This is a genomic window from Spirillospora sp. CA-108201 (assembly GCF_050936235.1).
GTDB lineage: Bacteria > Actinomycetota > Actinomycetes > Streptosporangiales > Streptosporangiaceae > Spirillospora.
Map to the genome: position 1 here is coordinate 9,441,638 of NZ_JBNJNE010000001.1, position 54,214 is coordinate 9,495,851.

General features: G+C 72.0%; 60 protein-coding genes and 3 pseudogenes (2 of these 63 cut by a window edge). 31 read left to right on the top strand and 32 right to left on the bottom strand.

The annotated features are described in order from the left end of the window. On the top strand, nt 1-474 hold the 3' portion of the coding sequence (locus ACQEU6_RS44975; protein WP_499339920.1) for an NUDIX domain-containing protein. It extends 192 nt beyond the left edge of the window; only the last 474 of its 666 coding nucleotides appear in the window; its start codon lies beyond the left edge, outside the window; the stop codon is at nt 472-474. A gap of 228 nt (nt 475-702) precedes the next feature. Here the strand turns inward: ACQEU6_RS44975 and ACQEU6_RS44980 are convergent, their stop codons facing one another. The 11 genes from ACQEU6_RS44980 to ACQEU6_RS45030 form a co-directional block, all read right to left on the bottom strand. Continuing rightward, nucleotides 703-1,230, bottom strand: a complete 528-nt coding sequence (locus ACQEU6_RS44980) for a hypothetical protein (protein ID WP_499339921.1) — start codon at nt 1,228-1,230, stop codon at nt 703-705. A 14-nt stretch (nt 1,231-1,244) separates the two neighbouring features. Beyond that, nucleotides 1,245-1,805: a hypothetical protein gene (locus ACQEU6_RS44985; RefSeq protein WP_499339922.1), complete on the bottom strand. Its 561-nt coding sequence runs from the start codon at nt 1,803-1,805 to the stop codon at nt 1,245-1,247. Nucleotides 1,806-1,992: 187 nt separating this feature from the next. Next, a complete protein-coding gene (locus tag ACQEU6_RS44990; RefSeq protein ID WP_499339923.1) occupies nt 1,993-2,784 on the bottom strand; it encodes a class I SAM-dependent methyltransferase in 792 nt (263 codons plus the stop codon). A 429-nt stretch (nt 2,785-3,213) separates the two neighbouring features. Continuing rightward, nucleotides 3,214-3,453, bottom strand: a complete 240-nt coding sequence (locus ACQEU6_RS44995; RefSeq protein ID WP_499339924.1) for a hypothetical protein — start codon at nt 3,451-3,453, stop codon at nt 3,214-3,216. Further along, a complete protein-coding gene (locus tag ACQEU6_RS45000) occupies nt 3,450-3,764 on the bottom strand; it encodes a hypothetical protein (RefSeq protein WP_499339925.1) in 315 nt (104 codons plus the stop codon). The genes ACQEU6_RS44995 and ACQEU6_RS45000 overlap by 4 nt, the downstream gene beginning before the upstream one ends. 211 nt (nt 3,765-3,975) lie before the next feature. After that, nucleotides 3,976-6,285: a P-loop NTPase family protein gene (locus ACQEU6_RS45005; RefSeq protein WP_499339926.1), complete on the bottom strand. Its 2,310-nt coding sequence runs from the start codon at nt 6,283-6,285 to the stop codon at nt 3,976-3,978. An 821-nt stretch (nt 6,286-7,106) separates the two neighbouring features. Beyond that, on the bottom strand, nt 7,107-7,301 hold the full coding sequence (locus tag ACQEU6_RS45010; RefSeq protein ID WP_499339927.1) for a DUF397 domain-containing protein: 195 nt from the start codon (nt 7,299-7,301) through the stop codon (nt 7,107-7,109). Beyond that, on the bottom strand, nt 7,298-8,179 hold the full coding sequence (locus ACQEU6_RS45015; RefSeq protein WP_499339928.1) for a helix-turn-helix domain-containing protein: 882 nt from the start codon (nt 8,177-8,179) through the stop codon (nt 7,298-7,300). The genes ACQEU6_RS45010 and ACQEU6_RS45015 overlap by 4 nt, the downstream gene beginning before the upstream one ends. Before the next feature lie 406 nt (nt 8,180-8,585). After that, nucleotides 8,586-9,092 (bottom strand): hypothetical protein, encoded by a 507-nt coding sequence (locus tag ACQEU6_RS45020; RefSeq protein WP_499339929.1) that lies wholly within the window; start codon nt 9,090-9,092, stop codon nt 8,586-8,588. Then, nucleotides 9,092-9,538: a hypothetical protein gene (locus ACQEU6_RS45025; protein WP_499339930.1), complete on the bottom strand. Its 447-nt coding sequence runs from the start codon at nt 9,536-9,538 to the stop codon at nt 9,092-9,094. The genes ACQEU6_RS45020 and ACQEU6_RS45025 overlap by 1 nt, the downstream gene beginning before the upstream one ends. Beyond that, nucleotides 9,525-11,375, bottom strand: a complete 1,851-nt coding sequence (locus ACQEU6_RS45030) for a hypothetical protein (protein ID WP_499339931.1) — start codon at nt 11,373-11,375, stop codon at nt 9,525-9,527. Before ACQEU6_RS45030 ends, ACQEU6_RS45025 begins: the two co-directional genes overlap by 14 nt. 688 nt (nt 11,376-12,063) lie before the next feature. On the opposite strand from ACQEU6_RS45030, the gene ACQEU6_RS45035 reads away from it, so the two are divergent. Continuing rightward, nucleotides 12,064-12,489 carry an ATP-binding protein gene (locus tag ACQEU6_RS45035; protein ID WP_499339932.1) on the top strand — a complete coding sequence of 142 codons (426 nt, stop codon included), beginning with the start codon at nt 12,064-12,066 and terminating at the stop codon, nt 12,487-12,489. After that, nucleotides 12,486-13,052 carry an SUKH-4 family immunity protein gene (locus ACQEU6_RS45040; protein WP_499339933.1) on the top strand — a complete coding sequence of 189 codons (567 nt, stop codon included), beginning with the start codon at nt 12,486-12,488 and terminating at the stop codon, nt 13,050-13,052. The genes ACQEU6_RS45035 and ACQEU6_RS45040 overlap by 4 nt, the downstream gene beginning before the upstream one ends. A gap of 133 nt (nt 13,053-13,185) precedes the next feature. Here ACQEU6_RS45040 and ACQEU6_RS45045 read toward each other — a convergent pair whose 3' ends face one another. Then, on the bottom strand, nt 13,186-14,592 hold the full coding sequence (locus tag ACQEU6_RS45045) for an alpha/beta hydrolase (protein WP_499339934.1): 1,407 nt from the start codon (nt 14,590-14,592) through the stop codon (nt 13,186-13,188). A 46-nt stretch (nt 14,593-14,638) separates the two neighbouring features. Here ACQEU6_RS45045 and ACQEU6_RS45050 point away from each other — a divergent pair, with 46 nt between their 5' ends. Then, complete coding sequence (locus ACQEU6_RS45050) at nt 14,639-15,064, top strand: hypothetical protein (RefSeq protein WP_499339935.1); 426 nt, start codon at nt 14,639-14,641, stop codon at nt 15,062-15,064. 13 nt (nt 15,065-15,077) lie between these two features. On the opposite strand, the gene ACQEU6_RS45055 is transcribed toward ACQEU6_RS45050, so the two are convergent. The 3 genes from ACQEU6_RS45055 to ACQEU6_RS45065 form a co-directional block, all read right to left on the bottom strand. Beyond that, the gene (locus ACQEU6_RS45055) at nt 15,078-16,016 is read right to left on the bottom strand and encodes a hypothetical protein (RefSeq protein WP_499339936.1); all 939 of its coding nucleotides are present in this window, start codon (nt 16,014-16,016) and stop codon (nt 15,078-15,080) included. A gap of 334 nt (nt 16,017-16,350) precedes the next feature. Next, nucleotides 16,351-16,743 carry a PPOX class F420-dependent oxidoreductase gene (locus tag ACQEU6_RS45060; protein WP_499339937.1) on the bottom strand — a complete coding sequence of 131 codons (393 nt, stop codon included), beginning with the start codon at nt 16,741-16,743 and terminating at the stop codon, nt 16,351-16,353. Between the two features lie 18 nt (nt 16,744-16,761). After that, a complete protein-coding gene (locus ACQEU6_RS45065; protein WP_499339938.1) occupies nt 16,762-17,256 on the bottom strand; it encodes an NUDIX domain-containing protein in 495 nt (164 codons plus the stop codon). 146 nt (nt 17,257-17,402) lie between these two features. Here ACQEU6_RS45065 and ACQEU6_RS45070 point away from each other — a divergent pair, with 146 nt between their 5' ends. Together ACQEU6_RS45070 and ACQEU6_RS45075 are read left to right on the top strand one after the other, a co-directional pair. After that, a complete protein-coding gene (locus ACQEU6_RS45070; protein WP_499339939.1) occupies nt 17,403-17,708 on the top strand; it encodes a PGPGW domain-containing protein in 306 nt (101 codons plus the stop codon). A 236-nt stretch (nt 17,709-17,944) separates the two neighbouring features. Further along, nucleotides 17,945-18,760, top strand: coding sequence for an SGNH/GDSL hydrolase family protein (locus ACQEU6_RS45075; RefSeq protein WP_499339940.1), 816 nt, complete (start codon nt 17,945-17,947; stop codon nt 18,758-18,760). Here the strand turns inward: ACQEU6_RS45075 and ACQEU6_RS45080 are convergent. Next, a pseudogene (locus ACQEU6_RS45080) lies at nt 18,706-19,874 on the bottom strand (Cmx/CmrA family chloramphenicol efflux MFS transporter). The gene ACQEU6_RS45075 and the pseudogene ACQEU6_RS45080 sit on opposite strands and share 55 nt — an antisense overlap. Before the next feature lie 270 nt (nt 19,875-20,144). On the opposite strand from ACQEU6_RS45080, the gene ACQEU6_RS45085 reads away from it, so the two are divergent. Together ACQEU6_RS45085 and ACQEU6_RS45090 are read left to right on the top strand one after the other, a co-directional pair. Continuing rightward, nucleotides 20,145-20,717: a TetR/AcrR family transcriptional regulator gene (locus ACQEU6_RS45085; RefSeq protein ID WP_499339941.1), complete on the top strand. Its 573-nt coding sequence runs from the start codon at nt 20,145-20,147 to the stop codon at nt 20,715-20,717. Beyond that, nucleotides 20,707-21,516 (top strand): amidohydrolase family protein, encoded by an 810-nt coding sequence (locus ACQEU6_RS45090; protein WP_499339942.1) that lies wholly within the window; start codon nt 20,707-20,709, stop codon nt 21,514-21,516. Before ACQEU6_RS45085 ends, ACQEU6_RS45090 begins: the two co-directional genes overlap by 11 nt. A 19-nt stretch (nt 21,517-21,535) precedes the next feature. Here ACQEU6_RS45090 and ACQEU6_RS45095 read toward each other — a convergent pair whose 3' ends face one another. From ACQEU6_RS45095 to ACQEU6_RS45115, 5 genes are all read right to left on the bottom strand, one after another. Beyond that, on the bottom strand, nt 21,536-22,585 hold the full coding sequence (locus tag ACQEU6_RS45095; RefSeq protein ID WP_499339943.1) for a lysylphosphatidylglycerol synthase domain-containing protein: 1,050 nt from the start codon (nt 22,583-22,585) through the stop codon (nt 21,536-21,538). A 223-nt stretch (nt 22,586-22,808) separates the two neighbouring features. Next, the gene (locus ACQEU6_RS45100; RefSeq protein ID WP_499339944.1) at nt 22,809-23,741 is read right to left on the bottom strand and encodes an oxygenase MpaB family protein; all 933 of its coding nucleotides are present in this window, start codon (nt 23,739-23,741) and stop codon (nt 22,809-22,811) included. A gap of 192 nt (nt 23,742-23,933) precedes the next feature. Then, nucleotides 23,934-25,127, bottom strand: coding sequence for a thiolase C-terminal domain-containing protein (locus ACQEU6_RS45105; RefSeq protein WP_499339945.1), 1,194 nt, complete (start codon nt 25,125-25,127; stop codon nt 23,934-23,936). A gap of 100 nt (nt 25,128-25,227) precedes the next feature. Next, nucleotides 25,228-26,286: a threonine aldolase family protein gene (locus ACQEU6_RS45110; protein ID WP_499339946.1), complete on the bottom strand. Its 1,059-nt coding sequence runs from the start codon at nt 26,284-26,286 to the stop codon at nt 25,228-25,230. Between the two features lie 34 nt (nt 26,287-26,320). Continuing rightward, nucleotides 26,321-26,884: a hypothetical protein gene (locus tag ACQEU6_RS45115; RefSeq protein ID WP_499339947.1), complete on the bottom strand. Its 564-nt coding sequence runs from the start codon at nt 26,882-26,884 to the stop codon at nt 26,321-26,323. A gap of 521 nt (nt 26,885-27,405) precedes the next feature. On the opposite strand from ACQEU6_RS45115, the gene ACQEU6_RS45120 reads away from it, so the two are divergent. Next, nucleotides 27,406-28,854 (top strand): helix-turn-helix domain-containing protein, encoded by a 1,449-nt coding sequence (locus ACQEU6_RS45120; RefSeq protein ID WP_499339948.1) that lies wholly within the window; start codon nt 27,406-27,408, stop codon nt 28,852-28,854. Here the strand turns inward: ACQEU6_RS45120 and ACQEU6_RS45125 are convergent. After that, nucleotides 28,838-29,563, bottom strand: a complete 726-nt coding sequence (locus tag ACQEU6_RS45125) for a histidine phosphatase family protein (RefSeq protein WP_499339949.1) — start codon at nt 29,561-29,563, stop codon at nt 28,838-28,840. The two genes, ACQEU6_RS45120 and ACQEU6_RS45125, sit on opposite strands and share 17 nt — an antisense overlap. Nucleotides 29,564-29,689: 126 nt before the next feature. Here ACQEU6_RS45125 and ACQEU6_RS45130 point away from each other — a divergent pair, with 126 nt between their 5' ends. Next, nucleotides 29,690-30,055 carry a hypothetical protein gene (locus ACQEU6_RS45130; protein WP_499339950.1) on the top strand — a complete coding sequence of 122 codons (366 nt, stop codon included), beginning with the start codon at nt 29,690-29,692 and terminating at the stop codon, nt 30,053-30,055. A 172-nt stretch (nt 30,056-30,227) separates the two neighbouring features. After that, entirely contained in the window at nt 30,228-30,635 is a 408-nt protein-coding gene (locus ACQEU6_RS45135; RefSeq protein WP_499340562.1) for a hypothetical protein, read from the top strand. 55 nt (nt 30,636-30,690) lie between these two features. Here the strand turns inward: ACQEU6_RS45135 and ACQEU6_RS45140 are convergent, their stop codons facing one another. Beyond that, nucleotides 30,691-31,458, bottom strand: a complete 768-nt coding sequence (locus ACQEU6_RS45140) for an NERD domain-containing protein (RefSeq protein ID WP_499339951.1) — start codon at nt 31,456-31,458, stop codon at nt 30,691-30,693. Between the two features lie 287 nt (nt 31,459-31,745). Here ACQEU6_RS45140 and ACQEU6_RS45145 point away from each other — a divergent pair, with 287 nt between their 5' ends. Both ACQEU6_RS45145 and ACQEU6_RS45150 read left to right on the top strand, forming a co-directional pair. Then, nucleotides 31,746-33,368 carry a helicase-related protein gene (locus ACQEU6_RS45145; protein WP_499339952.1) on the top strand — a complete coding sequence of 541 codons (1,623 nt, stop codon included), beginning with the start codon at nt 31,746-31,748 and terminating at the stop codon, nt 33,366-33,368. Beyond that, the gene (locus ACQEU6_RS45150; RefSeq protein WP_499339953.1) at nt 33,311-34,252 is read left to right on the top strand and encodes an ATP-dependent helicase C-terminal domain-containing protein; all 942 of its coding nucleotides are present in this window, start codon (nt 33,311-33,313) and stop codon (nt 34,250-34,252) included. The genes ACQEU6_RS45145 and ACQEU6_RS45150 overlap by 58 nt, the downstream gene beginning before the upstream one ends. On the opposite strand, the gene ACQEU6_RS45155 is transcribed toward ACQEU6_RS45150, so the two are convergent. Continuing rightward, on the bottom strand, nt 34,239-34,988 hold the full coding sequence (locus ACQEU6_RS45155) for a TetR/AcrR family transcriptional regulator (protein WP_499339954.1): 750 nt from the start codon (nt 34,986-34,988) through the stop codon (nt 34,239-34,241). The genes ACQEU6_RS45150 and ACQEU6_RS45155 overlap by 14 nt on opposite strands. A 54-nt stretch (nt 34,989-35,042) precedes the next feature. On the opposite strand from ACQEU6_RS45155, the pseudogene ACQEU6_RS45160 reads away from it, so the two are divergent. Together ACQEU6_RS45160 and ACQEU6_RS45165 are read left to right on the top strand one after the other, a co-directional pair. Then, a pseudogene (locus ACQEU6_RS45160) lies at nt 35,043-35,222 on the top strand (hypothetical protein); the annotation flags it as partial. 479 nt (nt 35,223-35,701) lie between these two features. Beyond that, a complete protein-coding gene (locus tag ACQEU6_RS45165) occupies nt 35,702-36,070 on the top strand; it encodes a hypothetical protein (RefSeq protein ID WP_499339955.1) in 369 nt (122 codons plus the stop codon). Nucleotides 36,071-36,496: 426 nt separating this feature from the next. Here ACQEU6_RS45165 and ACQEU6_RS45170 read toward each other — a convergent pair whose 3' ends face one another. Then, nucleotides 36,497-36,970, bottom strand: a complete 474-nt coding sequence (locus ACQEU6_RS45170; RefSeq protein WP_499339956.1) for a hypothetical protein — start codon at nt 36,968-36,970, stop codon at nt 36,497-36,499. Between the two features lie 9 nt (nt 36,971-36,979). Continuing rightward, entirely contained in the window at nt 36,980-38,161 is a 1,182-nt protein-coding gene (locus tag ACQEU6_RS45175; protein WP_499339957.1) for a helix-turn-helix domain-containing protein, read from the bottom strand. Nucleotides 38,162-38,422: 261 nt separating this feature from the next. On the opposite strand from ACQEU6_RS45175, the gene ACQEU6_RS45180 reads away from it, so the two are divergent. The 10 genes from ACQEU6_RS45180 (at nt 38,423) to ACQEU6_RS45225 (ending at nt 43,857) form a co-directional block, all read left to right on the top strand. Then, complete coding sequence (locus tag ACQEU6_RS45180) at nt 38,423-38,815, top strand: hypothetical protein (protein ID WP_499339958.1); 393 nt, start codon at nt 38,423-38,425, stop codon at nt 38,813-38,815. A 56-nt stretch (nt 38,816-38,871) separates the two neighbouring features. Further along, nucleotides 38,872-39,315 (top strand): SAM-dependent methyltransferase, encoded by a 444-nt coding sequence (locus ACQEU6_RS45185; RefSeq protein ID WP_499339959.1) that lies wholly within the window; start codon nt 38,872-38,874, stop codon nt 39,313-39,315. Beyond that, on the top strand, nt 39,303-39,728 hold the full coding sequence (locus ACQEU6_RS45190) for an SAM-dependent methyltransferase (RefSeq protein ID WP_499339960.1): 426 nt from the start codon (nt 39,303-39,305) through the stop codon (nt 39,726-39,728). The genes ACQEU6_RS45185 and ACQEU6_RS45190 overlap by 13 nt, the downstream gene beginning before the upstream one ends. Nucleotides 39,729-39,783: 55 nt before the next feature. Then, nucleotides 39,784-40,002: a DUF397 domain-containing protein gene (locus ACQEU6_RS45195; protein ID WP_499339961.1), complete on the top strand. Its 219-nt coding sequence runs from the start codon at nt 39,784-39,786 to the stop codon at nt 40,000-40,002. Between the two features lie 175 nt (nt 40,003-40,177). Continuing rightward, on the top strand, nt 40,178-40,720 hold the full coding sequence (locus tag ACQEU6_RS45200; protein ID WP_499339962.1) for a helix-turn-helix domain-containing protein: 543 nt from the start codon (nt 40,178-40,180) through the stop codon (nt 40,718-40,720). Nucleotides 40,721-40,749: 29 nt separating this feature from the next. Beyond that, nucleotides 40,750-41,190 carry a hypothetical protein gene (locus ACQEU6_RS45205; RefSeq protein WP_499339963.1) on the top strand — a complete coding sequence of 147 codons (441 nt, stop codon included), beginning with the start codon at nt 40,750-40,752 and terminating at the stop codon, nt 41,188-41,190. An 11-nt stretch (nt 41,191-41,201) separates the two neighbouring features. Then, nucleotides 41,202-41,573, top strand: coding sequence for a hypothetical protein (locus ACQEU6_RS45210; RefSeq protein ID WP_499339964.1), 372 nt, complete (start codon nt 41,202-41,204; stop codon nt 41,571-41,573). A gap of 297 nt (nt 41,574-41,870) precedes the next feature. Then, nucleotides 41,871-42,791, top strand: coding sequence for an endonuclease/exonuclease/phosphatase family protein (locus tag ACQEU6_RS45215; RefSeq protein ID WP_499339965.1), 921 nt, complete (start codon nt 41,871-41,873; stop codon nt 42,789-42,791). Between the two features lie 139 nt (nt 42,792-42,930). Continuing rightward, nucleotides 42,931-43,149: a hypothetical protein gene (locus ACQEU6_RS45220; RefSeq protein ID WP_499339966.1), complete on the top strand. Its 219-nt coding sequence runs from the start codon at nt 42,931-42,933 to the stop codon at nt 43,147-43,149. A gap of 534 nt (nt 43,150-43,683) precedes the next feature. Then, nucleotides 43,684-43,857 (top strand): hypothetical protein, encoded by a 174-nt coding sequence (locus tag ACQEU6_RS45225; RefSeq protein ID WP_499339967.1) that lies wholly within the window; start codon nt 43,684-43,686, stop codon nt 43,855-43,857. Nucleotides 43,858-43,949: 92 nt separating this feature from the next. Here ACQEU6_RS45225 and ACQEU6_RS45230 read toward each other — a convergent pair whose 3' ends face one another. Next, nucleotides 43,950-45,479, bottom strand: a complete 1,530-nt coding sequence (locus ACQEU6_RS45230) for a recombinase family protein (protein WP_499339968.1) — start codon at nt 45,477-45,479, stop codon at nt 43,950-43,952. 61 nt (nt 45,480-45,540) lie between these two features. Between ACQEU6_RS45230 and ACQEU6_RS45235 the strand changes: the two are divergent. After that, nucleotides 45,541-46,374: pseudogene (locus ACQEU6_RS45235) on the top strand (ATP-binding cassette domain-containing protein); the annotation flags it as partial. Between the two features lie 68 nt (nt 46,375-46,442). After that, a complete protein-coding gene (locus ACQEU6_RS45240) occupies nt 46,443-47,222 on the top strand; it encodes an ABC transporter permease (RefSeq protein WP_499339969.1) in 780 nt (259 codons plus the stop codon). Here the strand turns inward: ACQEU6_RS45240 and ACQEU6_RS45245 are convergent. From ACQEU6_RS45245 to ACQEU6_RS45255, 3 genes are all read right to left on the bottom strand, one after another. Beyond that, complete coding sequence (locus ACQEU6_RS45245) at nt 47,219-47,923, bottom strand: hypothetical protein (protein WP_499339970.1); 705 nt, start codon at nt 47,921-47,923, stop codon at nt 47,219-47,221. The genes ACQEU6_RS45240 and ACQEU6_RS45245 overlap by 4 nt on opposite strands. Nucleotides 47,924-47,992: 69 nt before the next feature. Then, a complete protein-coding gene (locus ACQEU6_RS45250) occupies nt 47,993-48,718 on the bottom strand; it encodes a zf-HC2 domain-containing protein (RefSeq protein WP_499339971.1) in 726 nt (241 codons plus the stop codon). Continuing rightward, nucleotides 48,715-49,314: a sigma-70 family RNA polymerase sigma factor gene (locus tag ACQEU6_RS45255; protein WP_141584508.1), complete on the bottom strand. Its 600-nt coding sequence runs from the start codon at nt 49,312-49,314 to the stop codon at nt 48,715-48,717. Before ACQEU6_RS45255 ends, ACQEU6_RS45250 begins: the two co-directional genes overlap by 4 nt. A 291-nt stretch (nt 49,315-49,605) precedes the next feature. Between ACQEU6_RS45255 and ACQEU6_RS45260 the strand changes: the two genes are divergently transcribed. Then, a complete protein-coding gene (locus ACQEU6_RS45260) occupies nt 49,606-50,319 on the top strand; it encodes a nucleotidyl cyclase domain-containing protein (RefSeq protein ID WP_499339972.1) in 714 nt (237 codons plus the stop codon). Between the two features lie 64 nt (nt 50,320-50,383). After that, entirely contained in the window at nt 50,384-50,809 is a 426-nt protein-coding gene (locus tag ACQEU6_RS45265; RefSeq protein WP_499339973.1) for a PPOX class F420-dependent oxidoreductase, read from the top strand. 227 nt (nt 50,810-51,036) lie between these two features. On the opposite strand, the gene ACQEU6_RS45270 is transcribed toward ACQEU6_RS45265, so the two are convergent. Continuing rightward, nucleotides 51,037-51,810: a class I SAM-dependent methyltransferase gene (locus ACQEU6_RS45270; RefSeq protein ID WP_499339974.1), complete on the bottom strand. Its 774-nt coding sequence runs from the start codon at nt 51,808-51,810 to the stop codon at nt 51,037-51,039. Between the two features lie 97 nt (nt 51,811-51,907). On the opposite strand from ACQEU6_RS45270, the gene ACQEU6_RS45275 reads away from it, so the two are divergent. Both ACQEU6_RS45275 and ACQEU6_RS45280 read left to right on the top strand, forming a co-directional pair. Beyond that, nucleotides 51,908-52,444 (top strand): CGNR zinc finger domain-containing protein, encoded by a 537-nt coding sequence (locus ACQEU6_RS45275; RefSeq protein ID WP_499339975.1) that lies wholly within the window; start codon nt 51,908-51,910, stop codon nt 52,442-52,444. A gap of 55 nt (nt 52,445-52,499) precedes the next feature. Next, nucleotides 52,500-52,949 (top strand): SRPBCC family protein, encoded by a 450-nt coding sequence (locus ACQEU6_RS45280; RefSeq protein ID WP_499339976.1) that lies wholly within the window; start codon nt 52,500-52,502, stop codon nt 52,947-52,949. A 122-nt stretch (nt 52,950-53,071) separates the two neighbouring features. Here the strand turns inward: ACQEU6_RS45280 and ACQEU6_RS45285 are convergent, their stop codons facing one another. Beyond that, nucleotides 53,072-54,214, bottom strand: the 3' portion of a protein-coding gene (locus ACQEU6_RS45285) for a GMC oxidoreductase (protein WP_499339977.1). 1,305 nt of this gene lie beyond the right edge of the window; 1,143 of the gene's 2,448 nt are visible here — the last part of the coding sequence; its start codon lies off the right edge, out of view; it ends in the stop codon at nt 53,072-53,074.

Sequence of the window (54,214 nt, forward strand, 5' to 3'; positions counted from 1 at the left end):
GGCCGCTGGGCCGAGAACCGGACCGCCGACGCGCTCGCCTCGGTCCTGGACGAGTACGGTGACCGCTGGGCCCTCCTGGTCGAGCGGAACCGCGGACGCGGCTGGGGCATGGCCGGCGGCTTCGAGAACCTGGGGGAGAAGTCCTTCGTGCAGGTGGCGATCCGCGAACTGAGGGAAGAGACCGGCGTGGACCTGCGGTACGCGACGTGGCGGGAGACCCCGCCGCGCTACGTGCCCAGCAAGCGCGCCTCCGACGAGGCGTGGATCGTCACCGTCCTGTGCACGACGGACCTCGGAACCCTGAACCGAAGCGACTTCCCGAGGGCGGTCCCTTGGGACGACGCCAAGCAGGCGGCCTGGGTGCGTGCCAACACCTTCCAGGAGCTGACCACCGATCTGATGGCCTCCCACGGCGGCCGGGTGACCTCCGCCAACCACGTTGGCATGCTCACCGACTGGTTCGGGCGGGCCTGAGGACCGCCATCGAATAGGCGGGGCGGGCCTCCGACCCTCCTCACCCCACCGGGCATGCGGACGTGTGCCCGGTGGTGCGTCAAACGGCGTTCGGCAACGGCATTCACCGTTGCTCCGGACGGCGTCGCCGGCTTCCCGTTCTTCTGAGATAGCCGGCTGATCAACGCACCCCTCAGGGCCCGGCGCACACCGCCGGGCCCTGATCTTCAGAACCCGTGCCGGCGGCCGTCACTTCTTGTAGGGGGCCACCTTTTCGCGCAGTTCCCGCATGGTGTCCTGGAGGAGCTGCTTGAGCCGGTCGCGGTCGGCGCCGTCGGCGTCGGCGTAGTCGTCGATGTCGATGAGCCGCTTCTTCGTGGCGGTGATCGAGTTGAGCTGGTGGTCCAGCTTGACGTCGCCGAACCACGGGCTGCGCAGCATGTTCGCCATGTCGGTCCGGAACATCGCCACCAGGTCGTCGGGGTCGGCGATGTGGTTCTTGACCTCGGCGACGAACGTCAGCGTCGCCTTGCTGCCGAGGACGGCCTGCTGGAGCACGCCGTCCCCCGTCTTGCGGTCCAGCACGATCGTGAAGCTGTGCAGGACCGGGTCGCCCACCGGCTTGAACCGCACGTACTGCAGGCCCCCGCCGGACTTGATCCCGATGACGGGGCATCCCAGGTGCGCCATCGTGAACACCATCTCGCCGATGAGGGCCTCGTCCTTGCTCTCCCGCTCCTCGGCGCTGTTCTTGAACTTGTTGATCATCGAAAGCATGTCGGTCCTCCGGGTCAGGCGGCGAGGCGGCCGTGCAGGTACTTCGCGCAGGCCTGGGTGACGGCGGCGATGTGCTCCTGGAGGACGGGGTACTTCACCGTGTAGTGGTCGGCGAAGTACGGGTCCAGGTCCAGCAGCAGGGGCACCTGCACGTAGACGTAGCCGGTGGCGAGATCCGCGTCCACGGTGAACACGCCGGGTTCCCCGACGTCCAGGAAACCGCTCTTCACCTCGGACTTCAGCGCCTGCCACACCGTCCGCGCGTCCCGCACGTACTCGCCGTAGGCGATCGTCACGGCCGCGTGCCGGCCGAGCGTCCTGGCAGCCGTGACGGTGCCGGCCCGGTGCGTGAGCTGGAACATCAGGCGGTGCTTGCGCTCCCGGTGCTGGAACCGCAGGTAGTGGTGGTTGCCGTCGGAGTTCAGGTCGATGAGCGCGTTGCCCTGGGCGACCGCCGCGGTGATCACGGCGCCGACGAGCAGATCGTCGATCTCGCGGGTGTGGAGCTCCTCGGAGAAACGCTGCCAGCTGCGGTTGACCAACCGGCCGAAGACCTGGTCGAGCTGCTCGGTCACGATCACCTTCCGTCGCGGGGGATCAAGGAACCGAGGTGAGACTCCCGAACACCCCATCCGGTTTCACGGCATCCCGGTTCCGCCCGGGCCCGGCCATGGGCTCGGGGAAAAGAAGAGCGCGGGCGGATCCAGTGGATCGCCCGCGCTCGACCGTACGCCGGGTCCCCGTGCGGAGGGGACCCGGAAATCACTTGCCCGGCACCTCAGCGACTGCGAACACGTTCTGTCCGAAGCGCAGGGGCAGCCGGTCGAACGGCCGGCTCAGCGGAACGACCAGGCGGTCGTACAGCCGCACCTTCCGCGGGTCGGCGTAGTCGACCGTGCGGTCGACCATGAACCGGTTGAACAGCCCGCCCAGGAGGTTGACGGGTCGGCTGAACTTGACCCTCAGCCCGCCGGCGCGGAGTAGCGCGCCGAGGTCGTCCGGCGTGTACCGCACACGGCGGCCGGCCTCGAAGCGGTCGAAGGGGCTGTACAGCTCCGGGTAGCCGGCCTCCCAGATGATGAAACGGCCGCCCGGCACGACGACCTTGGCCAGGGCCTCGATCGTCTTGGCCTCGTCCGAGAGATGCCCGAGAACGTTGATCAGGAGCACCGTGTCGACGGGCTCGATCGCGGGACTGCTCGGGAGGTGCAGGCGCAGGACCTCGGCCTCGGTGAAGCGGCCACGCAGGTGGTCGACCCACTCTTGCTTCTGGTCACTCAGCACCAGGCGTTCGAGCTTGTCACCCAGCAGCTTCACGAGCCGCTCGGAAACCTCGCCCGTCTGTGCACTGACGTCGAACAGCGAGCGGCCGACGACGTACGGGGCCACTCGCGCGGCCTGGTAGTCGTGGTACCGGTCGGCGTCGCCACTGGACGTCCAGGACTTGACCGACCCGGCGTCCAGGACACCGTCGCCGTCACCGGCGGTGGGCTTGACCGGCTCCCTCTTCTCGATGAACGGGCGGAGAGAGTCCGGCAGAGGCACGCGTGCCATAGTGGTTCTCCCTTTCGTTTGAGTGCGCCCCGCTGGTTCTTTTACCGGCAGGGACACACATGCTTCCCCAATAACAGTCGGCGGTCGGCCGGCCCTGAAGCGCAACCCGACGCCGGAAATCAGAACCCGCCAAGCACGCGCCTGCGCGCCATGTGAGTACGCACGTGTGAACTTTGTACGTGGTGGACCCAGAGGTGCGGCAGGCGTTTACACTGCGTCTCAGCATTAGGGCTGTCGCCCATTCGCACTGATGGCAGGACGGGCGAAGGCGCCGCCCGGACCCCTCACTCGGCCGGTTCCCAGCCCTCGCGACGGCTCCGTCGAGATCGGCCTTCTTCAGGCGAGACGTCCGTCCACCTCGCCTGACGGGGGCCGTGCGGCGGTCGACAGGACATGCTCGACGGCCACGATCACGCAGGTCGTGAACTCCTACGCGCTCTTCAGGTGCCGTGGAGAGATCGTGGCGCTCGGATCGGCCAGTGCGTACACGGCGGCGATGCGCCTCGTGTACGGGACGGCGCGTCCGGCGAAGGATCCGATGAGCTCCGAGCCCGGTGAGGGCGCGGTCGGGCTGTCGTGGAGTTCGTCCTTCCGGTACGCGCGCGGCGCGGGGTCGTCGCCCGTGGCGTCGGACGCCGACAGGTTCGCACGGAACTCGTCCGGGGTCACATGGCCGATGACGACCACGTACGTCTTCGGGACGGTGGCGCGGTCGTCTTGTCGCCCTGCCGCGCCGCGCGCAGGATCTGCCCGAGCGCGTCGTCGGCAGGGGAACGCCGCATCACCTTCGCCCGCTCCTCCTCGACCATGAGGGCAGGGGAGCCGGGGCGCGGGTCGGGATCCTCGCCGGCGCCGTCGCCCCAGCCGGCTTCGCGGGCCATGGCCTCCGGCTTGCCGACGACTCCCGCACCCCGAGGAGGGGAGCCGCAGAGGATGTGACGTTCGGTGAATTCGCCGGAGACCCGCTCGAAGATCTCCATGGCCGCCCCGGTGGCGATCCCCTCGCGGCCGGCACCCCACGGGATCGCCCTAGGTGCGGGGTTCAGGCGGCCGCTACGGCCCGTCGCCGAGGTGGCCGCACTCAGCGCCGGAAGGCGGTCTCGCCCTCCGGCCCGCTGAGGACCGGATTCGCGCCTTACAGGCCACTCTTCCTCATCGCCGAGGAATGAGAAGCCCGCTGCTCCTGCATTCTTACCTGCCTGCGTCGTCTGCCCATTCCACAATGAAATCGAGTTCCGCGGCGGCGTCCTCGAACGCCGCCAGCACCGCCCGCGAGAACCTGTTCTCATACGGTTCGTCGCGCCGGGCGCGCGGAATCGCCTCTTCGTAGATCTCGTCGATGAGAATTCGCGCGCGCCGGAACGTCGAGCCCTTGCCGTGCTCCTCGTAGGCGCGCGTCCAGTCCGGCCGAGGATCTTCCGTGATCCGCCGGTCGATCAGTTTCGTGAGCCGCCTCGTGAGGGCGCTTGAGATGTCTCCGACAATGGCCTCCTGCTCGTCGGCCTCCGGCTCGGGACCGGTCCATCGGACGGGTTTCTGGAGCATCCGGTAGAGCGCGTACTCCAGCGCCGTCCGCAGGCTCGTCGCGGGACGCAGATCCCTGTACTCGTCGGTGTGCCCCTCGGACAGGCGCCGGGTCAGCGCCTTGACGCTGGACCAGTGCTTCTTCGGCACCTCGGAGCCGGGGGAGAGCCCCAGGGCGCCGCGCCACCGGATGTGGAAGACCCCGACCGCCTCGACGACCGCGCCCGTCAGCTGCCCGCTTTTGTAGACGGGGCGCGCCGGCCCCGTCTCGAACTGGACCGCCTCCTCGGTGAGCGCTTCGAGAAGCCCGTTGAGCTGCCGCATCGTGCGCAGGGACGCTCGCGGCCTGGCCGGATCGACCCTTTCGGGATCGAGAACCCGGTCGATCCCCCCGACGAAGAAGCGCGCCTCGTCCAGGCGCCGGCGCAGCACCCGCTCGGCCAGTCCGAGCTCTTCACGGACCTCGCCGAGCACGTTCTCAGCCGACCCGAGGACGTGCCGTTCGCGGTCGGAGAACGAACCGAGGTTGTCGCCCCTGACAAGGTCGAAGTGGGTGAACAGGAAGAACAGCTTCTCGCCGTTTCCCGTCGCGGCCGCCGTCCGCATCACCGCGACCGGCGCCGCCTGCATCGGCTGCTGGGCGTTGTCGACCAGCACGACGGCGTCGACCTCGTCCAGGCGCTTGCGCAGAGGGGTGGAGACCTCGGCGATGGAACCGGGCGTGTGCCCCAGCCCCTCCCCGTCGACCAGGACGAGCCGCGCCTCATGCTCAGCCCAGACCGGGCGGAACGGCCCCGCGACCCGGATGCCGTTCACCAAGGGGGTCAGGAGCCGCCCGAAGAACGCGGCCCGGTTACTGGAGAACCTGGTGATGACGCTGAGGAACTCGGCGCGGTCCGCGCACTCCCACGTCCAGGACACCGGCCACCCGTCCGCATCGCGCCGCAGGTCGCCTTCCCCCAGCAGCGCGTACCGGTTCTCGACGGCGTGGAGGAACGCGTCGACGATCCGCTCGCAGACGTCGGAGCGCCGGACGCGCGTTTCGAGCTCGTCCTCGATGTACTCCTCAAGTGGTCGGTCGTCCTCCCCGGTACCGGCCGCGTTCCGGATGGCGGCCAGCTGGGCCTCCACCACGTGCCTGAGGGCGCGCACCGCGTTCTGGACGAGCGCCGTCGTGCCCGGATCCGTCGCGCGGGCCGCCGGCGTGGCCGCCTGGGCGTCGTCCAGCTCGTCATCGTCGAGGTCGTCGACGAGGTCCGGCCCCGTGTCAGGGAGGGCGGCGCGACCGAGCAGGTAGCTGAACCGGTAGCGCTGGCTGACATGGTCGAGCAGCCGGTTCTGGATCACCTCCTGGGGGCGGCTCTCGAACGCCGCCCGCGCGGCCTCCCAGACGTTGTCGCGAAGGTGGTCGGCGATCTCGTCGCGCCCGGCGAAGGTGACGGCGGCCCGGAACGGCCCCGCGCCCGTGAGGACGATCTCGGTGTCGGCCACGGTCGTCTTCGCGGTCGAGGTGGAGGGGAACCGCTCGGTCTCCGGATCCGTGCCGAGCAGCTGCCGGACGACCGTCGTCTTCCCCGCCCCGGTCGTGCCCAGCAGAAGCACATGCCGATATCCCTCGGCCGCCCCTGGAAGCGGCAGCAGTTCGTCCCGAACGGCGAGAAAGTTCCTTTGCGTGCTCCGCTCGATCTCGTCGCCGGAGGCGGGCCGCTCGGTGAGCTGCCATTGCTGCTCGACCGCGTCCGCCAAGTCGGCGGGCATCGGCCAGTGACCGACGATGTGCGGGGCGGGCACAGGTTCGGCGAGCGGAACGGCGTCCGCCAGTTTCCAGTGGATGAGCCGCCTGTCAGCCCAGGGCCCGCAGTCGCATGCCCTCCCCTCGCACACGTCCGCCAGCCGAGCCACGGCGATGATGGCGTTGCGCTCCCGGCCAAGGGCGTCGAGGTTCTCCGGGGAGCGTCCGGTCAGCCGATTGGTCAACCGCTTCAGATCACCGTCCATGTACGAGCCCGCGCAGATCGCCGTCCAGCCGCGCTGTTCCGTGCCGCTCTGACGGCTGTAGACGGTCTGATGGCCTTGCGCGATAGCCCACGCCGCCGGCTGAGGGACGGTCAGTGCCCAGGAGAGCTTCGACAATTCACGTCCTCCGGTAGAGGTCCCGAACCGGAACCAAAGAATGTCCGTGGCACGTGGGACGCCCAGCCACCACCCCCGGTTGCCCAGCACCCCAAAAGTCCAGGGAAACCTCGGGAAAGCACGCCCGGACCAGGCATAAGCAGCAGCCGAGAGCGACACACATGCACCCCGCCGGAGGATCAGCTCGCCCAGTCCAACGATCCCGATGTCCGTGCCGATAACGGCGCAGAAGAGCAGGCCCCTGACGGGCTGGCGGAGCCGCCTACTGAGGAAGGGCTTGGCGTCGTGCCTGCCCACAGCGACGCCCCAGTGCAGTTCGAACCCGTGGACGCGGGGGGAAGATAAACGTCGTTTTACTCGAGCGCAAGCTCGAACGGTGATGAGCGCGCTATCGCTCGACAGGAGGTGCGTGAGAGACCTTTGACGCGTGCGGTACTACTCGCTTCGAGAGGAAATGGCTAAGCAATCTCAAGTTGCACGCGTGGCCGCAAGGACCATTTTTGACCCCGAAGTCGTGTCAGGTCGACCAAAGTAGACCGCAAGCAATTAAGCTCCGAAGAATGGTGAGGTGGTCCGAAGAGAAAGAAAGATAGCCTGGCCTTGGAAACTGCCTTCGGTCTTGAGTCTGGCAGGAACGCCTCAAGACCGATGCTCTCCCTAAGGCGTCAATGAGCCGTTGAACGGATCCGGCGAAGAAGAGTGCGCCACTCATCCTCGCTGAACTCCAGGATTGGCCCGGCACCTTCAAGCTTGGTGTCCCGGACGCCGACCGTGCCATCAGCGGCGCGACCGGCCTCGATGCATCCACCGTTCGGTTCGCTGTGGCGTGACTTGCGCCAGCCATGGAAGTTCTTGGTCATGCCCTCGATCCTGTCTGGTCGGCGAGCCTGTTGGCTACCTGATCGAGGAAGGTCATGCTGTTATCTCGGGACAGGGCAGCCGCCTGCAAGCGATCGTAGATTCCGGTGTAGCGTGCCACCTCCCCTCGTTGAGTTAAGACCAGGTCAGTGGTGACCGTGTCGATCACTGCTATTGGTGAGTCGCCCGCTTCTGCGAAGGTGTAGAGGTAGAAGGCTGACTTAGGGAGGAAGCCTCCCGGGAGGACGGCGTCGTGCCGCAGCACACGAACGCTGATCCGCTCCACCTCCGAGACCACTCCGATCATGTGCCGTAACTGAGCGATCTTCGCCTCACGCGGTACGGCCAGCCGGTGAATCACGCACTCGTCGAGGACGGTCTCGTAGGAGGGACCGTCCGGCCGAAGCAGTTCACTCTGCCGGCGCATACGCGCTTCGGTCATGCGCTCCGGAACGTAGTCGAGTTTGCCCTGGCATCTGTCCAGGTCGACAAGCGCAGCGATAAATTCCGGAGCCTGCAAGACGGCAGGCATTACGGTCTGGTTGTACTCACGTACGGTTTCGGCGTTGTACTCGAGGTCGGCGTAGAGCTTCTGGCGGGGCCCCATGGAGACTCCGTAGCGATCCCACCAGCCCTTCTGCGCTGCCTCGCGCGCGAGTTGGAGAAACCGGTCGTACTGGCTGCCGCTGATGTCGAGGGCGTCGAGCATGTTCATGATCTCGGCCAGGTCGGGGCGGATCTGGGCGTTCTCCAGGCGAGTGATCTTCGTACGGGAGTGGAAGACGAGGCGGGCGAGACCGTCGGTGGTGAGCCCGCGGCTCTCACGAAGTTTGCGGATCTCGGCTGCCAGCCGTCGGCGGCGGACGTAGGGGCTCGGCATGGCCGTCCTCCCGATATCGCGTCGGACGCGGTTCGTGCTGATCGCTGACTCGGTGCAATCGAACGTTGCCCGGCAATAGTAAAGTCGCGCCCCGACAAATTTCCGCCACACCCAAGCGGGGTCGGAAGTTCGCACGTGCGAAAATTGGAAGTTGCAGCCTTCGTCAGTCCGATTCGGTCGAAAACGACCGCTTCGTAAACGCCCATTCCTGGGCGTCCCGGGCACGCGCGAGCAGGCCAGAGGAGTCGAGTCGCCTCTTCCTGGTATTAACAGCGGCCGTCGCGACACCGAGACAGGGTCGACAGAGGCGTCACGACCCCTGCGGCCCGTACCGCAACGATCGCAACCGCGATGAACGGGTTATCAGCGTTGCCGACACGTGCGGCCGATCAACCAGCTGTCCTACTTAGGATGGTGAAGAGGCCGAAGCGGAGGCCTCGTCACGCCGCGCCGCAAGCCACTCCTCGGTATAGACAGTGACCTCGTCAATGAACTGCTCCAGCCCGGCCCGATCGAGGTCCATCTCAGCGACAAGGTAGAGCAGGATGAAGACCTGGGCATGCAGAGTGGCCGACACGTCCTCCGGGACAGTGTCCTTAAGCAGGGGTGCGTCGACGGCACGGCGGACCATGTCCTCGGCAACGAGTGGATCGATCGGGATCGCGTCCTCGGCGGCCGCGATCCGCACGTCGGCGACGAACCGAACGAGCTGACCCGCGAAGTAGGTCGGCGCAAACTTTCGACGTACCGCAACCTCGAACGCGCAGAAAAGCAGCGACATGTACCCGGCCGCCGTCTCGTCGTCCACCTGTATCTCGTCCTGCAGAGGCACCCACGCCTCAGGCCCCTCCAGCAGGAAAGACCGCAACGCGAGAATATTCTCCTCACCGATATGAACTGCAGAGTAATCCATTAATTGAGTAGCTCCTCTGCGAGTGAGCGGGCACTCTGCAGGAATGCCTCGAGTTCGACCGGAGTAAACTGCCTCGCGCCCACCATTGCTGACAGCATGACTATCTGGTGGCCAAACTTGGTATCTGGATCTGCTTCAATCATTGTGCCCTTGCCAAGGAAATCGAGTAGCATGCTCTCGCCTAGCTGGGGGTTGATCAAATGAGAGGAATCGTCACTTCTTTCTCGGACTTGAGCCACGAAGTCGATAATCTGGGACGTGCTCGCAACTTCGCCGTTCTTTATAAAATGATGCTGAGCTGCATTGATAAAGGCGGCACCGACAAGTGCCGTGTAAAAAACGTTGGCTTCGTTGGAGTCGAGTTGATCCAATAGCCTCAGGTGTTCCTCGCGGTTTCCTTTAAGTTGAGCCCTTAGAACTGCTACTTGCTCATCAGTGATCGGCATGCTCTCTCCTTCTTGTTCGTCGTGCAAGGTTGAGGCCAAGGCGAACAACTTCACCCAAAACGATTGCCGTCCCCACGGCGCCTAGCAAGACATCGCCCGACTTAATACTTTGATCAGGTGCCTTTATGTGATCAGTGTTAGGGTGTGCCGCACATGACTGGCCTGTGGGTTTTACTCGGTCAAAGTTCTTGAGGGCCGGCTCGGTGAATGTCTTTCCCGAGTCTTTGGCGTTTTCTGCTTTAAGTAGGAACTTCCTCAGAATATCTTTGCCCGGAGTCGGATTGTCCGGGTCTCTTTCTTGATAATCGCGAGAGGCTCGGTCGTCTTCGGGGCGACGGAGTTCGCCGCGGCCAGGGGTCTCTGTGTCGGCGTCCGGGTGGTCTGGTGGGACCGGTCTTCCGTCGCGGTCGAGGGTGATCGTGACTTGCCCGGCGAATCGACTTGGTTCTATGTCTGTCGATTCTTCTTCGTGAGGCGCTAGTTCGGTGTCGGATTCCTCTCTTTCGCCAGACTGTTCGGCCTCGCGATCGGGCGGGGTAGTTTCGTCGGTGGACTCGATGGACTCCGGGCCCTCGGCATTTCTACCATGGGCGTCGCTCTGTTCACCGGTTCCGTCGTCGGTCTTTGGCTCTGGGGGTTCGGTGCCCTGGTCGGTCGTTTCGGGGCCGACAGGGGACGCTTCGCGGCCGGGTTCGGGACCGGGCGGGTCGGTCTCAGCGGCGGGCTCGGTGGGTTGGCCGACCTCTGCGCCTGGCAGCGTCCCGTCCTTCCCGCCTTGAGTCTGGCCGTCGGCGGGCGGTGAGGCGTCTGCTGGCGGGTCGCCGCTGTTGTCGCCCGAGTCGGCGGAGTCCTGCGGGATGAGCGGTTCGTGCTCCTGATCTTGCGGGCGCGGTGCCTCGTGCGACGGGGGCTCCGCCTCTGCTTCGGGGACCGCAGGCGCGGGCTGGTCGCGACCGCTTGACCCCTCGCCGTCGCCGGACCCGTCGGCGCCGCTGGAGGTGTCGCCGTCGCCGATAGTGCTAGGCGGAGTCTCGGCTCCTTGGGGCTGTGCTTCCGGTCCGCGCTCGTCCGACCCTGCGTGCTCGCTCTGCGGCGGGGCTCCGCGGTCACCGATTTCGCCGGGGCTTCCTTCTCCGGGGCCGTTGGTGGTCTGGGCGTCCTGGAATACGGCTCGCCGCTCTTCCGCGGTTTCCAACTGGCCCTCTCGGGCGGCGGCGAGGCTTGCCCGGCGGGAGCCGGGCGGGAACTGGGAAGCCTCGGCCGGGCGGGTGCCCGGCTGCCCGGAGGACGCGGGGTCGTCGGCGGCACGGCCGCCGTCCTGCTCTTCCGCTTTGCCTGGCTCGGGCTGCTCGGTCTTGGAGCCGCGGTCGTCGGTGCCGCGCTCGCCCTCGTCTTGCCGAGGGTTCTCGGGCTTGGGCCGGCCGGGCTTCTCCGCTTCCGGGCCGCCGTCGCCGGTCTGAGCGGGATCGTCGTGGTCGCGCTCTTCGCCCGATGGAGAGCCGACTTCGGTCTTGCCGGTCTCTGGTTCCTTCTCGGTCTTCGGCTCGGCCTCGGACGGAGGGTCACCGGGAGTCTGCGGCTTCTCCGTGGCCGGGCCGGTGGAGGAGGAGTCCGTGGAGGATCCGTTGGGTTGCGCCTCGCGGTCACCGCGTCGTTCGGTGCCGGCTTCCGGCTGACCCGGAACCGGCTGGCCTGCCGCCTTGTAGCTGTCCAGACGGGGTGTGTCCGATGTGCCGGGAGCTTCGGCCGGGGGCTTGTCGTCGGTGCGTGGCGGGGTGGGCTTGTCGGGGGTCTCGGGACCTTTGCCCGGCCCGCCGGAGGGGGTGTCCATGCCCACGCTTGCAGCCCTTTCATCGGGGGAAGGCGAGCCGGTCGGCCAGACGGTTCGCCGGGTGCGTCCGTGGCGTGCGGGGCCAACGCCGGATCACACCGGCCCCTATGTAATCGCGCACGTGCGAACTTTGCACGTGCCGATATCCCGCATACATCCTCCTGGTGGGCGTATCGCGCGACTGTATGCCGGGCTTCCGTTGATTCGTCTACTTGCCTGGACGGGCCGGGACGCTGCGGCATTCCATGGCGGGCCATTCAATCGTTCCGTCAATGCGGCTTTCATGCCGATATAGGACGTTTGAACGTTTGGGAGTCGTCCGGGCCCGCCACGTCCCGAAGGTGACGGAGCTCAGGGCGGACGGCTTCCGCGCCGGTCGCCCCGGCCCCCCGGCCGCGTTCTCCCGAGGGCCGATCCGGCCGTCCGGGCAAGACGGGCACGGAGTGGCGCGACCACCGACGAGGCAGACCTTTCCTCGCCGCTTCACCCGCAGGTGAGGGCCGAGGGCACGCGAACTCCGCACATGCGGAGATCGGACGTGCGACCGGCACTTGTGCTAAATCCCTTGCCGGAGCAGGTAGCGCTTGGATCCTCCGTGTTCGGATGGCGGCTGAGTGTGACGATGTGCGTGTGGAACAAGGGTTGACCCCGTAGATCCGCAACGACCATGTCATTGACGACCCGAGGTGCTCTGATGTCCCCGACGATGCTCCCGGCAGCGCAGCCGGCGCCGCTGTGCTGGCGGCGCTCCTTCCCCGGCGGTCCCGAGCAGGCCCGCAACGCCCGCCGGTTCGTAGGTTGCCTTCTGGACGGCTGCCCCTTCCTCGACGACGTCCTGCTCGCCGCCGACGAGATGGTCGTGAATGCGCTGCGGCACACCAAGTCAGGCCAGGCGGGCGGCTCCTTCACCCTCCAGGTCGTGCGGGACGGCGGCCTGGTCGCTGTCTCGGTCACCGACCAGGGCGGCCCCGGCGAGCCCGCCGCGCTGGACGCCGCCGAGCTGGCCGAGTCCGGCCGGGGCCTGCGCACCATCTCGCTCACCGCCGCGAGCTGGGGATGGCACGGCAACGGCGAGGGCCGGACGGTCACCGCCGTATTCGCGGGGGAGTGGGCCGCGTGACCGAGCCCGCCTCCTGGACGCACGACCAGGTCCATCTGCGCGTCCACGCCGCGATGACCGCCGCGATGCGCGCCGACCCCCACTCCATCGACGCCGCGCTCGTCCAGACCGGGAGCCTCGACTCCGCCAGCCGGGAGTTCGTCGCCCGGTCACGGCGCCTCGTTCTCGCCTGCACCGCCGCGCTGACCTGCGTCCTCGCGGCCCATCGCCCTGGCGAGGGCCCACAGGGCGAACCGATCTGCCGTGGCTGCGGGACGGCCGAGTGCCGGACACTGCGCGGCCTCGCCCACGTCCTCGCCGCCTACAGCGTCCGCCCGGCCCCTGTCGACCGGGCCGAGGCATGGCGACGCGCGGACGCGCATTTCTGGCGCGGCGGCGGCCCCGTCCCGCTGATCATCGAGGACTTCCCGGACGGGTTCGTCGCCCGCGCCGCCGACGGCCCAGGCGACGAGCCCGCCCCGCTACTGGTCATCGACCGGCGCACGGGCGCCCTGACCCGCTGGCCGTCCCTGCCCATCGACACCCTCGCCTGCGAATACGCCCGCTACCGAGCGGGCCTCTAGGGGCCCGGGATCTGCGCGCTGCCGCCCTGCGATTCGTCACCCCGACACGCGTTCCAGGAACACAGGCCGCTGTCTCTCCCCCCGGAGCCCTCCACCGCCCGCGACGTCGCGGCGGCAGCGCCGAGGCGCAGGCTTAGGCGACGGGGCTGTCGGCACCATGGGCCTGCTCTTGCGGGTCGGCGGGGCAGGAGTTGATGCTGGGGAGGGCGCCGGTCAGCAGGTAGCGGTCGATCTGGGTGGTCGCGCAGTGGTTGCGGAGGTAGGCGGTGTGGCCGTCGCCGTCGTAGGCCAGGACCCGCGAGCCCCGGATGCCGCGGCTCAGGCTCTTCGCCCATTCCAGGGGCGTGGCCGGGTCGTGGGTGTTGCCGACCAGCAGGACGGGCGGTGCGTCGCGGATGTGCACCGGGCGTTGGGGATCGGCCGGGCGGACGGGCCAGCCGATGCACCCGGTCGTCATGTCCCAGAACTCCGACGTCCCGCCCATGTGCGGAGTCCGCCGCCGGATCGTGTGCTCACGCCTGCGCAGCTCTCCGAAGCCGGACACCTGTGGGTCGATGTCCTGGCACAGGATCGCCCGGTAGGCGGCCGTGCTCGCCGGATCGTACAGTGCCTGGTCGCGCATCTGCCCCAGCAGGGAGGCGTCGTTCCCGTCGGCTTCGGCGATGCCGCGCGCGAGCCCCTGCCCGAACTCGGGGAACAACGTCAGCATCGCGTAGACGCCGTAGCGCAGTTCCTCGGCCGTCAGCGGCCGACCGCCGGGGACGGGCAGGGGGCGGTGGGCGGCCCTGTGGACGAGCGCGTCCCATACCTTCGCGACCGGGCGCCCGTGCAGTGCGCAGTCGGCTGTTCGCGCGCACCAGGCCGCGAACCGGTCGAAGGAGTCCTCGACGGCTGACGCCGCCTGACCCACCATGCGGCGCGACGGAATGCCGTGGTCGACGACACCGTCCAGTGCCATGGTGCGGATTCGGTCGGGGAACAGGCGCGCGTACTGGGTGCCGAGCATGCTGCCGTACGACCGTCCCAGGTAACTGACCTTCTCTTCGCCGAGGGCGGCGCGGACGGCGTCGAAGTCACGCGCCACGCTCACGGTGTCGACGTGCCGGATGAGCGGATCGCAACTCTCCCCGACCGCCCTGTTGCGGGCCACCATGCGCTCGTATTCACGTTCGGTGCTCGGGAACTGTGTGACGTCGGGGTCGTGCACGGGCAACTCGCAGACGATCTGTTCGCTGCCGCCGACACCGCGCGGGTCGATGCCGACGATGTCGAACCGCTCACGCAACCGGGGTGAGAAGAATCGCGGCGCCCAGTCCCGGACCAGGTCGGCGGCACCCGTTCCGGGGCCGCCGGGGTTGTACAGCAGCGTGCCGGCCTGTGCCTTGGTCGCCTTCCGGCGGGTCACCGCCAGCGAGAGCTTCCGGCCGCCCGGGCGGGACCAGTCCACGGGCACCGTGACGGTCCCGCACTCGGCGCCGGTGTTCCCGCAGGCCCGCCAGACGATCGTGCTCGCCGCCGCGCTGCCGGGGACAGCCGTCAAGGGCGCAATGGTGAGGGTGAAGGCCGCCAGGAGAGAAGGTCGCTTCATGCCCATCGATCTTGCTGATGCGGCGCGGCCGGTGCATCGGCTGGACGGTCGCGTCCGGGACCGCGGGCATCGGCCGTTCGGACGAGGGCTCGTGCCAGAAGAAGGCCACTGCGCGTTACCGTTCGACGGAGCCCACATTCCCCGAGGAGTCGCCGTGATGCCGCCGAGGTGCTTCATCTGTCTTCGGACCCGCAGCGACGGGGTTCCGATCTCGTCGTTCGAGACCGTCTATTTCGCGCTCACGCCGGAGGAGGAGGCGGTTCGACAGGAGCAGTATCGAGAGGGCTGGGTCGGTCATCCTCCTGAGGTGCTGTGGTTCTGCGACGAACACGCCGTGCTGGGCAAGGAGCATTCGCATCTGCACTGGCGAGAGGCGCAGGAACTGCTGGCGCGCCGGCGGGGCCTGCCCGGCGAGGCGCGCTGAGATCGTGCACCGGTCATGACGGCCGGTGGCCGGGCGCCGCCGGTGGCCAATCGGTTCGGTCGAGCTCAAGGAAGAGGCCGCTGAGCCAGGTGGGGCCGGTCTTCGGGATCACGCGGATCGTGACCGGTGCGCCCTTCGTCCGGAGGGTCGGGAACGCGCCCGGCGGGGCGGACCGGGAGAGGTAGGCGAGGCCCTGGCGCAGGAAGGCGCGCGGGCCCGGGTCCAGGTGGCCCGCCCACGGCGGCTCGGTCTCGCCGCGCAGCCAGGCGTAGCAGGCCATCGCGTAGCCGAACTCGGGCTCCGTCAGATAGCCGAGCCGCGAGTAGCCGTCGTTGCGGGCGGCGTTCAGGGTGCGCTCGTCCAGGTCTCCGAGGGGCTGGACGGAGAAGCCGCGGGTCGCCCCGCCGAACCGCAGCGCGGCGTTCGTGCTGAAGACGCCGAACCCGAAATAGACGGTGAGCAGGTCGGTGAGCCGTTCGTGGTCCCTGCGCTCGTGGGTGATCCGCTCCTCGCCGAGGAGGCGGACGTGGCACAGTTCGTGCGCGATCACGGCGATCAGATAGGCGGCGTCGGACGCCTCCGTCACGTCCAGCCCGATGACGGCCCGGCCGTCCTCGACGTGGTAGTGCCCTACCGTGCGCCTGCCTCCGCCCGCCGCCGGGTCCTCGCCCTCCCGGTCGAACAACTCCACGATGAGTTCGGACCTGTCGATCCCCATCAGCTCGCACGTCCACGCGACCACGTCGTCGATCTGCGCCGGTGTGCCGGTGTAGCTCGCGGACCGCAGATCCGGCCTGGCCAGGACGATGGGACGCGTCACCGGGTCGCGGCCGAACTCCTGGAGGAACCAGGCGATCGACGCCTCGATCCACGCCTGGTGCGCGACGCCGACCGGGCAGTCGGTGCGGACCGCGGGAGACCAGGGCGGGAGCGTTTCGCGTTCCTCGTTCATGAGGCTTCCTGACGGTCGTCTTCACGCGGCCCGTCGGCCGTTCAACGGTTTATCACGCACCCCGATTCCACAGTCGATACTGGCCGCAAATGGTCGGGGGAATGGCGCTGTCCAGAAGTCGGGTGCCTCGCATACGGCCACGAGGCTCGTCTCCAGACGCGAGAGCGCGCGGATCGGCCCGGTGGTCCGCGCCGTGCACGTGACCGGTGGGCTGGACGCGATGCGGGTGAGGGGCCCCTTCGAGACCGCCGCCGCGCCGAGCGTCCTCGTCGTCTCCCGCGGCACTTCCTGACCGCGGTCGGCCTTCGCGGCTCCGGCTCCCGCCGGCGGGTGGTCAATCGATGGTGCGCTTGGTCATTCCTTCGGCGGCGGGGTCGATTCCCCAACTGAAGACGGTGTGCGGGTGAACGCGGATGATGTCGCCGCTGAACCGGGTGCCCTCGGCGACGGCGGCTTCGGCGCGGCCGCGGATCTCGATGCCCCGCACCCGCCACGGCGTGACGGAGGCCAGGTCGTCCACGACGAAGGCGACCTGGTCGTTGTGGCGCAGGTTCCGGTACTTGCGGGACGTGGCGAGGTTCCAGCCGCCGATGTCGATCGTGCCGGTCTCGGCGTTGTAGTCGAATCCGACCGGGTTGTTCTGCGGATCGCCCTTGGGGCCGACGGTGGCGAGGCGGCCGAGGCGCTGGGTGGCGAGGTATTCGCGTTCGAGGTCGGTGAGGCTCATGCCCTCCAGCCTGCAACCTCAACCGCGGCTGAGGTCAAGCGAGGCGATGACGCCGCGGAGGCGGGGCGACATCTCGTCCGGGAGCGCGTCGAGCGGCCACCAGCGGGCCTCCAGGATCTCGGCCGCGTCCAGGTCGAGCCGGCCGCCGACGACCCGCGCCGCGTAGTAGGCCTCGACCCGGTGCCGGAAACCGCCGGCGACGTGCAGCGGCGGCACGGTGACCTCGACCTCCAGGGCCGTCTCCTCGCGGACCTCGCGCGCGACCCCGTCTTCGGGCCGCTCGCCGGCGTTGACGTATCCGCCCGGCAGCCCCCAGGCGCGGTAGGCGGGCCACAGCCGGTGCCGGAGCAGCAGGATCCGCCCCTTCTCGTCCTGGACGACCCCTCCGGCGTACACCAGGAACGTGTGGTGCCGGAGCCGCGCGAGCCGCCACTGCGCCCGCCCGCTCAGCCGCCTCCACACCGGCGCGGCCAGGACCCCGAGACGGGCCCGCGCGCGGAACGGGATCCTCATCTGCGCGATGCTAGCGGGCCGCGCGGGCCGCGCCGCCGCCCCCGGCGACGGGTTGTGACTCTGGCCACACCGCGCCGGATGCGGGAGCTTCGGCGGCCTGCCGGTTCGTCCCAGAGGAAAGCCGTGTACGTAGATCGGGGGACGATGTGACCACGACCGCCTTGGACCGTGCCGGGACGGACGCCGACGCCGCGCCCGCGAGCCGGCGCGGCGCGCACGTCCGCCTGCTCCGCAAGATCGGCGTCGGGATCGCGGGCGCCGCGCTGATCGTCGCGGGCGTGGCCATGCTCGTGCTGCCCGGTCCCGGCATCGTCGCGATCCTCGCCGGACTCGGACTCCTCGGCACCGAGTTCCCGACCGCCCGCCGCATCAGCGCCGGCGTGAACGGCCACGTGCGCGCCGCATGGCACCGGATCCGCGGCGGAGCCTCCCGCCTCGGCCGCAAGGGCTGAACTCCTGGCGCAGCGCGGCGCGCGGGGAGGCGTGGTGCGGGACGGGCCCCTGGGGTCAGGGGGAGGCATTCGGGAATGGTTGTGAGATCTTGGGGTCGGGCACCCTGAGATTTGTCTGTTTTGAATAGCAATGGCGGATCATGCCGAACAAAGTTGATCAGACTTGAGCTTGGCGCAATGGCGGCCCGGGTATATGACGGAAGTCACAATTCGATACGTCGCCCCGGAGTGTGCCGATGCGTCTGCCCCGCCCCTGCCTGGTCGCCTTCGGCGCGGCGACCTTCGCCGCCGCCTCACTGCTCGGGTCCGGATCCGCCTCCGCGGCCGGGCCCGACTACGTCGCCCTGGGCGACTCCTACTCCTCCGGCACGGGTGCCGGGAACTACGATCCGAACAGCGGAACGTGCCAGCGCAGCGCCAACGCCTACCCGAACCTGTGGGCGGCGTCGCACGCGACCTCGTCGTACAAGTTCGTCGCCTGCTCCGGCGCGACGACCACGACCGTCGCCAGCGGCCAGCTCGGCGCGCTGAGCTCGTCCACGACGCTCGTGAGCGTCACCGCGGGCGGCAACGACGCCGGGTTCGCCGACGTCATGCAGACCTGCGTCCTGCAGTCGAACGCGTCGTGCCAGAGCAGGGTGACGCAGGCCGAGACCTACATGAAGAACACGCTCCCCGGCCAGCTCGACTCGCTGTACGGCAAGATCCGCGGGAAGTCGCCGTCGGCGCGGGTGGTGGTGCTCGGGTACCCGCGCCTCTACGTCATCGTCGACTGGTGCGCGGGGCTGGGCAACACCAAGCGCACGGCCCTGAACCACGCCGCCGACACCCTCGACACCGTGGTCTCGGCCGCCGCGGGGCGCGCCGGGTTCACGTGGTCGGACGTCCGGGACGAGTTCTCCGGGCACGAGCTGTGCTCCGGCGACGACTGGCTCAACGCGGTCACGATCCCGATCGGCTCGTCCTACCACCCGACCGCGCTGGGCCACCGGTCCGGCTACCTGCCGGCGCTGACGGGCTCGGCGAGTCTGGCCCTCCAGAAGCAGACCTGACCGGCGAGCACCGCGATCGCGCCGGCCATCAGCATCGCGCTCACCCACACGGGCGAGCGGTAGCCGAGGCCGGCGCCGATCGCGGTGCCGCCGAGCCACGGGCCGAGCGTCCCGCCGACGTTGAACGCCGCGGTGGCGAACCCGCCGGCCAGCGTCGGCGCCGCGGAGCCCTGCTCCAGGACGCGTGAGATCAGCGCCGGGCCCGTCCCGAACGCCAGCATCCCCTGGACGAAGACCAGCGCGACCACCGCCGCCGGGTTCCCGGCCGTGAGCGCGAGGACGGCCCACCCGGCGGTCAGGGACGTCATGCCCGCCGCGATGAGCGCGGCCGGATGCGCGTCGGCGATCCGCCCGCCGATCGTGACGCCCGCGAAGGACCCGGCGCCGAAGAGCGCCAGCAGCGCCGGCACCCAGGCCGAGCCGAAACCGGCGACGTTCGTGGCGAGCGGCGCGAGGTAGGTGAACGTGCAGAACGTCGCGCCCTGGAACAGCGCGTTGACGGAGAGGGTGAGCAGCAGGCGGCCGTTGGCCAGGGCGCGCAGTTCGCTGCGGGCGCTGCCCGCGGACGGGCGCTCCTCCGGGATCGCCTTGGCGATCGCGACGACGGCGGGCAGCGAGACCAGCGCGACCGCCCAGAAGGCGGCCCGCCACCCCCACGCCCCGCCGAGCAGCGCGCCCGCCGGGACCCCGGCGACGCAGGCGACGGTGACGCCGCCGACCACGACGGACGTGGCGCGGGCGCGGGCGGCGGGGGCACGAGAGCGGTCGCGGTGGCGAGCGCGACGGCCCAGAACCCGGCGTTGGCCAGGGCGGCGGCGACGCGGGTCGCCAGCAGCACCGCGTAGCTGGTGGTGAGGGCGCCGGCGACGTGGACGGCGACGAAGGCGACCAGGAACGCCAGCAGCGCGCGGCGGCGCGGCCACCGGCGGGCCAGCAGGGTCATGGACGGGGCGCCGACCACCATGCCGATGGCGAAGGCGGAGGTGAGCAGGCCGGCGGCGGGGATGGACACGCCCAGGTCCGCGGCGATGCCCGGGACGAGCCCGGACAGCATGAATTCGGAGGTGCCCTGGGCGAACACGGCGAGCCCGAGGACGTAGACGGCGAAAGGCAAGGAGAGACTCCCGAGACGGCGAACAGGTCGGCTGTCGGTGGGGGGCTGCGCCGAGACGGCCGTCCGGCGTCGGCACGGACGGCGATGGCAGAGAAGGATCCCTCGGATGCGAGGGCGAGGAAGGCAGCCCGCCTCAGGCGGCCCGCGCTAGGGGGAGCCGCCCGGGAGTCAGCGTCTGTCGGACTCGGGACTGGACATGGCCATGAGGCTAGCAGGGCTCCGGACGGCGCCCGTACAGAACATTATTCTGCCATGGCAGAATAATGTTCTATGAAGGAGGCCGGACGGGAGCGGATCCTGCGGGCGGCGCTGGAGCTGTTCGGGCGCGACGGGGTCGCCGGGACCACGCTGAGCGGGCTCAGGACGGCGAGCGGGGTCAGCGTGGGCAGCTTCTACCACCACTTCTCCGGCAAGGAGCAGGTGGCGGAGGCGCTGTTCGTCGAGAGCATCGGGATGTACCAGGACGCCTTCCTCGCCGAGCTGAAGTCCCATGGCGGAGCGCGGGAGGCGGTGGCCTCGGTCGTGGCCTTCCACGTGCGGTGGTGCGGGGAGCATCCCGGCCGGGCCCGGTTCATGTTCACCGAGCGCCCTGCCGGGAGCGAGGGGCTGGCCGAGCGCAACGGCGCGTTCTTCCGCGAGGTGCGCAGCTGGTGGCGCGTGCAGGCGCGGCACGGCGGGCTGCTCGACGTGGACGCGGTGACCGCCTTCGTCCTGTGGCTCGGGCCCGCGCAGGAACTGTGCCGACTCTGGTTGAACGGCCAGTGCCCCGAACCGGACGGCGGGCAGGTCGCATCGCTGAGCGAGGCCGCATGGCGGTCGGTGGGAGGTCCTCATGGTGGTTGACGCGTGGATGCAGCACGGAACGCTGCGGTTCCTGCGGCACGAGATGCTCGACTCGCTCTGGAGGTGGACCGGGCAGGAACCGCCGTCGGAGGAGGTCCCCGTCGGCGCCACGGTCGCGGCGATGGACGCCGGGGGAGTGGACGTCGGACTGATCAGCGCCTGGTACGGGCCCGAGGGCGACCTCGTGAGCAACGACGAGGTCGCGTCGTTCGTCCGGCAGGCGCCGGGCCGGCTCGCCGGCATCGCCTCGGTCGACCTGCGCAGGCCCATGGAGGCCGTGCGGGAGCTGAGGCGTTGCGTGGGGGAGCTGGGCTTCAAGGGGCTGCGCGTGGTGCCGTGGCTGTGGGAGCTCCCGCCCACCGACCGGCGCTTCTACCCCCTGTTCGCCGAGTGCGTGGAACTGGGCGTCCCGTTCTGCACGCAGGTCGGCCACACGGGGCCGCTGCGCCCGAGCGAGACGGGACGGCCGATCCCGTACGTCGACCAGGTGGCGCTCGACTTCCCCGAGCTCGTGATCGTGGGAGGGCACATCGGCTACCCGTGGACGGAGGAGATGGTCGCGGTGTGCCGCAAGCACCCGAACGTCTACATCGACACGTCCGCCTACACGGTCCGCAGGTACCCGCCGGAACTCGTCCGCTACATGACCCAGGAACGGCACCACAAGGTCATGTTCGGCACCAACTACCCGATGCTGACCGCCGAGCGGGCGCTCAAGGGCCTGGACGACCTCGGCCTGGGGGAAGACGCGCGGGAGGCGTTCCTGGCGGGCAACGCCCGGAAGGTCTTCCGCCTCTAATTGATCTACAATGTAAAGGTCACCGCCGGAGCGTCCGGCAGGCCAGGACCCCCAGCGGCACCGGCGCCCAGAACGTGACCGCCCGGAACAGCAGGACGGCGTGCAGGGCCGGCCCCGCGGCGATGCCGAGCGCGGCGAGCGCGGCGACGAGGGCGGCCTCGGTGGAGCCGACGCCGCCGGGCGTCGGGACGGCCGACCCCGCCGCGGCCCCCACCAGGTAGGCGGCGAGGAGCGCCAGCGCGTCGGCCGGGCCCGCCGCCGTCCCGGGGACGGCGAGGACGCTGAGGGCGAACGCGACGCCGAGGACGAACGTGGTCCCCGCGGACGCGGCGAGGACGACCGCGAGGTCGCGGGGGCGGCGGCACAGGTCGGCGAGCCCGCCCGCGGCGCTGCGGGCCGCGGTGGAGCGGGCCGCGCGGCGGCCCCACAGGGCGGCCGCCGGCAGCAGCACGCCGCCGGCGATGAGCAGCGGGAGGGGCGGGACGAGGTCGGCGGCCCGGGAGGCGTGGTGGCCGAGGGCGTCCAGCATCCGGTCGTTCCCGCCGCCCGGGGCCAGGACGGCGCCGGCGCCGAGGACGGCGCCCATCAGCAGCAGGTCGGCGGGGACGCCGGCCACCTGCAGGACCGCCACGGCGACGGCCGCGCGGGGCAGCGGCAGGCCGCGGCAGACGAGGTAGCGGGTGTTGACGGCCGCGGCGCCGAGGCCGCCGGGCGTGACGCGGTTGGCCGCCGACGCGGTGAACTGCGTCATCGTCGTCCGGACGAGCGGCAGCGGGCGGCCCGCCGCGCCGCGCAGCGCGACGGCGGAGCAGACGTAGTGCAGCAGGGACAGCAGGACCAGGCCCGGCAGGAACGCCCAGCGCATGTGGCCGAGCGCCGCGAAGGCCGGCCGCAGTGGCCCGGCGACGGCGAGCACGGCGGCGGCGAGGGCGGCGAGCAGGAGCCCGGCGAACGCCCGGCGGGCCCGGTGGGCCCGCCGGGCGAGGGACGGCGTCGCGGCGTCGGCGCCGAGGTCGGCGGGGATCCTGGCGGACGCCGCGGAGTCGGCGCCGGCGGTGATCGTCTCCACACCTCAGTGTTCGGCTACTCGCCTGAAGCTCATGCGACATCCCGGCCCCTTCGACAAGAACGTTGGGTGACCTGCGGGCCGCGGGCCCGCAGGTCACGGAGGTTCAGGCGGTCCAGCCCGGGGCGCGGCCGAGGTGGCGCAGGAGGGCGTTCGTTCCGCAAGTCGGGCGCGAGGGCCCGGCTCGGCCGCCGTCCGGACGAGGGGCCGGGGGTGTCGGAGGGGCTCAGGCGGCCGGCCGGTAGCGGTTCTGGCGGGTCTGGGCGCCGATGTAGCGCAGCATGCTGCGCAGGGCCCAGTGGTTGAGGCCGGTGGGCATCATGCGGTAGCCCTGCCGGTTGGCCAGGGCGAGTGCCGCGAACTGCGCCTGGTCGAGCGGGGACCAGGGGATGTCGAAGCGGCTCCGGACGATCTGGGGCAGGCAGCCGAAGGTGATCAGGCGGAGCGGGCGCTCGACGGCGAGGCGGCCGGCGCGGTCGATCCGGGGGCCGCCGACGGGCAGCACGGTGACGGTGTCGGAGCCGTGCTTGGCGATCTCCAGGGCGCGGGCGGCGGCGGGGGTGAGTTCGAGGGTCCGGGTGCAGATGTGCCAGAACCTGGACTGGAAGGCGGCGTAGTCGGCGGGGACGGGGCGCATGCTGACGCCGTAGCGGGAGTACCAGGTGACGGTCTCGGCGTACATCTGCTCGTGGTCCTCGGCGGTGAGGGTGCCGGGGTGGAAGGTCTCGGCGGCCTTGAAGATCTCCCAGGTGAACGTGGCGTGCGCCCACCAGAACGTCTCGGGTTCGAGGGCGTGGTAGCGGCGGGCGCGCTCGTCCACGCCGCCGATGGCGCGGTGCAGGTCGCGGATGGCGCGGGCGCGGGGGGCGCCGTCCGGGGCGAGGATCGTCGCCCAGATCTGCGGGACGGACCGGTGGATCCGGTCGAAGGGGGCGTCGAAGAACGCGGAGTGCTCGGTGACGCCGGCGCCGATGCCCGGGTGCATGAGCTGCATCAGCCCGGCGGCGGCGCCGGGGAGCAGGGAGCGCAGGTCGGCGGCGTGCCGCCAGAGGAGCGTCCCGGGTCCGAGCGGGGCGCGGGCGGCCGTCCGGTCGGGCCTGGGGGAGGGCGTGCGGGCGGCGGCGGTGACGACCGTCGGGGGCGGGGGCGGGGCGGGCATCGCGCCTCCTGGCCGGTGGTTGCGGGCTTTCACCGTAACCGCTGTGAGACAAAAGTCAATTGTTGTCGCACGGCAGGGGTGGCGAAGGGCCGCCGCCGGCGGGGCGCGCCCGAGGCGCGCTCCGCCGGCGGCGGCCGGCGTCGATCTCGATCGACCGGTGCGGACCTGCCCTGCCCGGGGCCTTCGCGCGGGTCAGGCGGTCGCGGGCTTGTACACGGCGACGGCGCAGGCGCTGCCGAGGCCGATGTTGTGCTGGAGGGCGACGCGGGCGCCGTCCACCTGGCGGCCCTCGGCCTTGCCGCGCAGCTGCCAGGTCAGCTCGGCGCACTGGGCGAGGCCGGTGGCGCCGAGCGGGTGGCCCTTGGAGATGAGGCCGCCGGAGGGGTTGACGACCCACCTGCCGCCGTAGGTGGTGGCCGCGTCGTCGACGAGCTTGTGGCCCTCGCCGACCTCGGCCATGCCGAGCGCCTCGTAGGTGATGAGCTCGTTGGCGCTGAAGCAGTCGTGCAGCTCGATGACGTCGACGTCGTCGATGGACACCTGGGCCTCGTCCATCGCCTTCCGGGCGGCGCGCTGGGAGACGCCGAAGCCGACGACCTGGATGGAGGAGTGGTCGGCGAAGCTCTCCCGCGTGTCGCTCGCGATGTGGTGGCCGGCGATCTCGACGGCCTGGTCCCACAGATCGTGCTCGTCCAGGAACCGCTCGCTGACGACGAGCGCGGCGCCGGCGCCGTCGGAGGTGGGGGAGCACTGCAGCTTGGTCAGCGGGTCGAAGATCATCGTGGCGTTCTTGACGTCGTCGAGGGAGTACTCGGTCTGGAACTGCGCGTAGGGGTTGTTCACCGAGTGCTTGTGGTTCTTCCAGCCGATCCAGGCGTAGTGGTCGGGGGTGGAGCCGTACTTCTCCATGTGCTCGCGGCCGGCGTTGCCGAACATCTGCGGCATGGGGGCCTTGTCCAGCTCCCACTCGCGGCCCGCGGTCATGGAGCGCAGGTGGTGGTCGATGATGGTGACCTTGGACTCGCCCATCCCGGCGCCGAGCGAGCCCTTCTTCATCTTCTCCATGCCGAGCGCGAGCGCGCAGTCGGCGAGGCCGCCGCGGACGGCCTGGCGGGCGAGGAACAGCGCGCTGGACCCGGTCGCGCACGCGTTCATGACGGTCATGACCGGGATGCCGGTCATGCCGGTCTCGTAGAGGGCCCGCTGGCCCATCGATCCGTACATCGAGCCGGCGTAGGCCATCTCGACGGCGTCGTAGCCGACGCCCGCGTCCGCGAGGGCGTTGCCGACGGCCTCCTTGGCCATGTCGGGGTACTCCCAGTCGCGGGAGCCGGGCTTCTCGAACTTGGTCATGCCCACGCCGACGACGAAGGTGCGGTTGGCCATCGGGGTCGCCTCCTGTAACCGAATCCTGTTCGGTTACACCATAACCCCCGGGCCGCCCGGCGGGCGGGGGCGCTCCCGATGATCGGGATGACCGGGCCGGTCAGGCGGCCGTCTCCTCCGCGAGCGCGGCGGCGAACGCGTCCACGTCGCCCTCGGTGGTGTCGAAGGAGCAGACCCAGCGGACCTCGCCGGTCGCCTCGTCCCAGGTGTAGAAGGGGAACCGCTTGCGCAGCCGCCCGGCCGCGTCCCTCGGCATGAGCGCGAACACCGCGTTGGCCTGGACGTCCTGGGTGATCTCGACGCCGGGGACGGCGCGGGCGGCGGCCTCCAGGCGGCGGGCCATGGCGTTGGCGTGCGCGGCGTTGCGCAGCCACAGGTCGCCGTCCAGCAGCGCGATGAGCTGCGCCGACACGTACCGCATCTTGGACGCCAGCTGCATGCTCGACTTGCGCAGGTACGCCAGCCCCCGCACGGCGCCCGGGTCGAGGACCACGATCGCCTCGCCGAGCAGCAGGCCGTTCTTGGTGCCCCCGAACGACAGCACGTCCACGCCCGCGTCGGTGGTGAGGGCGCGCAGCGGCAGGCCGAGCGACGCGGCGGCGTTGGCGATGCGGGCGCCGTCCATGTGGACCGACAGGCCGCGCTCGTGCGCCGCCGCCGCGACCGCCGCCGTCTCCCGCGCGGTGTAGACGGTGCCGAGCTCCGTGCTCTGGGTGATCGACACGACGGCCGGCTCCCGCCGCTGCACGTTGCCGAAGCCCGTCGCGTACCGGTCGACCAGTTCGGGGGTGAGCTTGCCGTCCGGGGCCGGCACCGTGACGAGCTTCAGCCCGGCGATCTTCTCGGACGCGCCGCACTCGTCGGTGTTGACGTGGGCCGACTCCGGGCACACCACCGCGCTCCACCGCTCCGACATCGCCTGCAGCGACACCACGTTCGCGCCCGTCCCGTTGAACACCGGGAACACCTCGGCCTGCTCGCCGAAGTGGCGGCGGACGACCTCGCGGAGCCGGGCGGTGACCGCGTCGTCGCCGTAGGCGGGCTGGTGGCCGGTGTTGACCTCGGCCAGGGCCGCGAGGACCTCCGGATGGACGCTCGCCTGGTTGTCGCTGGCGAAACCGCGCGCGGCGGGCGGACGGATGTCGGACGGCTGAGTCATGCGTCCATTGTCCAGGACGCCCGCAGGCGCCCCCTTATGCCGGGCGGTCGGTGAGGTTCTGCACCGGGGCGGGCGCGGCGTCCGCCGGCGGCTCGGCGGTGCGCAGGGCCATCCGGGCGCGCATCGCGTCCAGGTCGTCGCCGAACCTGGTGACGGTGGACTGCAGGTCCCGCCAGAGCCCGGTCCGCTGCTCCAGTGCCGCGACCTTGGCCCGCAGGTCGGCGACGCGCCGCTCGGCGGCCTCCATCCGGGTGCCGTTGCCGGCGGTCTCGCGGCCGGTCCGGATCAGGCTGCTGGCGATGGCGGCCAGGTCGCGCTCGGTGTCGTCCATGCGCTCGTCGAGGCGCGGCAGCAGCCGGTCGTTGAGCTGCCCGACCAGCGAGTCGAGCTCGGTGCGGATCGTGCGCAGCTCGGCGTCCTGGACGCGGGCCGCCTGCTCTAGGATCGACAGGCGCTGGGCGATGGACGGCAGCAGCAGGACGAGCTCCGCCGACCGTTCCAGATCCCGCCCGGCCCTGGCGAGGGCGCCGGCGCCCTCGCGCAGATGCCGCTCCACCTGGGCGGCGGCGCGGCGGACGAGACCCGGTATCACGGTCATGGCGCTCCCTTCCGGGGCCGGCGGGTGGAATCTCCTTAAACTGTAGGCGAATCGACCGTGAACGTTTTGTGAACCCAGGGGTTTATTTCGGGGCCGGCACGCCCTCGCGGACGGGCTCCGGAACCCATGGCCGGCCGGGCGGCGCGCTGCACGTGCACAGGCCCTGGCGCACGATGAGCGAGGCGCGTTCGGCGGTGTAGTCCGCCCGGCTCGCGGCCGGGCGAACACGGTGGCATGTCAGGCAGAGCATGGGTCGTTCGTCCTCCCCGTAGCGCCGGGAGAGCGGGGCCGTCCCACACGCATTCCCCCCGGACGCGTGCGGGACGGCGGACCCACGGGACGGTCCATCGGCTCCCCGGCGCCGCTCACGGTAAGCGCTCCCACGTTGCATGCACGTTGCGGTCGTCCGATCACAGACCGTGCCGCGATCCGGCCGTGCGGGATCCGGAGAATCGGTTGCGCCGCCCAGGCGATGGACCGATGCTCGAACGGAGCCGGACTTCCCTCCGGAGAAAGGGCTGGTGCTGGTGCGCGAGCCGGTGACCGTCCGGGCGCCGATCGCCGAGTCGTGGCGGCGCTCCAGGGACGCCGACGTCGACGCGGGCATGCAGGCGGCGCCCCTGGTCTACGGACGGGACGCCGTCGCCGACGCCCGCGGCGCCCACCCCCTCCAGCCGCACCTGCCGATGATCCAGGCGCTGCTGCGGCGGGTCGCCGACGAGGCCGAGCACCTGATGGTGATCACCGACGCCGCCGGGCACGTGCTGTGGACGCAGGGCCCGGCCTCCGCCCGCCGCGCCGCCGACGCGATCGGCCTGACCGAGGGGTTCCTCTGGTCGGAGGACGCCGTCGGGACCAACGGCATCGGCACCGCGCTCGCCGCCGGGCGGCCCGAGTACGTGTACGCCGCCGAGCACGTCGCGCACGTCCTGCACCGCTGGTCGTGCGCCGGGGCGCCGATCACCGATCCCGACTCGGGGCGCGTGGTCGGCTGCATCGACGTCAGCGCGACGGTGCAGGCGCTGCACCCCGCGACCGTCGCGCTCGTCGCCGCCGCGGCGCGGCTGGCCGAGGCGCGGCTGGAGAACGAGATGCTGGTGCGCGACCAGCGGCTGCGCGAGCGGCTCCTGCCGCATCTGCGGGGGCTGCGCGGCACCGGGGTCCTCGCCACCGCCACCGGCCGCATCCTCGCCGCGCCCGGGGACGGGCTGGTCGGCCGGCGCGTCGCCGTCCCCGAGCCCGGCGGGACGGTCGTGCTGCCGGACGGCCGCACCGCCGTCGCCGAGCCGCTGGGCGAGGCGTTCCTGCTGCGGATCCCGGGGGCCCGCGGCCGGGTCGACGAGAGCGCCCCGCCCGGGCGCGGCCTGGCCGCCAGGCTCGCGTCCGCCGCGGCGCCGCTGCTGACGCTGGCGCTGCTCGGCGACGGCCCGCACGCGCTGCTGGACGGCCGGCGGTTCGACCTGACGCTGCGGCACGCCGAGATCCTCGCGCTGCTGGCGCTGCACCCGCGGGGGCTGAGCGGCGACCGGCTCTCGCTGTACCTGTACGGCGACGAGGGCAGCGCGGCGACCGTCCGCCCCGAGATCCACCGGCTCCGCCACCAGTTCGGCGACGTCGTGCGCGCGCGCCCCTACCGGCTCGGCTGCGCGGTCGACGCCGACTTCCTCGTCGTCCGGCGGCTGCTGGACGAGGGGGACGTCGCCGGCGCGGTGCGGTTGTACGGGGGCGAGCTGCTGCCGTGCTCGGACGCGCCCGCCGTCCGCGCGGAACGCGACGAGCTGGCGGTGGGGATCCGGCGGCAGGTGTTCGACCGGGCCTGCGCCGACGTGCTGTGGGCCTACGCGCAGACCGAGCCGGGGCGCGCCGACCTGGAGGCGCTGGAGCGGCTGCGGGGCGCCCTGCCGCCGGGCGACCCGCGGCTGGCCGCGGTGGCCTCGCGCAGCGCCCGGCTGCTCAGCGGTGAGCCGTAGGCGGCGGGACCGCGGTGGTGGTGAGGTGGGCGCAGTCGTTGTAGCAGACGGCCGCGAGCCCCGTCCCGTCGTGGCGCCACCGGGTGACCGACGCGTTGGCGACGGGCTCCTTCTCGATCCGCATGATCTCCTGCTCGGTCAGCTCCTCCACCAGGTAGCGGGTCATGACGATGATCGCGTCGTGGGCGACGACCAGGGCCCGGCCGCCGGGGGCGCCCGCCTGGAGGTCGCGGTAGAAGCTGCGCAGCCGCAGCGCGAGGTCGGCCCACGACTCGCCGCCGGGCGGCCGGTGGTAGAACTTGCCGAGGTGGCGCAGCCGCTCGGCCTCGCCCGGGTACCGGGCGCGGACGCCGCGGGGGGTGAGCCCCTGGAGGACGCCCTGCTCGCGGTCGCGGATCCGCTCGTCCACCTGGATCCGCGGGGCGGCGAAGGACGTCTCGGCGAGCGCGATCGCCGCGGTGTCGCGGGCGCGCACGTACGGAGAGGTGATCACCGTCGTGGGGCGTTCGTCCTCGGGGAGCGCCTCCAGCCAGCGGCCGAGCGCCGCCGCCTGCGCCCGGCCGGCGTCCGACAGCGGGACGTCGGCGTCCCGCTCGGGGATGTCGACCTCCTCGGCGTCGGTGCCGAGGACGGCCTGGTAGGCGAGGTTGCCGGTGCTCTCTCCGTGCCGGGTCAGGGTCAGCCATCGCAGCGCGTTCACGCCCGCCATGCTGCCATGTCCCGCCGGTCCCCGGCCCCGCACCGCCGCGGCCCGCACCGCCGCGGCCCGCGCCGGCGGGCGGCGGCGGGCGCCGGCGGCGCGGTTGCTCTACAGCCGGTAGTACTCTTTGGTGCCGTGACGAACGTGCTGTCCGCCGCGATCATCGCGGTGGCGCTGCTGGCCGCCGGCTACGCCGTGGTGACGGCGCTGCGCGGCCGGGCGATGGGCGCCGGCGACCTCGCCGCGTTCGGCGTCCTGGAGGTGCTGCTGGTCGCGCAGGCCGTGGTCGCCTTCGTCAAGCTCTCCGGCGGTGAGGGGCCGGACGGCCCCGCCACCTTCGTCGGCTACCTGCTGGGATCGCTACTGATCCCGGTCGCCGGCGCCGGGTGGGGGCTGCTGGAGCGCACCCGGTGGGGCCCCACCGTGCTCGTCGTGGCCGGGGTGGCCGTCGCCGTCATGACCGTGCGGATGAACCAGCTGTGGAGCGGCACCGGTGCCTGACCCCGAACACGAGCCCGTCCGCGAGACCGAGCCCGTCCGCGCGGAGCCGTCCGCCCCCGGGAACGGGGGCGGGAGTCCGCCGGCCCGCGCGGACGACGGCGCCCGCGCCGGCGCCGAGGCCCGCACGGGCGGCGGTGCCCGTCCCGGCGCCACCGCCGGCGGGCCGGGGCGGCTGCTGGTCGCCGTCTACGCGGTCTTCGCGCTCGCGGCCGGCGCGCGGGCGGGCGTGCAGATCGCCACCCGCTTCTCCGACGCCCCGGTCGCCTACCTGCTGTCGGCGCTCGCCGCCGCCGTCTACGTCGTGGCGACGGTGGCGCTGGCCCGGGGCGGCCGGACCTCGTTCCGGGTCGCAGTCGCCGCCTGCGCGACGGAGCTGGTGGGGGTGCTCGCCGTGGGCACGCTCAGCATCGCCGACCGCGCCGCGTTCCCCGACGAGACGGTCTGGTCCGTGTACGGGCGCGGTTACGGGTTCGTGCCCCTGGTGCTGCCGGTGGTGGGCCTGCTGTGGCTGCGCCGCACCGCCCGCAGAGGTGGCGGAACCCCCGCGGGCGGTGGGCGCCCTGTGAGCGGCGGCGTGTGAGCCCTCCGACCACAGGTGTCTGTCGGTCATGCCGTCCTCCTGCGCGGGGGGCCGGTCACGCCGCGGCTCGGGTCGAGCCGAGTGAGCCGACCGGCAGGGCGTGCACGGCGGCCCGGGCGATCGCCTCGACCTCCTCGGAGGACAGGTCGGCGGTCGGGGTGCGGCGCATCCAGCGGATCAGCTTCAGCGGCGGCGCGAACACGATGCCGTCGGCGGTGAAGGGCGTGCGGGCGAGCTTGCCGCCGTGCACGGCCAGCACCGGCGTCACCGCCACCTGCGTCCCGGCCGCGCGGGAGATCGCCGCGGCGGCGGCCTCGGCCCGCGCGGTCAGCCCGGCGACGAGCTTGGACTGCGTCCGGCCGTCGATGAACAGCCGGCCGCCGTGCTGGGACACCTCGGCTCCGGGCGACCACGCCTCGTTGTGCATGAGCCACACGCCGCCGGGCCCGACGACCAGTTGGTCGGCGATCCCGTGCCCGGGGACCGTCCGCGCGTGGAGCACGCGGTGGCCGCGCCGCTCCAGCGTGTAGCGCAGGAACCGGTTCATGCGCTGATCGCCGCGCAGCCCGAGGCGCCAAACCCGCGACGCACTGTAAATGCGCCAATGGACGAGCGTGTCCGAGGCGGCGACCAGGGCGGCCATCACGACTGCGAAAACGGCGTTGACCAGGAGTGCGCACAGCACGAGCGTCGCCGCCGCGAGAAAGGCGCGTGTCCGCAATCGTCCTTTTCGGCCACGCTGCCAGAGTTCCTCGTACACCGCCTGCGGAGAGCCGCCGGTGAAAGCGGGGCGGTCCCTGAGGTAGATGGAGCTGCCGAACATGTCCGTCCTCCCAGCACCTGCTTAGACGCCACCAGTATGGGGACGCTCCGGCATTTCCGCCACACTTTGCGAGGTGACTTAAATCAAACTGTCGCGCCACTTCTTGGACCTGGGCCATTGCCTACCTGCCCGTTCGGGTGTGATTGGTGCGACGATTCGTGGGAACACCGGAGAAGAGTCGCGCGGATTGGCTGAAAGGCGCGATGCAAGTATCATCGCAACATTCAAAGCCCTTTTCGCTGCAATTGATTGCCCGGGCGGCGCGGGCGGCGCGGCACACTGGGACGATGCACCTCAGCGCCGCCGAAGGCCTTCCCGTCCGCCATGCCGTCCCCGCGCTGCGCGCGGCCCTGGACGAGCACGGCGCGGCGGTGCTGGCGGCGCCGCCCGGCACCGGGAAGACCACCCTGGTCCCCCTCGCCCTCGCCGGGCTCGCCCTCGCGCAGGGTCAGGGCGCCCCGCCCGCGCCCGGCAAGGTCCTGGTCCTGGAGCCCCGCCGCCTCGCCGCCCGGGCCGCCGCCCGCCGCATGGCCTGGCTGCTCGGCGAGCGCGTCGGCGGCCGGGTCGGCGTCACCGTCCGCGGCGAGACCCGCCCCGGCGCGCGCGTCGAGGTCGTCACCACGGGCGTGGTCCTCCAGCGCCTCCAGTCCGACCCCGAGCTCGACGGCGTCGGCACGGTGATCCTGGACGAGTGCCACGAGCGGCACCTGGACGCCGACACCGCGCTGGCGTTCCTGCTCGACGTGCGTGAGGCGCTGCGCCCCGACCTGCGGCTGGTCGCCGCGTCGGCCACCGCCGACACCGGCCCGTGGTCGCGCCTGCTGGGCGGCGCCCCGGTGGTGGAGACCGCGGCGGCGCTCCACCCGGTCGAGACGGTCTGGGCGCCGCCGCCGCGCCCCGTCCCGCCTCCGCACGGCATGCGCGTCGACCCGGCGTTCCTCGCGCACGTCGCCGCGACCGCCCGCCGGGCCCTGGCCGAGCGCGACGGCGACGTCCTGTGCTTCCTGCCGGGGGTCGGCGAGATCGCCCGCGTCGCCGGGCTGCTGGCCGGCGCGCCCGCCGAGATCCTGCAGATCCACGGCCAGGCGCCGGGGCGCGTGCAGGACGAGGTGCTCGCACCGGCGTCCCGCCGCCGGATCGTCCTCGCCACCTCGGTGGCCGAGTCGAGCCTCACCGTCCCCGGCGTCCGCGCGGTCGTCGACTCCGGCCTCGCCCGCGAGCCGCGCACCGACCACGCCCGCGGCCTCGGCTCGCTCACCACCGTCCGCGCGTCCCGCGCCACCGCCGACCAGCGCGCCGGGCGCGCCGGGCGCGAGGCCCCCGGCGCCGTCTACCGGTGCTGGACCCAGGCCGAGCACGACCGGCTCCCGGTCCGCCCCCGCCCCGAGATCGAGCTGGCCGACCTCACCGGCTTCGCCCTCCAGGCGGCCTGCTGGGGCGATCCCGGCGCGGCCGGCCTCGCCCTGCCCGACCCGCCCCCGCCCGCCGCGATGGACGCCGCCCGCTCCACCCTGCACGCCCTCGGCGCCCTGCGGGACGGCCGGGCCACCGACCGCGGCCGCCGCCTGGCCCGCGTCGGCCTGCACCCCCGCCTCGCCCGCGCCCTCCTCGACGGCGCGCCGCGGGTCGGCGCCCGCGACGCGGCGCAGATCGTCGCGCTGCTCTCCGAGCCGCCGCCCCGCTCGGCGGGCGACGACCTCACCGCCGTCTGGCGCGCCCTGCGGGGCCGGAACCGGCCCGCCGACCCGCACGCCGCGCGCTGGCGCGACGAGGCGGCCCGCCTCCAGAGGTCGCTCGCCGCGGGGGCGGGGCCCCGTCCGGGCTCGGCGACGACCGCGCGGCGGGGACCGTGGTGGCGCTGGCGTTCCCGGAGCGGGTGGCGCGGGCCCGGCGTGGCGGCGGCTACCTGATGGCCTCCGGGACGGGGGCCGAGCCGGCGGAGGGGTCGGCGCTGGCCGGGGCGCGGCCCGGCTGGCTCGCGGTCGCGGCGGCCGACCGTCCCGCCGGGGCGGCCTCGGCGCGGGTGCGGCAGGCCGTGGTGATCGACGAGGAGATCGCGCGGACCGCGGCGGCGCCGCTGGTGGAGACCGCCGAGGAGGTGGTGTGGCGCGACGGCGACGTGGTGGCGCGCCGCGTCGAGCGCCTCGGCGCGATCGAGCTGGGGGCGCGGCCGCTGCGGGACCCCGATCCCGGGCTCGTGCGCGCCGCCCTGCTGGACGGTCTGCGCGCGGAGGGGCTCGGGCTGCTGCGCTGGACTCCGGGGGCGGTCGCGCTGCGGGAGCGGCTGGCGTTCCTGCGCGAGGTCCTCGGGGAGCCCTGGCCCGCCGTCGACGACGCGGCGCTGCTGGAGCGGGCGCCGGAGTGGCTGTCCGGCGCGCGGCGGCGGGCCGACCTGGCGAAGGCCGACGTCGCGGGCCTGCTGCGGGGACTGCTGCCGTGGGACCTGGCGAAGCGGCTGGAGGAGTACGCGCCCGAGCGGGTCGAGGTCCCGTCCGGGTCGCGGATCCGGGTCGACTACTCGGGGGAGCGGCCCGTCCTCGCCGTGAAGCTCCAGGAGCTGTTCGGGTGGGACGAGGCGCCGCGGCTCGCCGGGGGGCGGGCGCCCCTGGTCGTGCACCTGCTGTCGCCGGCGGGGCGCCCGGCGGCGGTCACCGCGGACCTGGCCTCGTTCTGGCGCGAGGGGTACCGGGCGGTCCGGGCCGAGCTGCGGGGCCGCTACCCCCGGCACCCGTGGCCGGAGGATCCGGTGGGCGCCGTGGCGACGAAGCGGACCAAGCGGGCTAGCGCGAGCTGATCAGCGCCTCGATGCCGTCCAGGACGCGGGCGAGGCCGAACTCGAAGGCGCGTCCGGGCGCGACGGCGGAGGCGTACTCGTACCCGACGGCGGCGCCGACGCGGGTCCCGAGCGGGTAGTCGTCCTCGTTCACCAGCTTCTCCAGGAGGGGGGCGCTCGCCTCCCACCACTGCTCGTCGGTCATCCCGCTGCGGCGCTCGGCCTCGGCGGCGTTGACCGACACGCGGGAGGCGCTCTCGGCGAAGCCCGTGACGAGCGCGACGACGGAGTCCATCTCCACGTCGCCGAGGCCGAGGCCGTCCACGGCGCGCAGCTCGTACTCGAACTTGGCGCACGTGTTCGGGCCGAGCGGCGGCCGGACGGTGGTGATCTGCAGCAGCCACGGATGCCGGTGGAACAGCGCCCAGTTGTCGCGGGCGATGTGCTCCAGGCGGGCCCGCCAGGTGTCGTGCCCGGGCGGCGTCAGCTCGCCGAAGGCGCGGTCGACCATGACGTCGATCAGCTCCGCCTTGCCCGGCACGTAGGTGTAGATCGACATGGGGGAGACGCCGAGCTCCTCGGCGATGCGCCGGATCGACAGCCCGTCCAGGCCCTCGGCGTCGGCCAGCCGGACCGCCGCCCGCACGATCTCCTCCGCGGTCAGCCGGGGCTTGGGCCCGCGCCTGGGGCGCTCCCGCACGCCCCACAGCAGCTCCAGGGTGCGCTTGGGGTCGCCCGCCCCGCTGTACTCGGTCACCGGCCGATCCTCTCAGGGATGAAACTCTGTACTGCGTACGTTATATTGGCCGCGATGGTAAATCCGTACTGCGTACATAGTTTTGGAGGACGGGTGACGGAACCACGGTTCGCGGTCGTCGCCGAGGGGCTGCGCAAGCGCTACGGCGGCACCGAGGCCCTCGCCGGGCTGGACCTGCGCGTCCCCGCCGGGACCGTGCACGGCCTGCTCGGCCCGAACGGCGCGGGCAAGACGGTAACGGAACTGTGATGGTTCTTGGTGGGGGCGGCCTGCGCTGTTGTGGGGAGCCGGGTGCGGGCTTGGGTGGGGCGGCGGGCTGCTAGCCTCGCGCGGCTCCGGGCTGCCGTACGGCTGCCCACATCAGGCCGGGGGCGGCCCGCCGGAGGGGTCCCCGCCCAAGCCCGCGCCCGGCGTCCCTTCGCCTGCCCCGACCCCGTGGGGGTCTGGATGGGTGCCCACGGTGTTTCAGTCTGCGCGACGGCGGCTTAGCGCGCTGACCGGGGCGCACGCGCTCTTATGGGTAGAGCCCTACGCCGGAGGCGGGTCGTTGTAAGGGGTGGGGGTCGGGGTTGGTTGGGAACCGAAGTAGCCGCACCTTGTGCGCCTGCTGGGGCGTAGAGCGGGCCTGGTGTGTCGGCTGCCGCTTGCCTGCTGGTTGGGGTGGGTATCTCCCGGTGTGGTCGGGGGGACGGTTCACGGGGAACGGGGTGTTCATGCCAGAGGTCCGGGTGATGTTCGAGCGTCCGCAGACGTTCGGGTCGGTGACGGTCTCGGAGATGCGGGTTGAAGCTGACCGGCTGGTGCTGGTCAACGCGGGTGCGGTGGCGCTGGACGTGGCGGTGACCGAGGTTCGGTCGGTCGACTGGGGCACGGGCGCGCGGGCGGAGAGGCTGCGCGCACTGTTCCCCAACCACGGCAAGCCGTGGACCACGGAGGAGGACGCGGAGCTGCGGCGCATGTGGGAGGCAGGCACGCCGAAATCGGAGCTGGTGAAGCACTTCGGACGCTCCCCGGGAGGTGTCCGCTCGGCTCTGCTGCGGCTGGGCCTGGTGCAACGGGTACCGCTTCCGCGTGAGCGCTGACCTGCGGTAAGGCCGTACGCAGTGGTGAGCAGCCGGCGGCCGTGCTCGCGTGCCGGGGCTGAGCCTGACCGGAATGCAAGCGCGGCTGCCGGTCGCGGAACTTCGCGCGGTACGCCGATGGGAGCGGGCCGGGGCGCGCTGGGTGCGCGTGGCGGCGGGCAGGTCGGCGGGAGGGCCGTAACGGCGTCGGCGGCCGAGCCAAGACGGCCGAAGGTCGTCTTGGTCTCGGTCCGTCCGTACGTCCGGTGACGGTCCCGATCCGCCGGGAACTGCTCCGTCCGCTCAGCGTCACCCGAGCCGATCCCGAACCGGCGTGCATCGGCTCACCACGTGCGAAGGCGCGCGGCGATACGCCGCGCGCCTTGACCTACGTAGGGAAAATCCTCACACACGCGTCCGGCGAGGTGCGGGCGGCCTGGTGTGAAGCTAGTCGCGTCGGGCTCCATCGGGCCAGATGAGCTGGAGGGGGATGCGGCGTTCACGTGCGTAAGCGACGACGTCGGCTGTTCCTCCGTACCCGCGCGCGGGCAGCCCGTCCCATACCGCCCACAACTCGTCAGCAAGATCGATCATGAGGGCGCTGGCCGCCATGTGAGCCTCCGAGTTGGACTCTGTGAAGTCGAGCCGGTGAACCTCGACGGCTTGGGAGAGGAGGCGGTCATACTCCGAGTGGGCTCCTTGGGGTAGCCCTTCGCGGTAGCCGTGTGCCGGGATGACCGCTTCGATAGCGCCTCCTTGATCCAGGACAGCGCGGGCGAAGAGCTGGTCCGGTCCGTCGGCCAAGCACGACAGGCCCGTCACGTCCTGCTGTGACGCGAGGAGTTGCCGTATGGCCGCGTCTACGACGCGTTCGGAATCAGTGGGCATGCCCCGATGGCCGGAGATAGCGATGCGTGGCAAGGGCGCTCCTTAGGTGAGGGTTGCTCGCAGAAGCCGGTCGAACTCCCGGACTCTGGCTGTGGTCGGTCCTGAGTACTGACGGCGGAAACCCCTTGCTCGCTGGATGACTCGGTCGGATGCGTAGGTGACCCCCACTCTGAGTGCGTCGTTTCCCAGGCGGAATGCCTCGTCCGCTTGGGCGGCGTCGTGGGCAAGTTCGGCCCCCTGGCGCACTGCGGTGGCGACTTCAAGCATGATGGCGGCGCGCTGCTTGGGCGCGGGCTGGTTGTTGGTGAGGGACTCGGCGAACGCTGCAAGAGCCGCGCTCGGCTGATTGAGGCGCACAGCGACCAGCGCCCGGTAACCCGCGAGTTTGGCTTCGTCGAAGGGAAATACCCAGGGCCAGGGAGGCGGAGCGTGATCGTCCGCGTCGATTGCCTGCTGCGCACGGCGAAGCGCGTCGGCGCTGCGCGTTTCGCTCGCTCTGTGTCTAGCAGTGGCATGGGCTAGAGCCTCAATGGCGGAAAGCCAAGCTCGCGGGGTGGGATGACCTCGTGTGCCCACCTGTTTGCGTGCCTCCGCGACCAGCGCGAGACCAAGATCCGGGTCGTCTGTGTCGGTCTCGAAGGCCGCCAGACTGCCGAGCATGTACGCGGTGAGTAGACCGTGCTTGGCTCGCCGCGCGCGGTCGACAGCCATCCGGTAGTACATGCGTGCGGTCCCGATGTCGTGCATGTCTGCGTGAAGCCATGCGGCAAATCCTGCTGCCTCGCTGACTGCTGCGGAGATCTCAGCAGAGAACGGTGTGCGCGCTGTCTGGGCGCGTCGTCGGTCGGCCATCTCGACGTGTGCAATCACCCCTCGTGCAAGGTCGCGGGCTGGCGTCGTCGCGTCCAAGCGTCTCTGACTGCCCGTGATGGCGGTGAGGTTCGGCGCTGTGGCCTCGTCGGGTTCAGCGCAGGCTGGCACGGGGAGCAGGGCTAGGGCGACGACCTTGTTGAATTCTCTGCGGTCCGTGGGATCGTCACCTCCTCCAATGGCGAACCGGAGTAGCTGAAGAGGAACCCCGAGACGGCCTGAAATGTCCCTAACCTGATCGACGGTGAGTGGCTGTACTCGTCGATGCACCTTTGAGACCCAGCTTTGGGAGTAGCCCACCGCCGCAGCCAGGTCCGCCTGAGACCAGCCGCGCGCGTGACGGATCTCGTCCAAGAGCGTAGGAAAGTCGCAGTCCGCGAGAGCTGCCGCGACGGCAGGCTTGGACCAAAAAGCTGGCGGGATGCTCTGCCCTGTCTGCTGCACAAATCTAAGCTACGCGGCGCTCCTGCGGTGCTTGTAGTCGTAACGCGACTTGCCCCGAGTTGCGTCAGTGGTAACGCGTCGCCTGTGACTGTCTGTTCCCTCAGGATCACTACGCATCAGCCTTCGGAGGCATCCGGAGGGCCGGGCGATTGATGAGGGAGGCGCTTCACGATGATCCACGAAGCGTGTTCGGGCGGGACGGCGGACGACACCGAAAGCTCTGGTGAGGAGGTCGAACCTCGGTCCGATCTGGCGTCGGCGATGGGTGAGCGTGGCTTGCATTTGGCTGCGTTGGACGCGGTGGTGTCGGAGTGGGGCGGGCCGCTGCGGTGCGGTCTGGTGAGCCGGGACGGCGTGCCGATGCTGCATGTGGTGAGCACGGTGGATGAGTCGCGGTGGATGGATGTCGACTGCGAGCCGGTCGGCGGGGTGTGGTGGTTCCTGCGGGCGGGCTGCGGTGAGGGCATCGTGCCGGTGGCCGAGGTGGCGGACGCTCCTGCGGTGCTGGTGCGTGTGGTCAAGCGTCATGCGGGTGGCGCTGGCGGGTCGGGGGTGGGTCGGTGACGGCGCGGCGGCCTGAGGCGTCGGGTGGTGGGCCTGACGGCTGGGGTGGTGGTCCGGTGGATTCGGCGTTGGCGCGGATCTTGGCGGGTGAGGGGCTGGACGAGCCGGTTTTCGGTGCGGACGGGGCGTGGGATCCGGGGGTGCCGTCTCCGGCGCGGATGTACGACGTGTTCCTGGGCGGCAAGGACAACGTGGAGGTTGACCGGCGGGCTGCTGAGCGGGTGGCGGCGGCTGCGCCGTCGATTCCGCAGGCCGCGCGGGACAACCGGGCGTTCATGCATCGGGTGGTGGAGTGGGCGGCGCGGCGCGGGATCGATCAGTTCGTGGATGTGGGGACCGGTATCCCGACCGAGCCGAACGCTCATGAGGTCGCGCGGAGGTTCCAGCCGGATGCGCTGGTGGTGGGGGTCGACAACGATCCGCTGGTTTTGGCGCATGACCGGGCGTTGCTGGAGGGGATGCCGATCGTGCGGGGGACGCGCGTGAGGTGGACGCGCTGATCGGTGATCTGGACGCGTGGGTGGACTGGGACCGGCCGGTGGCGGTGCTGCTGATCGCGGTCCTGCACTTCGTGACCGATGACCATGACCCGGCCGGGATCGTGCGGGCGTTCACGGGTCGGATGGTGCCGGGGTCGGTGGTGGCGGTGTCGCACGTGTGCTCCGACGGTGCGGACCCGGTGGCGGTGGCGCAGGTGGAGGAGGTCTACCGGGGCGCTACCGAGCCGGGGGTGTTCCGCACTGGTGAACAGATCGCGGCGCTGTTCGGTCGGCGGCTGGAGGTGGCCGCGCCGGGGGTGGTTCCGGTGCAGCACTGGCCGGGTGTGTGCGGTGAGGTGACGCCGGTTCCGATCCTGGGCGGTGCCGGGGTGGTGCCCGATCCGCTGGCGGGCCCGGCGGCGGGTGGCGGGTGACCGGCGGCGGCAAGACCGCTTCTGACAGTCGAGAGAGCAGAAAGGGCAGGAAGCATTGAGCATCGACCAGGCTCCGCACCCGGAGTTCCCCGGGGCGAGATGGCGGAAGAGCAGTCACTCCTCCGGATCGGACGCCGATGACAAGCATGTCTGTGTCGAGGTCGCCCCGGTCGGTGACGCCGGACATGCGATCCGCGACTCCACCGACCCGCAGGGAGCCGTGCTGCGTCTGGGCCCGGGGGGCCTGAGGAGCTTGATCGCCAAGTTGAAGTGATGCGGTGGCCGGTGGTGGGACGGGTCGGGGTGCGGGCGGTGAGCGGGCGGTGAGCGGGGCGGCTGGGCGTCTGGTGGTGTCTGCGGAGGTGTTGCGGGAGCGGTATGAGGCGGGTGAGTCGGTTCCTTCGATCGCGCGGCGGATGGGGCTTCCGGCGTGTCGGGTGTACCGGTGGATGCGGGTTGAGGGGATCGACCGGCGTCCTCCGGGTGGGCCGCTGTGGGATGAGTTCCCGATCTGTCTGGAGGAGTTGCGGGCCTGGTATGAGGCGGGTGAGTCGGTTGCGGGGCTGGCGCGGGAGCTGGAGGTGTCGGAGGGCACGGTGACGATGCGGCTGGCGGAGTCGGGTGCGGTGTTGCGGTCGCGTGAGCGGGGCGGGCGGATGGAGTTGGCGGTGCCCTCTCAGGTGCTGCGGGAGCGGTACGAGGCGGGCGAGACGCTGTCGGGCCTGGCCGCCTCGCTGGGAGTGGCGGTCCTGACGGTGAAGGTGCGGTTGCTGGAGGCCGGGACGGTGATGCGGCCAGTGGGCGCTGGGGCCAAAAGGATCGAGTTGGGGATCAGCTTGGCGGCGTTGCGTCGGCGGTGGGAGGCGGGTGAGTCGGCCGTTGGCCTGGCGGCGGAGTTGGGGGTGTCGGAGGGCACGATCCGGAACCGGCTCAAGAGCGCTGAGGCGCAGACGCAGACCGACCAGGGACGGCAGGACGGGCAGGAGCGATGAGAGCGGGAGGCGGGAAAGGCGTGGGAGCGGTGAGGCTGGCCGATGGGCTGTGTGACCGTGTCGGCGGGCTGCTGGGCGGTGCGGTGGACCAGGTGGAGCGGGGTGTGCTGCGGGGCCGTGATCTGGCGGGGATTCGGACGCGGGTGCGGTACCTGGACCTTTTGGCGGTGTCGCTGGGCCCGTTGGGGTGGGGCTGCGAACCGCTGTACCGGTTGCCGGTGCGTCCGCTGCCGGTGCGGTGTCCGCTGCTGTGGGTGCACAGCCGTGCGGGTGATGCGGGTCTGCCGGTGACGGTGTCTGCGACGTGTGCGGGCTGGTCGTATGTGGACGCCAGTGACCGGGAGGCGCGGTGGGTGGGCTGGTGCTGGGACCGGCCGGGGGCGGTCGCGGCGGTGGACGCGCGGTTGATGGCGCAGATCTCCGCGCAGGCCGGGCCTGCGGTGCCGCTGCGGTTCGGGGGCGGGCGGTGAGTGGGCCGGAGGTGAGCGGGCCGGAGACGCTCGGGCCGGACACGGTGGAGACGGCGCTGGAGGCGCTGTTCCGGCAAGCCGAAGCGGCGTGGGAGGTGTTGAAGCGCGATTCGGACGCTCTGCCGCTGGAGGGGGCGGGCGATGCGCTGGAGGCGACCGTGGATGTGCTGGATCTGATCTGGGCGGTCCTGGGGGCGCTGACGGCGCGTGCCGAGGTGATCCGGGAACGGGAGCTGAACGAGCGGCGGGAAGGGTCCTCATTTGAGGTGATGGACGATGCGTTGGTGCATCTGAGCTACGGCCATGAGGGGCTGATGGTGGCGCGTCACCTGGTGGGGATGGGCCGGGGTGAGGTTCGGCGGATCACGCGCGGCGAGGTGTAGGCGTCACATGTGCGGGGGGCCGCGAGGGTGAAGGGCCGCGGCCCCCCCTTTTCAGTGGCGTGAGGGGGTGGGCCGGCGGATATGGCCGGAGGCCACCCCGTAGGGGCGACCGTGAGGGAGTTCGGCCGGCGCAGGCCCGTCCCGGGGCACCTTCCGCCTGGGTTGGTGTCGGTGCGGGGGCCGCTGCCCGGCTCGGGCCTGAACGGTCGCGGGGTCTTGTTGGGGTTTCGGTGTGGGTGACGGGTCGCTGTGGGCGGTGGCCGGGAAGGAACGGGCTGCGCGATGACGGAGCTTCGGATGAGCTATGTGAATGTCGAGCACGGCGGCAGGGCGGCGGCGGGGTATTCGGGGTACTCCGGTGACGGCGGCCTGTTCGACTTCGGCCGGGTGACCGGGATGCTGCATGACGGGGACTGGCCTGATGTGCTGGTGGTGGGTGAGGGTGACCGGTACGAGCTGAACGGGATGGAGGGCGCGCACGAGGCGGCGGCGGCGCTGCGTGAGGCGGGCGGCCCGGCCTACGTGCCGTATCCGTGTTCGCTTCCGCGTGAGGGCGGGTTGTTCGCGCCGGTGATCTACGTGGATCCGGGCAAGGTGGTGGTGCGCCGGTTCTTCGGTCATCGGCTGCCGGACTTCGCCTCCCGCAACCGCAACCTGATGGTGTTCACCCTGCCGGGCCGTCGTGACCCGGTGCGGCTGGTGGCCTGGCACGGCGACATCTACAGCGGGGATGACCGGCTGGCCGACGCGCGCCGGTTCGACCGGTTCTCGGCTCCGGGCATTCCGTGCGCGCTGCTGGGCGATTGGAACACCGTGCCCAGCGGCCCGTTCTTCGAACCGGCCGACATGAACACGCCGGGTGTGCACAACCCGCGCCAGATCAACTACCGCGTCCAGTGGAAGGGCGGGCCTTCCCTTGCGGGGCCGCACGTGTATGACACGCGGGCGCTGGACGCGCTGTGCGGCTGGTGGAACCCCTCGACGCGGAAGCGGGAGGGCGGCCTGGGGTTCAGCCATTCGGCGGAGTTGGCGGGGGACTACACCCCGACGCAGGTCGAGCGGCCCAACGGACGCCAGTGCCTGCCGATCGACGCGATCCTGCTGAACGAGCCTCTGGCCGCCGCTTATGTGGCGGGCTCCTACCGCGTCCACGACTTCCGCGACCCCCAGCGGCCCGACTCCGACCACAAGCGGATCTCGCTCACGGTCGACATCTGATCCGACCTGGCGGGTCGGTCCCGTGCGGCGGGGCAAGCGGGTTCATCGAGGAGAAGGCGAGTGGGTCATGGGTCGGCGTAGGCGTGCGCAGAGTTGGGACGGCCGGAGCGCCAGCGGGCGGCGGGTGGATCGGGCTGCGGTGTGCGGTAAGAGGGCGTTCGCGACGCGGGAGGACGCCGAGGCGGAGATGCGGTGGAAGCTGGCGCGCAAGAACAACGCGGACGGGTTCGCGCGGCTGCCGTCGAGGGTTCAGGAGTGCACGCAGTGCGGGGCGTTCCACATCACGGGGGCGACGGCCAAGCCCGCTTCGGCGGGGAAGCTGCGGCGGCGGCGTCAGGGCGGGGGCGGCTGGAAGTAGCGGCGCTGCGCGGGCCCCCGCTTCTTTGCCTCAACGTCTCAACGTGTAGCGAAACGCGTTCCCGTAGGCCCTCGGTTCCGTCCCCGGAGCCGGGGGCCTTTGGCGTTATCGGATCTGCTGAATGGTGCGCAATATTGTTGGCCGGATGCGGCCAGGCTCGTCCGCTATATACTGCGCAAACTCAGCTGTCAAGGGGCGCATTGCAATTGGTTGATGTTATTTCCGCAAGGGTTCTGAGCAGATTGGTGATGCGGGGACGGCAGTGGGTTGGGGCGTCGGGGTGGGTGCGGGGTGGTGCGGGGTGGCGGTGCGGCGTTCGCGGATCTCGCTTCGGTGGCGCGGAGTGGGTGAGCGGCGGGGCGTGGGCGGTGGGCCTGGTCGAGTCTGGCGGGACGGCGGGCCGGGGGCGCGGGCAGGGTCGCACCCGGCAAGGCGCGCCGCGTAGCGGCTCATTCCCAAGGGTGGTGGGTGGGGGCTTGTGGGACGGTGCGCGGCAACAGACCTGGACCATGATCATCTAGCTGGGGCGGGGTGATGGCGGCAAGCGACGGGGGCGCGGGGACCGGACGGGACGGCGACCAAGACAGCGAGGGCGCCGGGGAGGACGACGGGGCGGCGTGGGTGGCGCGGGTCGTTGACGCGCTCGGGCCCCTGGACGATAGGGACCGCGAGGTGTTGGGGCGGCTGCTGAACCGGCGGACGCCATAGCGGGCGGTGGCAGAGTGCGGGCCCCGTACCCGGTGCGTCGGGTACGGGGCCCTGGCCGTGCGGGATACCGTGCTGGCGGCTGGGGCGGGGCGTCAGGCGGCGGCGGGCTGTCGGCGGGGCTTGGGGGCGCGGCGCACGTCGATCAAAGACCGGTCGATGCTGCGGGCTCCTCGTCCGCGCGGGCTGAGCGTGACGCGCAGCATGTAGCGCAGAACCTCCCGCTGACGTCCGAGGGTGAGGCTCTCCCACGTGGCGCGGGCGTTCTGGCTGGCGGCGAACGGCGCGAGCGGGTTGGTGCTGATGGCGGCGTCCAGCGTGGCGCGCACCTCGGCAAGGTCGGCGTCGGCGGTGGCGTTGACCTCCTCCAACCCGTCCTCGTCCAGAGCGCCGCGTGCGAACATCCGGGCCGCGCTGGTCTTGCGGGCCTCCAACGTGACGATCTCCTCCCGCAGCGCGGCCACGTCCACCGTGCTGGCCGGTGCGATCAGCGCGGCGGCGTCCTTGCGCGACAACCGCGCCACGATGATGTCAGCGATGATCTTGTCCAGCGCTTCAGCGGGCCACTGGCAGTGCCCGGTGTCCTGGCACGTGTAGCACGGGGTTCCCTGCTTGTTGCGGCGCACGGTCATGACCGCGCCGTCGTCGCACACCCCGCACCGGTAGATCAGGCTGCCCAGCCATTTGGGGGTGTTGCCGGGGGAGGTACGGCGCGCCGGGTCGGCAAGCTTGGTGATCAGTGCCTGCCTGACGTCCTCGGGCAGGATCGCGGGGAACGCGTTGCGCTTGATGATCTTGCCCCGGTAGACGCTGTGGCCGGACGTGCGGGGGCGGGTGAGGATCTCGATGATGGTGCGGCCGTCCCAACCGCCGTGGTCGGTAGCCTTGCCGCCGCGCATCACCGTGCGGCCGTCGGTCTCCGACACCGTGGGCACCCGGCGGACGGCCAGATCAGTGAGGATCTGAGCCATCGGCACATCGGTAAGCACGTCTTCAGCCCAACGCCGGATTTCGGCCGCCTCGCTCGGGCTGTGCTGGGTCATGTCGAGCACGGGGCGATCCTGGTAGATGCGCTCCATCGTCGGGGCCTTGGGGTTGATGCACACCGACCGAACCCGGCCGGTGTCCACGCCCCACCCGTAAGGGCGCGGGCCTCCGCCGTGGTCGCCGTTGCGGGCCTGGCGCTTGCGGGCCAGTGCGACGCGTTCGCCCCGGTGCTCGCTCTCGTACTCGGCCTCGCTGGTGTCGTCGCGCAGCGCCTTGCGCCCGGCGGCCTTCTCCAGGTTGTACGCCTCGCCCTTGCTGGTCGAATACAGCTTCAACCCGGCGGCGCGGGCCACCTTGATAAACCCGGTGACCTCCTCGGTCGTGCGGTGCAGCCGGTTGGCGTGCCACACGACCAGCGTCCGCACCCGCCCGGCCCTGACCAGCGCCATGAGGTCCCGATAGCCCGGACGCTCCACCCCGCTGAAGGCACTGGTGTCGTTGTCGGTGAAGCTGCGCGCGAGATCCAAGCCCAGTTCCTCGGCAAACTCGGCGTTCTCCTCGTGCTGGGACGCAACCCCCAACGCCGCACCGGTCTTGTCCAAGCTGATCCGCAGGTAATCAACGTCGATCTTCTCCACTATCCCGCCTTCCCTCGAACCGCCTTCTACCTGCGAATATACCCAAAACAACCCCCACAAATCCGGTATGGGGAAGACCACCGCCGTCCGGATCCTGACCACGCTGACCCGCCCGGACGGCGGCGTCGCCCGCGTCGCCGGGCACGACGTGGTCCGCGACGCGGTCGCCGTGCGGCGCCGCATCGGGCTCGTCGGGCAGCACGCCGCGGTCGACGAGGTGCTCGGCGGGCGGCAGAACCTCGTCATGTTCGGCCGCCTCCACCACCTCGGGGCCGGGCGGGCGCGGCGGCGCGCGGACGAGCTGCTGGAGCGGTTCCGGCTCACCGACGCCGCCGCCAAGCCGGCGGGGCAGTACTCCGGGGGCATGCGGCGGCGGCTCGACCTGGCCGCGTCGATGATCCTCGCGCCGCCCGTGCTGTTCCTGGACGAGCCGACCACCGGCCTGGACCCGCGCAGCCGGGGCGAGGTGTGGGACGCGATCCGCGGCCTGGTGGAGGGCGGCACGACCGTCCTGCTCACCACCCAGTACCTGGAGGAGGCCGACCGGCTCGCGTCCGGCGTCTCGGTGATCGACCACGGCCGCGTCATCGCCGAGGGCACCCCCGACGAGCTCAAGGCGCGGCTCGGCGGCGACCGCGTCGAGGTCGTCGTGGACGACCCCGGGGCGCTCGCCGCCGCCGCCGAGATCGTCGGCCGGGTCGCGACCGGCGAGGTGGACGTCGACGCCGAGGCCCTGCGGGTCGGGGCGCCGGTGTCCGGACGGGCGGCCGCGCTGACCGAGGCCGTCCGGGCCCTGGACGAGGCGGGCGTCGCCGTCGCCGACATCGGGCTTCGCCGCCCGACCCTGGATGAGGTGTTCCTGCACCTCACGGAGAAGAGAGAGGCGGCCCTGTGAGCGGAGTGAACCGGGGGGTGTGGGGGGTCGTCCCCCCACAGGCAGGCCGCCCTGTGAGCGTGCGGAGCATGAGGTGGGCCGTGGCCGACGGGTGGGTCCTGACCTCGCGCGCCCTCGCCCACTGGGCGCGCAGGCCGGGCGAGGTCGCCGTCGCCCTGCTGTTCCCGGTGATGGTCGTGCTGATGATGGGCTACCTGTTCGGCGGGCAGATGGACGTCCCCGGCGGGGGCGGCTACCGGGCGTTCATCGTCCCCGGCATGTTCGCGCTGACGATGGCGTTCGGGGTCGAGACGACGTTCGCCGCGGTCGCGAGCGACGCGAGCAAGGGCGTGACCGACCGGTTCCGGTCGATGCCGATGGCCTCGTCCGCCGTCGTCGTGGGCCGGGCAACGGCCGACATGCTCCACTCGTTCGTCGCGCTGGCCGTGATGGCGGCCTGCGGCGTGCTGATCGGCTGGCGCGTCCACGACGGCGCGGCCCGGGCCCTCGCGGGGCTCGGGCTGCTGTTGCTGCTGCGCTTCTCGCTGGTCTGGCTCGGCGTCTACCTCGGCCTGGTCGCCAAGGGGCCGGAGTCGGTGGCGGCCGTCCAGATCCTGGTGTGGCCGATCGGCTTCCTGTCCAGCGCCCTGGTGGCGCCGAGCACGATGCCGGGCTGGCTGGGCGCGGTCGCCGAGTGGAACCCCATGTCGGCGACGGTGACGGCGTGCCGGGAGCTGTTCGGCGAGCCGGTCGCCGGCGGGTCGTGGGCGGCGCAGCACAGCGTGCTGATGGCGGTGGTGTGGCCGCTGGCGATCGCGGCGGTGTTCCTCCCGCTGTCGGTCCGCCGCTACCGCGCCCTCGGCCGCTAGGGCAGGAGGGACGCCCGGTGCCGGGCCAGCGCCAGCGCCGGGTAGCACTCCTCGGGCAGGGGCTCCGCGCCGCCGAGCGCGGTGCGGAGCCTCGCGCCCACGGCCGCGGCGTCGTGGGGCTGGACGACGCACAGCTCGGCCTGCATCGCCTGCCGCGCCGCCGCCATCAGCGCCGGGACGTCACCGACGACCACGATCTCGGCGGGGGCGCCGCCGTAGGTGAGCCGGACGGCGAGGGCGTGCATCCCGGCGGTGCCGGCGCCCTCGTAGCGGAACTCGCAGACCAGGCGGTCGCCGTCCAGCGGCCCCTCCTGGATCAGCCACGCCTGGCCGGGGACGACCCGCCCGAGCGACTCCTCCCAGGGCGCCGCCGGGACGCCGGAGAGGCGGCCGGCGGCGCGGGCCGCGGCCGCGCGCCCCTCGGCCGGGCCGATCGCGGCGAGCGCCCGCAGGAACGCCCGCGCGCCCGGGGTGGCCGCCGCGTGCAGGCAGCCGATCAGGTCGCCGAGCGCGGCGCGCCGCGCGGCGTCGTGCGGGGCCGCCGCCTCCAGCCCGCCGAGCTGCGCGGACGTCCACATCTCGGCCTGCAGCGGGCCGGGCTGCGCGGGCAGGGCGTCCGCCTCCCGGACGTAGGCCGCGTACACCTCGCCGAGCCCCGGCAGCATCAGCTCGGGACCGGCGGGAGGTCGGGTCGCACTCACCTCCTCAGCCTATGAGACACGGAGGAGCGGCCCGGCCGCGCGCGGGCCGCGGCGCCTACGTCCCGGCGCCTACGCCGGGACGGTCAGCAGCGTGCGGCCCCCGCCGATCGTCCGGACCTCGAAACGGCTGATCTCCCCGGGCCGCAGCGCCGTGCCGCCCTGCAGCGCCAGCTGCGGCTGCGGCGAGCCCGGCAGGCCGTAGCCCCTCTCGGGGACGGACCAGCCGACGACGGTGTGCGCCTTGCCGCGCTCGTCCACGGCGACCAGTTCGCACGCGAGCGGCCCGTCGACCTTGCTGAGCCGCAGCGCGACGCGGCTGCCCCACGCCTTCTGCTGCATCGCGACCGTCCCGGTGACGCCGGTGCCCGCGTCGGTCGCCGACATCGCCCGGCCGTCCCGCAGCAGCCGGGCGGTCCCGCCGTCCGGCGCGGAGGCGGCGGGGGCGCGGTCGGCTCCCAGCGTGTACCCGGCGCCGAGCGCCCCGCCGAGCAGCACGATCCCGGCGGCGGCCGCGGTCAGCGCCCGCGCCGTCCGGTGCCGCCGCTCCCGGCGGATCCGGTGCCGGATCAGGTCGGTGACCGCCGCCGGCTCGGGCGGCGCGGGCATCGCCTCCACCGGGTCGGCGATCGGGCCGATGCCGTCCAGGCTCTGGGCGATCCCGCTCAGCGCGCCGAGCTCCTCGTGGCAGGAGAAGCACGTCGCCAGGTGCGCCTCGAACGCGCGGCGGTCGGGCTCCTCCAGCAGGCCGAGGGCGTAGGCGCCGACGTCGACGTGCGGCATGTCCGGCGCTCTCACGGCGTCACGCCCCTCTCCTCCAGGGCGACGCGCAGCGCCCGGAGCGCGTAGTAGACCCGGGACTTCACGGTGCCCACGGGGATCCCGAGATGCTTGGCGGCCTCGTTCACCGAGCGGTCACGGAAGAAGGTCTCGTTGAGGATCTCGCGGTGGGCCGGAGACAGGGCGAGGAGGGCTTCGGACACGACGACGGAGCGCAGCAGATCCTCCAACCCGTCGGGCACGCGCATGTTCTCCAGCGGGCCCTCGCCCGCCTCCTGCGGCCGTGCGTTCTTGCGGCGCTGGTCGTCGATGACGATCCGGCGGGCGACGGTCGCGAGCCAGGGCAGCAGCGAGGCCGCGTTCTCGTCGAGCTGGTGCGCGCTGCGCCAGGCGCGGATCATCGTCTCCTGGACGACGTCCTCGGCCCAGTGCCGGTCGCCGCCGGTGAGGCGCAGGACGAACGACAGCAGCGGGCGGCCGTACACGCGGTACAGCTCGGTCACGATCACCTGGTCGTCCACGCCGCCGGCGGGCCGCGGGCCGCGGAACCAGCTCCACGGTCCGGGCGGGCGTTCGCGGGTGGCCGACGCGGCGGCCGGTGATCTGTGGGCCATCGGGGTCTCCGGCGGGGGTGCGAGGGGTGCGGGGCGACGCGGTGACCGTGGGTGTCACGTTGGGAGGCAGTACGGGACCCCTGCGCCGCGCGGTTCAACCGAGGCCGTTTCGTGGAGGATTTTCCGTATTGCCACTTACTTGTTCGCCACCTTTTGCTTACCGTCCGGGCGGGCGATCATCGAGGCGCGTCTCAGGGGGCGTACGGGAGGCGGCGACTCCGGACCGCGCAACGGACTCCGCCGGGCAACGCTCACTCCAGGATTTGGAGCGAATGCGGGCATCGGGCCCATTTGCCCACAGAGACCGAGGGCGGGATCGGCATGGTGAAGGAGAACGGGGAAGTACAGCTCAGCTACCGCCTGCTGCTGGCGGTGGACATCCAGGGGTACAGCAGGCGCGACACGCGCGAGCAGCTGCGCGCGCAGCGGCTGCTGTCGGAGGCGCTCGACGCCGCCGCCCGCGGCGTCGGCCTCGACCGCGCCGGCTGGGACAAGCAGGTCGGCGGGGACGGCGAGCTCGCCACGCTGCCGGAGGGCGTCGACCCGGCGACGGTGGCCGGCGACTTCGTCATCCTCCTCGACGAGGCGCTGCGCGAGGTCAACCGCGACGCCGGCCGCTTCCGGCTGCGCGTGCGGCTGTCGCTGCACCACGGCACGCTGACGGCCGGGCCGTTCGGCCCCGCGGGCGACGCGCCCATCGTCGTCCAGCGGCTGCTGGACGCGGCCCCGCTGCGCCGCCTGCTGGTCGACGACGCGGACCGCGACCTGGCCTACGTCGTGTCGGACTCGCTGTTCGACGACGTCGTGCGGACCGGGTTTTGCGCCCTGCCGCCGCGCGGCTTCCGCGCCGTCAGGGTCGCGGCGAAGGGCGCGGTGTTCCGCGGCCACATCCTCACCGGCCGCGCCGGCAGCGAGGACTCCGGGGAGGACGCGGGCGGAGCGCGCGGCGGGCCGGGCGCCCGGTCCGCCCGCGTCCTCGACTTCCCGGCCCTCGCCCTCGGCTGAGGGGAAGCGATCGGCGCGCCCCGCGGTTGACGCCGGTAGAGGCGACGATCGAAGGAGGTCGACGATGGCGGACGAAGCCGCGCTGGTGAAACTGCTGTCCGGACGCGACATGGGGGTGCTCGCCACCCTCAAGCGCGACGGCCGGCCCCAGCTGTCCACGATCAACTATCACTTCGACGAGGGGCGCCGGCTCGTCCGGATCTCGATCACCGCGGACCGGGCCAAGGCCCGCAACCTGGCCCGGGACCCGCGCGCGAGCCTGCACGTCAGCTCGCCGGACGGCTGGTCGTGGGCGGTGGCCGAGGGCACCGCCGAGCTCTCGGCGGTCGCCGCCGATCCGGGTGACGCCGCCGTCGAGGAGCTCGTCGCGGTCTACCGCGACATCCGCGGCGAGCACCCCGACTGGGACGAGTACCGCCGCGTCATGGTCGAGGACGGCCGCGTCGTGGTCCGCCTCCACGTCGAGCGCCTCTACGGCCAGGCGACCTGACGGCGGGCCCAGGGCCGGTCTCGAAGCGCCCTCCACCACGCGCGCGAACGCGTGACCTGCCCGGTGCAGTGAAGCCGGAGGCGAGCGGAGCCGGGCAGATCGCGAAGCGATGCCGCGTTCGCCCAGGTCCGGTCACGTAGCGAGCCGCCAGGCGAGCGAAGTGGGCCGGGACTTTTTAAACACAGCCGCCAGGCGAGCGAAGTGGGCCGGGACTCTGAATACGCAGCCTACGGCCCCAGCAGGGCGGCCAGGAGGCGGTTGTCTCCGCGCTGCCAGAGCGTCCCGGTCTCCGCGAAGCCCGCCTCGCGGAGCGCCTCGACGTGGGTGGACAGCAGCTCCGACTCCGACCCGTGGTGGCCGGCCGTCTCCTCGCGTGCCGTCGCGAGCCCGGCCAGGTCCGGGTCGGCGGCGATCGCGTCCCACCACTGGTCCCAGCCCTCGGGACGGTCGCCGGCGAACCGGCGCGCCCTCTCGCGCTCGCGCAGGGCGACGTCGAGGGCCGCGAGGCCCGGCGTGCGGTCGTTCACGCCCAGGTTGTCGCCGTTGAGGAACAGCCCCCGCGGCCGCAGCACGCGCGCGAGCTCGCCGTAGGCGACGCGCAGCCGCTCGGCCGGCAGCCAGTGCAGGGCGGTGGTGCTGACCGCGGCGTCGGCCTGCCGGTCCAGCCGCAGCCGGGCCGCCCAGCCGGGCTCGCGCAGGTCCAGTTCGGCGAATGTCAGGCCCGCCCGGCCGGCGTGCGCGGCGCGGCCGAGCGACAGCAGCAGCGGGTCGGCGTCGACCGCGACGACGGTCGCGCCGGGGATGCGGTCGAGGATCCGGCCGGCGAGCGAGCCGGGCCCGCAGCCGAGGTCGAGGACGAGCGGGTCGGGCCGCGCGACCGCGGCCTCCAGCGCGTCGATGAGGACGGTGAACCGCTCCTCGCGGTCGGGGACGTAGCCCTCCTGCTGGACGTCCCAGCGGGCGATCCAGGTGCTCGCGACCTCGTGGCCGGGCATGCTCATGACCCCTCCTGTGACTGTCGTATAAACTTTGGGCAGTCACATTGTGAACCCGGAAGGCGTAACCGGTCAAGTGGAGTTCAACAGTCATACGGATGCGGTGGTGCAGGCGGCCGCCGGTCTGGTCAACGAGCTGACCCCGGGGGAGCGGCGCGGCCGCGCCTACACCCCGCCCCCGCCGCCCGCGCTCGCCGCCGCCGTCACCGACGTCCTCCGGCAGGTCGGGCGCGGATCGAGCGCGGCCGAGGCCGAGCTGCCCGCGCTCACCGCCGTCGCGCGCGAGCTGCGCGTCGTGTTCGACGCCGCCGCCGCCGGCGACGTCGACGGCGCCGCCGAGCAGGTCAACCGCCTCCTGGAGAAGACCGAGGCCCGGCCCCGGCTGGAGCGCCACGACGGGCACCCGTGGCACGTCCACTACCACGGCGCCGACGAGAACGACTGGGCCGGCCCGTGCGCCACCGGCCTCGCCATCGTCATCGGCAGCGAGCTGCACGACCGCCTCGGCGTCTGCACCGCACCGCACTGCGACCGCGTCTACGTCGACACCTCCCGCAACGGCACCCGCCGCTTCTGCTCCACCGCGTGCCAGAACCGCGTCAAGGCCGCCGCGTTCCGCGCCCGCGCGCAGTCGTCCTGACGGGCCCCCGCGGCTGGGCCTGCCGGTGCCGCCGGCATCGCTGTAGCGTGTGGCGATGATCCAGGCCACCGCCACCACCACCGCCTCACCCGAGGACCTCTTCCGGCACCTGGCCGTCCCCGAGGCGTGGGGCGCCTGGGGCCGGTTCCCCGCCCCGGCGCGCCGGACGCGCGCGGGCGACACCTCCCCCTACGGCGTCGGAACGGTCAAGAAGATCTGGCCGGCCAGCGAGCGGACCGTCACCTACGAGCCCTACGAGCACTTCGGCTACGTCGCGGTGTCGGGCCTGCCCCTGCGCGGTTACCGCGCGGACGTCCGGCTGGAGCGCCGGGTCGCCGGCACCCTCCTGCGCTGGGAGGCGACGTTCGAGCCGCTGATCCCCGGCACCGGCCCGATCGCCGGATTCGCGCTCCGGCAGATGCTGAAGGCCTTCGCCCGGTGGCTGCCCGCCCACGTCGAGCGCTGCCCGCCGGACTGCCCCGCCCGCACGGCCGAGGGCGTCTGACCCGGACCTCCGGCCCGCGGGGCCGAGCCGGAGGCCGTGCGACCCCCCGCACGGCCTCCGGCGTAAAAGGTGCAGGCCGAGAGCACCCCGCAGTTCCCTCGGCCTGCACGACCATGGACCCCTCAGGCGGGGTCGGGACCGTAGACCTCCCACAGCTCCCCGGCGAAGAACCTGCCGAAGTCGAGCAGTCTGCCCGCCCCGCCCGGCCCCGTCGTGCGGAAGGTCGTCAGTTGCCGCGCGAAGTCGGTCAGCTGGATGTGCAGCACGCCGGCCGCGACGACCTGCGCGCCGTCCTCCTCGTCCTCGGCGACGTACCCGTCCAGCAGCCGCACGTAGAGGGTGGAGGTGTCCGGCCAGATCCGCGTCGGCGGCCCGTGCAGGACGTTCTTGTGCCCGCTCAGCGTGCGCCGCCGCCCCTCGCCGTCGCGGTAGAACAGCCGGTACTTCATCAGCCGCCGGTCCTCGGGCCCGTCCACGACGAACAGGTTGAACGCGCCCCGCTCGACCGGGCGGCGCCCCCCGTGCCCGGTCGCGTCGACCCAGCCGGCGGCCGTCGCCTCGTGGTCGGGCTCGGCCAGGAAGCGGTCGGTGTCCGCCGCGGTGATCGTCAGGCGGAACGACAGCGGCCGGCGCCCCTCGGCCAGCTCGCCGATCCGCGTGTCGCTCTCGCCGTAGGTGACGAACCCCTTCATCTCCTCGGTGAACGACAGCGACGTACGGCCCGCCGCCACGGTGGACGGTCCCCGTGACCCGCCGTGGCTCCCCGAGACCGGGCCGTACGCCGAGCCGTTCCCCGCCCCGCCTGGCGAGCCGGATCCCCCGGCCGGCTCGGCCCCCGTGGCAGGCGGGGCGGTCGGTCCCCCCGCCCCCCGGCGGGCGGACGTCTTCTCCAGCAGCCGGGTGGCCAGCCGGTCGGCCTGCGCGGCGATGGTGAGCGAGGGGTTCGGGCCCACCGGGCCGGGCATCGCCGCCCCGTCGGCGATGTAGAGGCCCGGGAACCCGAACACCTCGCCGAAGGCGTCGCAGACGCCCTCGTCCGGGTGGTCGCCCATGGGGGCGCCGCCCAGCGGATGGACGGTGATGATGCGCTTGCGGAACCACATCGGGTTGTCGGCGTAGTCGGCGCCGAGCACGTCCGCGATCCCCTGCATCGTCTTGCGGACGCGGTTGAACAGCTCCTCGCTGGTCCGGGCGTTCCAGTCGGCCGTGAGCCGGCCGTCCTTGAGGTGCAGCCGCCCGTCGGCGGTCTCGCGGCCCATGCCGAG

Coding starts and splice junctions, on each gene's coding strand:
- ACQEU6_RS45010 (WP_499339927.1), bottom strand. CDS start 7,301: ATGACCAAGAACTTCCATGGCTGGCGCAAGTCACGCCACAGCGAACCG.
- ACQEU6_RS45165 (WP_499339955.1), top strand. CDS start 35,702: ATGCCAGAGGTCCGGGTGATGTTCGAGCGTCCGCAGACGTTCGGGTCG.
- ACQEU6_RS45050 (WP_499339935.1), top strand. CDS start 14,639: ATGCCCATCGATCTTGCTGATGCGGCGCGGCCGGTGCATCGGCTGGAC.
- ACQEU6_RS45075 (WP_499339940.1), top strand. CDS start 17,945: ATGCGTCTGCCCCGCCCCTGCCTGGTCGCCTTCGGCGCGGCGACCTTC.
- ACQEU6_RS45085 (WP_499339941.1), top strand. CDS start 20,145: ATGAAGGAGGCCGGACGGGAGCGGATCCTGCGGGCGGCGCTGGAGCTG.
- ACQEU6_RS45255 (WP_141584508.1), bottom strand. CDS start 49,314: ATGGCCCACAGATCACCGGCCGCCGCGTCGGCCACCCGCGAACGCCCG.
- ACQEU6_RS45280 (WP_499339976.1), top strand. CDS start 52,500: ATGATCCAGGCCACCGCCACCACCACCGCCTCACCCGAGGACCTCTTC.
- ACQEU6_RS45265 (WP_499339973.1), top strand. CDS start 50,384: ATGGCGGACGAAGCCGCGCTGGTGAAACTGCTGTCCGGACGCGACATG.
- ACQEU6_RS45000 (WP_499339925.1), bottom strand. CDS start 3,764: ATGGAGATCTTCGAGCGGGTCTCCGGCGAATTCACCGAACGTCACATC.
- ACQEU6_RS45240 (WP_499339969.1), top strand. CDS start 46,443: ATGAGGTGGGCCGTGGCCGACGGGTGGGTCCTGACCTCGCGCGCCCTC.
- ACQEU6_RS45100 (WP_499339944.1), bottom strand. CDS start 23,741: ATGCCCGCCCCGCCCCCGCCCCCGACGGTCGTCACCGCCGCCGCCCGC.
- ACQEU6_RS45105 (WP_499339945.1), bottom strand. CDS start 25,127: ATGGCCAACCGCACCTTCGTCGTCGGCGTGGGCATGACCAAGTTCGAG.
- ACQEU6_RS45065 (WP_499339938.1), bottom strand. CDS start 17,256: ATGAGGATCCCGTTCCGCGCGCGGGCCCGTCTCGGGGTCCTGGCCGCG.
- ACQEU6_RS45215 (WP_499339965.1), top strand. CDS start 41,871: ATGAGCTATGTGAATGTCGAGCACGGCGGCAGGGCGGCGGCGGGGTAT.
- ACQEU6_RS44980 (WP_499339921.1), bottom strand. CDS start 1,230: ATGCTTTCGATGATCAACAAGTTCAAGAACAGCGCCGAGGAGCGGGAG.
- ACQEU6_RS45145 (WP_499339952.1), top strand. CDS start 31,746: ATGCACCTCAGCGCCGCCGAAGGCCTTCCCGTCCGCCATGCCGTCCCC.
- ACQEU6_RS45140 (WP_499339951.1), bottom strand. CDS start 31,458: ATGTTCGGCAGCTCCATCTACCTCAGGGACCGCCCCGCTTTCACCGGC.
- ACQEU6_RS45225 (WP_499339967.1), top strand. CDS start 43,684: ATGGCGGCAAGCGACGGGGGCGCGGGGACCGGACGGGACGGCGACCAA.
- ACQEU6_RS45025 (WP_499339930.1), bottom strand. CDS start 9,538: ATGCCGATCACTGATGAGCAAGTAGCAGTTCTAAGGGCTCAACTTAAA.
- ACQEU6_RS45125 (WP_499339949.1), bottom strand. CDS start 29,563: ATGGCGGGCGTGAACGCGCTGCGATGGCTGACCCTGACCCGGCACGGA.
- ACQEU6_RS45270 (WP_499339974.1), bottom strand. CDS start 51,810: ATGAGCATGCCCGGCCACGAGGTCGCGAGCACCTGGATCGCCCGCTGG.
- ACQEU6_RS44990 (WP_499339923.1), bottom strand. CDS start 2,784: ATGGCACGCGTGCCTCTGCCGGACTCTCTCCGCCCGTTCATCGAGAAG.
- ACQEU6_RS45060 (WP_499339937.1), bottom strand. CDS start 16,743: ATGAGCCTCACCGACCTCGAACGCGAATACCTCGCCACCCAGCGCCTC.
- ACQEU6_RS45055 (WP_499339936.1), bottom strand. CDS start 16,016: ATGAACGAGGAACGCGAAACGCTCCCGCCCTGGTCTCCCGCGGTCCGC.
- ACQEU6_RS45090 (WP_499339942.1), top strand. CDS start 20,707: ATGGTGGTTGACGCGTGGATGCAGCACGGAACGCTGCGGTTCCTGCGG.
- ACQEU6_RS45200 (WP_499339962.1), top strand. CDS start 40,178: ATGCGGGTTGAGGGGATCGACCGGCGTCCTCCGGGTGGGCCGCTGTGG.
- ACQEU6_RS45115 (WP_499339947.1), bottom strand. CDS start 26,884: ATGACCGTGATACCGGGTCTCGTCCGCCGCGCCGCCGCCCAGGTGGAG.
- ACQEU6_RS45020 (WP_499339929.1), bottom strand. CDS start 9,092: ATGGATTACTCTGCAGTTCATATCGGTGAGGAGAATATTCTCGCGTTG.
- ACQEU6_RS45180 (WP_499339958.1), top strand. CDS start 38,423: ATGATCCACGAAGCGTGTTCGGGCGGGACGGCGGACGACACCGAAAGC.
- ACQEU6_RS45035 (WP_499339932.1), top strand. CDS start 12,064: ATGTCCCCGACGATGCTCCCGGCAGCGCAGCCGGCGCCGCTGTGCTGG.
- ACQEU6_RS45015 (WP_499339928.1), bottom strand. CDS start 8,179: ATGCCGAGCCCCTACGTCCGCCGCCGACGGCTGGCAGCCGAGATCCGC.
- ACQEU6_RS45110 (WP_499339946.1), bottom strand. CDS start 26,286: ATGACTCAGCCGTCCGACATCCGTCCGCCCGCCGCGCGCGGTTTCGCC.